The 54,414-nt window shown below is 64.1% G+C and carries 54 protein-coding genes, 4 tRNA genes, 1 pseudogene and 1 other annotated feature (1 of these 60 cut by a window edge); of the genes and pseudogenes, 28 read left to right on the plus strand and 31 right to left on the minus strand.

Annotated features, from left to right (window positions below):
• The 3 genes from AB5Y50_RS08005 to AB5Y50_RS08015 form a co-directional block, all read left to right on the plus strand.
• Positions 1-670, plus strand: the 3' portion of a protein-coding gene (locus tag AB5Y50_RS08005; protein WP_010673337.1) for a glycoside hydrolase family 1 protein. It extends 710 nt beyond the left edge of the window; the window shows 670 of its 1,380 coding nt (coding positions 711-1,380); the start codon falls outside the window, past its left edge; the stop codon is at positions 668-670.
• A gap of 10 nt (positions 671-680) precedes the next feature.
• Entirely contained in the window at positions 681-992 is a 312-nt protein-coding gene (locus AB5Y50_RS08010) for a PTS lactose/cellobiose transporter subunit IIA (RefSeq protein WP_010673336.1), read from the plus strand.
• A gap of 240 nt (positions 993-1,232) precedes the next feature.
• Positions 1,233-1,928: a family 16 glycosylhydrolase gene (locus tag AB5Y50_RS08015; RefSeq protein WP_080560416.1), complete on the plus strand. Its 696-nt coding sequence runs from the start codon at positions 1,233-1,235 to the stop codon at positions 1,926-1,928.
• A gap of 94 nt (positions 1,929-2,022) precedes the next feature.
• Here AB5Y50_RS08015 and AB5Y50_RS08020 read toward each other — a convergent pair.
• Positions 2,023-2,110: transfer RNA gene (locus AB5Y50_RS08020), tRNA-Ser, on the minus strand.
• 198 nt (positions 2,111-2,308) lie between these two features.
• On the opposite strand from AB5Y50_RS08020, the gene AB5Y50_RS08025 reads away from it, so the two are divergent.
• The gene (locus tag AB5Y50_RS08025; RefSeq protein WP_010673333.1) at positions 2,309-3,058 is read left to right on the plus strand and encodes a DsbA family protein; all 750 of its coding nucleotides are present in this window, start codon (positions 2,309-2,311) and stop codon (positions 3,056-3,058) included.
• Between the two features lie 118 nt (positions 3,059-3,176).
• Here the strand turns inward: AB5Y50_RS08025 and galE are convergent, their stop codons facing one another.
• The 20 genes from galE to AB5Y50_RS08125 form a co-directional block, all read right to left on the minus strand.
• Positions 3,177-4,202 (minus strand): UDP-glucose 4-epimerase GalE, encoded by a 1,026-nt coding sequence (galE, locus tag AB5Y50_RS08030; protein WP_053288136.1) that lies wholly within the window; start codon positions 4,200-4,202, stop codon positions 3,177-3,179.
• Positions 4,203-4,287: 85 nt separating this feature from the next.
• Positions 4,288-5,307, minus strand: a complete 1,020-nt coding sequence (locus tag AB5Y50_RS08035) for an FAD-binding oxidoreductase (protein ID WP_368162603.1) — start codon at positions 5,305-5,307, stop codon at positions 4,288-4,290.
• A gap of 100 nt (positions 5,308-5,407) precedes the next feature.
• Positions 5,408-7,057 (minus strand): hydroxylamine reductase, encoded by a 1,650-nt coding sequence (hcp, locus tag AB5Y50_RS08040; RefSeq protein WP_368162605.1) that lies wholly within the window; start codon positions 7,055-7,057, stop codon positions 5,408-5,410.
• A gap of 236 nt (positions 7,058-7,293) precedes the next feature.
• On the minus strand, positions 7,294-7,761 hold the full coding sequence (locus AB5Y50_RS08045; RefSeq protein ID WP_323582924.1) for a Dps family protein: 468 nt from the start codon (positions 7,759-7,761) through the stop codon (positions 7,294-7,296).
• Positions 7,762-7,890: 129 nt separating this feature from the next.
• Positions 7,891-8,433: a DUF3833 domain-containing protein gene (locus tag AB5Y50_RS08050; RefSeq protein WP_080768134.1), complete on the minus strand. Its 543-nt coding sequence runs from the start codon at positions 8,431-8,433 to the stop codon at positions 7,891-7,893.
• A gap of 11 nt (positions 8,434-8,444) precedes the next feature.
• Positions 8,445-8,987: a chalcone isomerase family protein gene (locus tag AB5Y50_RS08055; RefSeq protein ID WP_052816342.1), complete on the minus strand. Its 543-nt coding sequence runs from the start codon at positions 8,985-8,987 to the stop codon at positions 8,445-8,447.
• Complete coding sequence (locus AB5Y50_RS08060) at positions 8,944-9,162, minus strand: TIGR02450 family Trp-rich protein (protein ID WP_010673326.1); 219 nt, start codon at positions 9,160-9,162, stop codon at positions 8,944-8,946. The genes AB5Y50_RS08055 and AB5Y50_RS08060 overlap by 44 nt, the downstream gene beginning before the upstream one ends.
• A complete protein-coding gene (locus tag AB5Y50_RS08065; protein ID WP_052816343.1) occupies positions 9,159-9,638 on the minus strand; it encodes a DUF2878 domain-containing protein in 480 nt (159 codons plus the stop codon). Before AB5Y50_RS08065 ends, AB5Y50_RS08060 begins: the two co-directional genes overlap by 4 nt.
• A 2-nt stretch (positions 9,639-9,640) precedes the next feature.
• Positions 9,641-10,897 (minus strand): cyclopropane-fatty-acyl-phospholipid synthase family protein, encoded by a 1,257-nt coding sequence (locus tag AB5Y50_RS08070; RefSeq protein WP_039041352.1) that lies wholly within the window; start codon positions 10,895-10,897, stop codon positions 9,641-9,643.
• 106 nt (positions 10,898-11,003) lie between these two features.
• Positions 11,004-11,783: a DUF1365 domain-containing protein gene (locus tag AB5Y50_RS08075; protein ID WP_029313896.1), complete on the minus strand. Its 780-nt coding sequence runs from the start codon at positions 11,781-11,783 to the stop codon at positions 11,004-11,006.
• Complete coding sequence (locus AB5Y50_RS08080) at positions 11,780-13,039, minus strand: NAD(P)/FAD-dependent oxidoreductase (RefSeq protein WP_010673322.1); 1,260 nt, start codon at positions 13,037-13,039, stop codon at positions 11,780-11,782. The genes AB5Y50_RS08075 and AB5Y50_RS08080 overlap by 4 nt, the downstream gene beginning before the upstream one ends.
• Positions 13,036-13,770 carry an SDR family NAD(P)-dependent oxidoreductase gene (locus tag AB5Y50_RS08085; RefSeq protein WP_010673321.1) on the minus strand — a complete coding sequence of 245 codons (735 nt, stop codon included), beginning with the start codon at positions 13,768-13,770 and terminating at the stop codon, positions 13,036-13,038. Before AB5Y50_RS08085 ends, AB5Y50_RS08080 begins: the two co-directional genes overlap by 4 nt.
• Positions 13,767-14,195 carry a nuclear transport factor 2 family protein gene (locus AB5Y50_RS08090; protein WP_010673320.1) on the minus strand — a complete coding sequence of 143 codons (429 nt, stop codon included), beginning with the start codon at positions 14,193-14,195 and terminating at the stop codon, positions 13,767-13,769. The genes AB5Y50_RS08085 and AB5Y50_RS08090 overlap by 4 nt, the downstream gene beginning before the upstream one ends.
• Before the next feature lies 1 nt (position 14,196).
• The gene (gene phrB, locus AB5Y50_RS08095) at positions 14,197-15,621 is read right to left on the minus strand and encodes a deoxyribodipyrimidine photo-lyase (RefSeq protein WP_010673319.1); all 1,425 of its coding nucleotides are present in this window, start codon (positions 15,619-15,621) and stop codon (positions 14,197-14,199) included.
• A complete protein-coding gene (locus AB5Y50_RS08100; protein WP_010673318.1) occupies positions 15,618-16,505 on the minus strand; it encodes a MerR family transcriptional regulator in 888 nt (295 codons plus the stop codon). The genes phrB and AB5Y50_RS08100 overlap by 4 nt, the downstream gene beginning before the upstream one ends.
• 139 nt (positions 16,506-16,644) lie before the next feature.
• Positions 16,645-17,589 (minus strand): DUF523 and DUF1722 domain-containing protein, encoded by a 945-nt coding sequence (locus tag AB5Y50_RS08105; protein ID WP_010673317.1) that lies wholly within the window; start codon positions 17,587-17,589, stop codon positions 16,645-16,647.
• Between the two features lie 173 nt (positions 17,590-17,762).
• Positions 17,763-18,392 carry an outer membrane beta-barrel protein gene (locus tag AB5Y50_RS08110; protein ID WP_010673316.1) on the minus strand — a complete coding sequence of 210 codons (630 nt, stop codon included), beginning with the start codon at positions 18,390-18,392 and terminating at the stop codon, positions 17,763-17,765.
• Positions 18,393-18,570: 178 nt separating this feature from the next.
• Positions 18,571-19,125 carry a DUF3157 family protein gene (locus AB5Y50_RS08115; protein ID WP_010673315.1) on the minus strand — a complete coding sequence of 185 codons (555 nt, stop codon included), beginning with the start codon at positions 19,123-19,125 and terminating at the stop codon, positions 18,571-18,573.
• A gap of 88 nt (positions 19,126-19,213) precedes the next feature.
• Positions 19,214-20,077 carry a hypothetical protein gene (locus AB5Y50_RS08120; RefSeq protein ID WP_161646646.1) on the minus strand — a complete coding sequence of 288 codons (864 nt, stop codon included), beginning with the start codon at positions 20,075-20,077 and terminating at the stop codon, positions 19,214-19,216.
• Positions 20,078-20,191: 114 nt separating this feature from the next.
• On the minus strand, positions 20,192-20,791 hold the full coding sequence (locus AB5Y50_RS08125; protein WP_010673313.1) for an HAD family phosphatase: 600 nt from the start codon (positions 20,789-20,791) through the stop codon (positions 20,192-20,194).
• A 191-nt stretch (positions 20,792-20,982) separates the two neighbouring features.
• Positions 20,983-21,116: a sequence feature (Phe leader region), on the plus strand.
• A 38-nt stretch (positions 21,117-21,154) separates the two neighbouring features.
• Here AB5Y50_RS08125 and pheA point away from each other — a divergent pair.
• On the plus strand, positions 21,155-22,327 hold the full coding sequence (gene pheA / locus AB5Y50_RS08130; protein ID WP_010673312.1) for a prephenate dehydratase: 1,173 nt from the start codon (positions 21,155-21,157) through the stop codon (positions 22,325-22,327).
• Positions 22,328-22,908: 581 nt separating this feature from the next.
• Here the strand turns inward: pheA and AB5Y50_RS08135 are convergent.
• Both AB5Y50_RS08135 and AB5Y50_RS08140 read right to left on the minus strand, forming a co-directional pair.
• Positions 22,909-23,334: an LPP20 family lipoprotein gene (locus tag AB5Y50_RS08135; protein WP_010673311.1), complete on the minus strand. Its 426-nt coding sequence runs from the start codon at positions 23,332-23,334 to the stop codon at positions 22,909-22,911.
• 88 nt (positions 23,335-23,422) lie between these two features.
• Entirely contained in the window at positions 23,423-24,043 is a 621-nt protein-coding gene (locus AB5Y50_RS08140; RefSeq protein ID WP_010673310.1) for a FlgO family outer membrane protein, read from the minus strand.
• A gap of 264 nt (positions 24,044-24,307) precedes the next feature.
• On the opposite strand from AB5Y50_RS08140, the gene AB5Y50_RS08145 reads away from it, so the two are divergent.
• The 4 genes and pseudogenes from AB5Y50_RS08145 to AB5Y50_RS08160 form a co-directional block, all read left to right on the plus strand.
• Positions 24,308-25,459, plus strand: coding sequence for a flagellar assembly protein FlgT (locus AB5Y50_RS08145; protein ID WP_010673309.1), 1,152 nt, complete (start codon positions 24,308-24,310; stop codon positions 25,457-25,459).
• A gap of 50 nt (positions 25,460-25,509) precedes the next feature.
• A tRNA-Arg gene (locus AB5Y50_RS08150) sits at positions 25,510-25,586 on the plus strand.
• Positions 25,587-25,848: 262 nt separating this feature from the next.
• On the plus strand, positions 25,849-26,673 hold the full coding sequence (ppk2, locus tag AB5Y50_RS08155; protein WP_010673303.1) for a polyphosphate kinase 2: 825 nt from the start codon (positions 25,849-25,851) through the stop codon (positions 26,671-26,673).
• Between the two features lie 159 nt (positions 26,674-26,832).
• Positions 26,833-28,027, plus strand: a pseudogene (locus AB5Y50_RS08160) (PQQ-dependent sugar dehydrogenase); the annotation flags it as partial.
• 81 nt (positions 28,028-28,108) lie between these two features.
• On the opposite strand, the gene AB5Y50_RS08165 reads toward AB5Y50_RS08160, so the two are convergent.
• Positions 28,109-28,903, minus strand: a complete 795-nt coding sequence (locus AB5Y50_RS08165; protein WP_010673300.1) for a DeoR/GlpR family DNA-binding transcription regulator — start codon at positions 28,901-28,903, stop codon at positions 28,109-28,111.
• Positions 28,904-29,159: 256 nt separating this feature from the next.
• Here AB5Y50_RS08165 and ltnD point away from each other — a divergent pair, with 256 nt between their 5' ends.
• The 10 genes from ltnD to AB5Y50_RS08215 all read left to right on the plus strand — a co-directional run bounded on the left by ltnD (position 29,160) and on the right by AB5Y50_RS08215 (position 41,203).
• On the plus strand, positions 29,160-30,068 hold the full coding sequence (ltnD, locus tag AB5Y50_RS08170; RefSeq protein WP_010673299.1) for an L-threonate dehydrogenase: 909 nt from the start codon (positions 29,160-29,162) through the stop codon (positions 30,066-30,068).
• A complete protein-coding gene (gene otnK, locus AB5Y50_RS08175) occupies positions 30,065-31,315 on the plus strand; it encodes a 3-oxo-tetronate kinase (protein WP_010673298.1) in 1,251 nt (416 codons plus the stop codon). The genes ltnD and otnK overlap by 4 nt, the downstream gene beginning before the upstream one ends.
• Positions 31,308-31,940, plus strand: coding sequence for an aldolase (locus AB5Y50_RS08180; protein WP_010673297.1), 633 nt, complete (start codon positions 31,308-31,310; stop codon positions 31,938-31,940). Before otnK ends, AB5Y50_RS08180 begins: the two co-directional genes overlap by 8 nt.
• Positions 31,937-32,710 carry a 2-oxo-tetronate isomerase gene (gene otnI, locus AB5Y50_RS08185; RefSeq protein WP_010673296.1) on the plus strand — a complete coding sequence of 258 codons (774 nt, stop codon included), beginning with the start codon at positions 31,937-31,939 and terminating at the stop codon, positions 32,708-32,710. The genes AB5Y50_RS08180 and otnI overlap by 4 nt, the downstream gene beginning before the upstream one ends.
• A gap of 11 nt (positions 32,711-32,721) precedes the next feature.
• Entirely contained in the window at positions 32,722-33,696 is a 975-nt protein-coding gene (gene denD, locus AB5Y50_RS08190; protein ID WP_223929660.1) for a D-erythronate dehydrogenase, read from the plus strand.
• A complete protein-coding gene (locus AB5Y50_RS08195) occupies positions 33,693-35,198 on the plus strand; it encodes a GntP family permease (RefSeq protein WP_010673294.1) in 1,506 nt (501 codons plus the stop codon). Before denD ends, AB5Y50_RS08195 begins: the two co-directional genes overlap by 4 nt.
• 90 nt (positions 35,199-35,288) lie before the next feature.
• Positions 35,289-36,179, plus strand: coding sequence for a DMT family transporter (locus AB5Y50_RS08200; RefSeq protein WP_010673293.1), 891 nt, complete (start codon positions 35,289-35,291; stop codon positions 36,177-36,179).
• A 59-nt stretch (positions 36,180-36,238) separates the two neighbouring features.
• The gene (locus AB5Y50_RS08205) at positions 36,239-38,176 is read left to right on the plus strand and encodes a methyl-accepting chemotaxis protein (RefSeq protein ID WP_010673292.1); all 1,938 of its coding nucleotides are present in this window, start codon (positions 36,239-36,241) and stop codon (positions 38,174-38,176) included.
• Positions 38,177-38,857: 681 nt separating this feature from the next.
• Positions 38,858-40,258 (plus strand): OprD family outer membrane porin, encoded by a 1,401-nt coding sequence (locus AB5Y50_RS08210; RefSeq protein ID WP_368162616.1) that lies wholly within the window; start codon positions 38,858-38,860, stop codon positions 40,256-40,258.
• Between the two features lie 114 nt (positions 40,259-40,372).
• Positions 40,373-41,203 carry an SDR family oxidoreductase gene (locus tag AB5Y50_RS08215; RefSeq protein ID WP_010673290.1) on the plus strand — a complete coding sequence of 277 codons (831 nt, stop codon included), beginning with the start codon at positions 40,373-40,375 and terminating at the stop codon, positions 41,201-41,203.
• A gap of 81 nt (positions 41,204-41,284) precedes the next feature.
• Here the strand turns inward: AB5Y50_RS08215 and AB5Y50_RS08220 are convergent, their stop codons facing one another.
• The gene (locus tag AB5Y50_RS08220; RefSeq protein ID WP_010673289.1) at positions 41,285-41,617 is read right to left on the minus strand and encodes a DUF1904 family protein; all 333 of its coding nucleotides are present in this window, start codon (positions 41,615-41,617) and stop codon (positions 41,285-41,287) included.
• 70 nt (positions 41,618-41,687) lie between these two features.
• Here AB5Y50_RS08220 and AB5Y50_RS08225 point away from each other — a divergent pair, with 70 nt between their 5' ends.
• From AB5Y50_RS08225 to AB5Y50_RS08250, 6 genes are all read left to right on the plus strand, one after another.
• Complete coding sequence (locus AB5Y50_RS08225) at positions 41,688-42,575, plus strand: TraB/GumN family protein (RefSeq protein WP_041214639.1); 888 nt, start codon at positions 41,688-41,690, stop codon at positions 42,573-42,575.
• A 155-nt stretch (positions 42,576-42,730) separates the two neighbouring features.
• Positions 42,731-42,880: a DUF3149 domain-containing protein gene (locus AB5Y50_RS08230; protein ID WP_010673287.1), complete on the plus strand. Its 150-nt coding sequence runs from the start codon at positions 42,731-42,733 to the stop codon at positions 42,878-42,880.
• 115 nt (positions 42,881-42,995) lie between these two features.
• Positions 42,996-43,577, plus strand: coding sequence for a DNA endonuclease SmrA (gene smrA, locus AB5Y50_RS08235; protein WP_010673286.1), 582 nt, complete (start codon positions 42,996-42,998; stop codon positions 43,575-43,577).
• Positions 43,578-43,683: 106 nt separating this feature from the next.
• Entirely contained in the window at positions 43,684-45,162 is a 1,479-nt protein-coding gene (locus AB5Y50_RS08240) for a carboxypeptidase M32 (RefSeq protein WP_010673285.1), read from the plus strand.
• 261 nt (positions 45,163-45,423) lie between these two features.
• Positions 45,424-46,932 carry a DNA-3-methyladenine glycosylase 2 gene (locus AB5Y50_RS08245; protein ID WP_010673284.1) on the plus strand — a complete coding sequence of 503 codons (1,509 nt, stop codon included), beginning with the start codon at positions 45,424-45,426 and terminating at the stop codon, positions 46,930-46,932.
• Positions 46,929-47,405, plus strand: a complete 477-nt coding sequence (locus tag AB5Y50_RS08250; RefSeq protein ID WP_010673283.1) for a methylated-DNA--[protein]-cysteine S-methyltransferase — start codon at positions 46,929-46,931, stop codon at positions 47,403-47,405. The genes AB5Y50_RS08245 and AB5Y50_RS08250 overlap by 4 nt, the downstream gene beginning before the upstream one ends.
• 22 nt (positions 47,406-47,427) lie before the next feature.
• Here AB5Y50_RS08250 and AB5Y50_RS08255 read toward each other — a convergent pair whose 3' ends face one another.
• The 6 genes from AB5Y50_RS08255 to AB5Y50_RS08280 form a co-directional block, all read right to left on the minus strand.
• Entirely contained in the window at positions 47,428-48,093 is a 666-nt protein-coding gene (locus AB5Y50_RS08255) for a class I SAM-dependent methyltransferase (protein ID WP_010673282.1), read from the minus strand.
• A 111-nt stretch (positions 48,094-48,204) separates the two neighbouring features.
• Positions 48,205-48,462 carry a DUF1272 domain-containing protein gene (locus AB5Y50_RS08260; RefSeq protein WP_010673281.1) on the minus strand — a complete coding sequence of 86 codons (258 nt, stop codon included), beginning with the start codon at positions 48,460-48,462 and terminating at the stop codon, positions 48,205-48,207.
• Between the two features lie 43 nt (positions 48,463-48,505).
• Entirely contained in the window at positions 48,506-48,835 is a 330-nt protein-coding gene (locus AB5Y50_RS08265) for a DHCW motif cupin fold protein (protein WP_010673280.1), read from the minus strand.
• 117 nt (positions 48,836-48,952) lie between these two features.
• Entirely contained in the window at positions 48,953-50,815 is a 1,863-nt protein-coding gene (locus tag AB5Y50_RS08270; RefSeq protein ID WP_029313887.1) for a U32 family peptidase, read from the minus strand.
• Positions 50,816-50,992: 177 nt separating this feature from the next.
• Positions 50,993-51,604 carry a LysE family translocator gene (locus AB5Y50_RS08275; RefSeq protein ID WP_010673278.1) on the minus strand — a complete coding sequence of 204 codons (612 nt, stop codon included), beginning with the start codon at positions 51,602-51,604 and terminating at the stop codon, positions 50,993-50,995.
• A 128-nt stretch (positions 51,605-51,732) separates the two neighbouring features.
• Positions 51,733-52,686: a LysR family transcriptional regulator gene (locus AB5Y50_RS08280; protein WP_010673277.1), complete on the minus strand. Its 954-nt coding sequence runs from the start codon at positions 52,684-52,686 to the stop codon at positions 51,733-51,735.
• 200 nt (positions 52,687-52,886) lie between these two features.
• On the opposite strand from AB5Y50_RS08280, the gene AB5Y50_RS08285 reads away from it, so the two are divergent.
• The 3 genes from AB5Y50_RS08285 to AB5Y50_RS08295 all read left to right on the plus strand — a co-directional run bounded on the left by AB5Y50_RS08285 (position 52,887) and on the right by AB5Y50_RS08295 (position 54,410).
• Positions 52,887-53,975: a ketoacyl-ACP synthase III gene (locus tag AB5Y50_RS08285; RefSeq protein WP_010673276.1), complete on the plus strand. Its 1,089-nt coding sequence runs from the start codon at positions 52,887-52,889 to the stop codon at positions 53,973-53,975.
• A 223-nt stretch (positions 53,976-54,198) separates the two neighbouring features.
• Positions 54,199-54,283, plus strand: a tRNA-Tyr gene (locus tag AB5Y50_RS08290).
• Positions 54,284-54,325: 42 nt separating this feature from the next.
• Positions 54,326-54,410, plus strand: a tRNA-Tyr gene (locus AB5Y50_RS08295).
• Positions 54,411-54,414: the final 4 nt, after the last annotated feature.

Consider the following 54,414-nt stretch of genomic DNA (forward strand, 5'->3'; position numbering starts at 1 on the left):
CTCGTTCATTGCCGACCTGTTCTTCAACCGTGCCTTCCTCGATCCTGCGGTGAAGGGGGTTTATCCCCAGGAGCTGATCGATATCCTGCGCGAGCACGATCAGATGCCAGTTGTGCAAAGCGGCGACTGCGAACTGCTGGCCGCCGGCAAGATCGATCTGCTCGGCATCAACTACTACCAGCCGCGGCGAGTGAAGGCACGCATGACGGCCATCAACCCGGACTCCCCTTTCCTGCCTGACTGGTTCTTCGAGAATTACGAGATGCCAGGCCGCAAAATGAACCCTTATCGCGGCTGGGAAATATATGAGCGCGGTATTTATGACATATTGATCAACCTGCGAGATAACTATGGAAATATCCCAAGCTATATCTCCGAAAATGGTATGGGTGTCGAAGGGGAGCACAGATTCATTGGTGAAGATGGTCAGGTAAAAGACGATTATCGTATCGACTTCATTCGCGGCCACCTCCAGTGGATTCATACCGCCATTGCCGAAGGAAGTAATTGCCGTGGTTATCACCTGTGGACCTTTATTGACAACTGGTCCTGGATGAATGCCTACAAGAACCGTTATGGATTCATCAGCCTTGATTTGGAAAGCCAGCAGCGCACCGTCAAGAAAAGTGGTGAATGGTTCGCCAACGTCTCTCGTAATAATGGATTTTAAGGAGTCATAAATGATGGATCTTGAAGAAGCAGTCATGGGCATCATCGTCAATGCCGGCCAATCTCGCAGTCTCTGTTTCGAAGCCCTGCGTCAGGCTCGTGCTGGCCAGTTCAGCGAAGCGGATGCCTTGCTGCTCCAGGCCACCGACGCGGGGAAGGCTGCCCATGCCGTACAAACCAAACTGATTGAAGCCGATGAGGGCGAAGGCAAGACCAAGATGACACTGGTCATGGTACATGCCCAGGATCACCTGATGACCTCCATTCTGTGCCGCGAACTGGCCACCGAACTGGTCGAGATCTATCGCCGCCAAGCCAGCTGATTTTAACTCATCGGATCGGGAGTCCGTGCTTTTGCCACCGTTATATACGGTGGCTTTTTTTATTCTGGTTATACCAGCCAGCCGTCATGTCTTTCATACCTTTTTCAGGCAATTTCAAAAGTATGAAACTGTCATGACGCGATACCAGTATAAGTTTCAATATCTGTTTATGGCTATTCTGATGCTGCTTGTAGTCATCAATAAAACACTCATTAATAAACACACAGGAATGTGGATAATATGCGTAAACTTGGACTGATGTCAGTATTGCTGATGGCGGGAGGATTATATTCCACTCAGGCATCGGCATGGTGGTGGAGCAATCAGGACTGGCAGGTCTCTGATGGTTGGCGCAATGGCGGGTCAGAATTCGACTGCACCTGGCGCGCCGCCAACGTCTGGATGGAGTCCGGCACGGCCATCCTCCATGCGAAATCCGACAAAGGGAACAAGAGCTGTGCTGAGCTGCGAACCTACAACTACACCCGCAAGGGTCGTTATGAGGTGCAGATGCAGGCAGGATCGGTGCCCGGCACCATCAGCTCCTTCTTTACCTATACCGGAGATGCAGGCACCAGCTCTCACTATGAAGTCGACATCGAGCTGATGGGGGGCACCAACCTGCTCCATACCAACGTCTGGATCCAGGGGCGTCAGTATCCCCAGGACATCGACCTGGGCAAGTACGGTATCTCCATCTGGAACATGGAGCGCTACGCCTTCAACATCGACGAGGCGGGAGTCACCTGGCAGGTCTTCAGCCGCACCCAGAACAAATGGGTGAGCGTGCGCCGCGAGAGCCGCCCCGTCACCAGCTGGATGCAGACGTTTGTGAATAACTGGATCAGCGCCAACCCGAGCTTCCCGCCCAGTTCCTACAACGGCCAGCCCGTCTACGCCAAATACAAGTACGCCAATGTGACGCCCTGGGAGTGATCGCGATGGTCAACTAAATCCGGGCACACGGCGGCATACCCAAAACCGAAGACACAAAAAAGCCCAACTGAATAAATCAGTTGGGCTATGTAGATGGCGGAGGAGGTGGGATTTGAACCCACGGATGGTCGCCCATCGCCGGTTTTCAAGACCGGTGCATTCAGCCGCTCTGCCACCCCTCCGCAGCAGTGCGACGCATATTACCCATGCCCCCAGCCCTTGTAAATCCCCACTCCGTTTGTTTGCCCATTTATTGGGCTATCTGGCGCACAAAACCGGCAAAACCTCTGCAAACCGTGCTTTTTCAAGCGGATGGCTTGACTTGAAAACAGACTCACCCACTATAGGGGCCACTACCACATCCCCAGCAAGATGGACTTATGAGAATCAAACATGCCCTGTTCGCCGCCCTGACCGGCGCGACCCTGCTTGCGGCGCCCGTGCAGGCGAGCGAGCTGACCAAGAGCGATGTCGAGCAGATCGTGCGCGACTATCTGGTCAAGAATCCGGAGATCCTGGTCGAGATGTCCAACGCCCTGCGTGCCAAGCAGGAGAGCCAGCAGGCCGAGAACGACAAGACGCTGATAGAAGCCCATGCCAAGCAGCTCTTCGCCAACCAGGATCCCGAGAGCGGCAATCCCAAGGGCAGCCTGACGGTGGTGGAGTTCTTCGACTACAACTGCGGCTACTGCAAGCGCGCTCATCCCCTCATTCAGCAACTGCTCTCTGAGGACAAGGAGATCCGCTACATCTACAAGCAGTTCCCCATCCTGAGCGAAACCTCCTACTACGCCGCCCGCGCGGCGCTGGCGGTGAAGCTCGGCCAGCCCGACAAATACCAGGCCTTCCACGACAAGCTGTACGCCCATCAGGGGCCCCTCTCCGATGAAGCCCAGGTGAAAGACGTCGCCAGGGCCGCCGGCGTGGACTGGAGCAAGGTAGAGGCGAAGATCAAGGACAGCAGCATCGATCAGAATCTGGGTACCAACCGGGCGCTGGCCGAAGCCATGGCCATTTCCGGTACCCCGGCCTTTATCATCGGCGATCAGATCCTGCGCGGCGCACCGCGGGATCTGGCCAGCCTCAAGGCCATCATCAAGGATGTCCGCGCCGGCAAGAGCATTCAGTAACCCGCGCGTTGTTCATGAAAAAACGCCCCGGCATGCCGGGGCGTTTTGCTATTCAGGCTGCAAACCATCAGGTCGCGAGACGCTGTCAGCAAGGCGAAGAGCAGCGCATGACCCTTGATCACGGCTTCGCAGCAGGGCCATAACCGTTCGGGTTCTGGCTTTGCCAGCGCCAGGTATCGATCATCATCTGCTCCAGCCCCCGCTCGGCCTGCCAGCCCAGCTCATCACGGGCCAGAGCCGGTTCAGCCCAGCACTCGGCGATGTCGCCGGGGCGACGGGGCTTGATCTGGTAGGGAATGGCACGGCCACTGGCTGCCTCGAACGCCTTGACCATCTCCAGCACGGAATAGCCCTGACCGGTGCCGAGGTTATAGGTGAAGACGCCGGTATCACTCTTGATGCGGGCCAACGCTTTGAGGTGACCGATGGCGAGATCCACCACGTGGATATAGTCGCGCACCCCGGTGCCGTCCGGGGTTGGATAGTCGTTGCCAAAGACCCCCAGCTCCTTGAGCTTGCCCACGCCGACTTGACTAATGTAAGGCAGCAGGTTGTTGGGGATGCCGTTGGGATCTTCACCGATGAGGCCGCTCTCGTGAGCCGCCACCGGGTTGAAGTAGCGCAGCAGCACAATGGCCCAGCGAGGATCGGATTTGGAGAGGTCACGCAGGATCTCTTCGACCATCAGCTTGGAGCGGCCATAGGGGTTGGTGGCGCTGGTGGGGAAATCTTCCCGCAGGGGTACCGAGGCCGGATCCCCATAAACGGTGGCCGAGGAGCTGAACACCAGCCGGAACACGCCGGCCCTGGCCATCTCTTCGCACAGCACCAGGGTGCCGGTGATGTTGTTCTGATAGTAGGTGAGCGGGATCTGGCCGGATTCCCCCACCGCCTTGAGGCCGGCGAAGTGGATCACGGATGCTATCCTGTGCTCGGCAAACAGCCGCTGCAGGCAGGCTCTGTCCAGAATGTCCCCTTCCACGAAGGTGACCGGCTTGCCGGTGATCCGCTCGACCCGTTTGAGAGATTCGGGGGAAGCGTTGGAGAGGTTGTCCAGTACTACGACCTGCTGCCCGGTACCAAGCAGCTCGACCAGGGTGTGGGAACCGATGTAACCGGCTCCCCCCGTCACCAGAATTGTCATTTTTTATCCCGTACTTTGCTGAAACTGGGGTTGAGTCTACCCGCACGACCCGTCCGGGAAAAGCTCGGGATACCAATGACGCCCGTCAGTACTCCAGGCTCACATCCCCTCTGGCGGTGCAGGAACAGGCCAGCGCCACCCCGTTCTCGAGATCTTGCGCGCTCAAGGTCATCACGCTCTGGCGCTCGATTTCGCCTTCCGTGGTGCAGCGACAGGCGCCGCACACCCCGGCGCGGCAAGCGGCCATCATGGTCTCCCCCGCCCCCTCCAGCGCTGCCAGCAGGGTCTGACCCGGCAGGATCTTCACTTTCTTGCCGCTCTTTTTGAGGGTCAGCCAGAAGTGGTCGCTGCCGGCCGCAACTGGCGCCGCACCCGATGTAACAGCAGGCAGGCCGAACGACTCCTGATGCAACTGCGCTGCCGGCAATCCCAGCTCCGCCAGCATGGTGCAGACTGCGGTCATGTAGGGGGCAGGCCCGCACAGATAGACATGGCGGCTCAAGAGATCCGGCGCCAATTCCTTGAGCATCCCCGGTGTGAGCCGGCCAACCCAGGGATGAGCCGTTGGCGCCTCTTCCCCTACTTTCTCCAGCACTAAAGCATGGCGCACACCGGCATGAGCCTCAGCCAGCGAAGCCAGTTCCCTTGCGAAGATCACATCCCCGGGGGTTCTGGCGCTGTGAATAAAGCGGATGTCTGCATCCGGCCGTTCGGCCAGCTCGTCCCGCAGCATGGCCCACATGGGGGTGATGCCGGAGCCGGCGCTGAGCAGCAGCGGCCGCTCGCAGGGGAGCGCGGTCAGGTGAAAATCGCCGAAGGGGCCGTCTACCCGGATCTCGTCCCCCACTTGCAGGCTCTGATGCAGATGGTGAGAGACCAGCCCCACATCCTTGATGGTGACCTGCCAGAAAGGATCCTGCGGGCTGGAGGAGAGGGTGTAGGCGCGGCAGTGGGGCTGGCCGTCAATCATCGTGTGCAGGGTGACGCACTGGCCAGCCAGCACGGAGGGCAGGTCGCCAGCCAGGGGTTCAAATTGCCAGCTCGCCACGTCGTGGGTCTCTGCCCGGCGGGCTATACAGCGCAGGCTCAAAGAGGTGGAGGTCATCGCAAGGCTCCTCTTGCTCGGAAATAGCGTTGAAAAAAGGCGAGCCATCAGGCTCGCCAAAGGCTTACAACATGCTGAGCGTGTAAGGCTGTATCTTTGCTCAGGCCGCCAGGATCTCGGCGAGATCCGCGTCTGCCGTGGTGGTTCCTTTCAGGCCGAACTGCTCCTCCAGCACCTTGAGCAGGGCCGGGGTGAGGAAGGCCGGGGCGGTCGGGCCGGTGCGGATGTCCTTCACACCGAGCGCCAGCAGGGTGAGCAAAATGACGATGGCTTTTTGCTCGAACCAGGAGAGCACCAGGGTCAGGGGCAGATCGTTGACGCCGCACTCGAACGCGTCGGCGAGCGCCAGCGCCAGCTGGATGGCGGAGTAGGCATCGTTGCACTGACCCACGTCCAGCAGACGGGGAATGCCGCCGATGTCGCCGAAGTCGAGCTTGTTGAACTTGTACTTGCCGCAGCCCAGGGTCAGCAGCAGGCTGTCCTGCGGGATCGCCTTGGCAAACTCGGTGTAGTAGGCGCGCTCGGCACGGTCACCGTCACATCCCCCCACCAGGAAGAAGTGGCTGATTTCGCCAGCCTTGACCTTGTCGATCACCGCAGGAGCGGCCTGCATCAGGGCGTTGCGGGCAAAACCGATGGTGATGAAGTGCTCGAGCTCAACGTGCTTGAAGCCTTCCAGCGCTTGCGCCTTGGCGATAACGGCGGAGAAATCTTCCCCTTCCAGGTGGGTCACACCGGGCCAGCCGACGATGGAGCGGGTGAAGATGCGATCGCTGTAGTTGCCCACGTTCGGGTCGATGATGCAGTTGGAGGTCATCACCACGGCGCCCGGGAAGTTGGAAAACTCCTTCTGCTGGTTCTGCCAGGCGGAGCCATAGTTACCCACCAGGTGCGGGTACTGCTTGAAGAAGGGGTAGGCCAGGGCCGGCAGCATCTCGCCATGGGTGTAGACGTTGATGCCAGTGCCCCTGGTCTGCTCCAGGATGAGCTTGAGATCCACCATGTCGTGGCCGGAGACCAGGATGCACTTGCCCGGTACCGGAGTGACGCGTACCTGGGTCGGCTCGGGATGGCCGAAGGCGGTGGTTTCACCGAGATCCAGCATCTCCATGATTTTGAAGTTCAGCAGGCCAATATCCATAGCGCACTTGAACAGGGGATCCAGATCGCAGGGATCCGTGCCGAGCCAGCTCATGATGCGATGGAATTCGGCGGCGACCCCGGCATCCTGCTGATCCAGCACCCGGGCGTGTTCCATGTAGGCGGCGGCCCCCTTGAGGCCATAGAGGCAGAGCAGGCGCAGCCCCATGATGTCTTCGTTGACCTCGTTCTTGCCCCGGTTGACCGCGGTCTGCGGCGCCTGGGCAAGCTGGGCCAGCAGATCGGCACCCGGCTCGAAGCTGGCCGCGGCGGGCAGTGTGTCGGCCTGCACCGCCAGCGGTGTCAGCTTGGCGGCCAGTTGCTGGCGATAGGCCAGTGCCTGGTTGACGTAGGCGACGATGCGAGCGGAGTCGAAGTTGACGTTGGTGAGGGTGGCAAAGAACGCCTTGGGCACGAAAGCGTCTATTTCGCTGTCGACGATGCCGTGCTCGCGGGCCGCCTGGGCCCAGGCGCTGAGCCCTTGCAGGGTATAGATCAGCACATCCTGCAGATCAGAAGTTTCAGCCGTCTTGCCGCACATGCCTTGTGCATAGGCGCAGCCGTTGCCTGCCGGGGTACGAATAGTCTGTTCACATTGCACACAAAACATCATGTCTCTCCTAATTGGACATTTCAGTTATCTGTTTTGTGGCGATTCTATTCGCCTCCTGGAAAACTTAATAGGCATTCAATTTACCAATTAACATTTCATTGATGCAGATCAAATAGAAAAAAGCCGCCCAAATCGGGCGGCAAGCGGGTGGGAAATCAAGGAGAGACAACTCGGGTGTGCAACAACAGGGGCAATGATACGGGCCGGAGCATGGGCAGCCGGCCCCAGGTTCATCAGGCCAGATAGGCGCGCAGCATCCAGACCAGTTTTTCCTGCTGCTGCACATAGTCGGAGAGGATGGATGCAGTCCCTTCATCACCGGCATCGGCGGCCTGACCCAGGATGCGGCGCTGGGCAACCAGCAGTTCGCGGAAGCTCGCCAGCAGGGATTCCACGCAGGCACGACCGTCATGCAGCCCCTTATGCTCGGGGATGGCGGACACCTGGATGTAGTCGCTGAAGCTGTGCAGGGGCACGCCATCCAGGGTCAGAATGCGTTCGGCCAGGGCATCGACTTTCAGCAGCAGGTCGTTGTAGATCTCTTCGAATTTCAGGTGCAGCTCGAAGAACTGGTTGCCGCGGATGTTCCAGTGGAAGCCACGGACGTTCATGTAGAGGATCTGGTAGCTGGCCAGCAGCTTGTTGAGCTCGGCGGCCAGAGCTTGTGATTGAACGGTATCAAGACCAATGGGGCTCTTCATGATTCACCTCCAGGTGGTAAGCATTATCGGGAACGGAGTCAGCTTATCCAGAAGCAGACTCAAAGGACAATCGTCTGTGCCTTGCCGATCCATAGCCAATGGCTATCGTCGGCAAAAATGCACCGGCGTTCATTGCTCAAGCCGTTCGATATAGAGGATCACCTCGCCGAGATGAATGCCGAACTTGCTGATCTTCGCGCGGTTGATCAGGCGATCGTCGTCCAGCAGATACATCCAGTCATCGAAGCTCACCCTCACCACGCTCTCATCCGGCAGAGCCAGATCGAGTTGATAACGCCAGTTGAGGGCAAAGCCCTCTGTCTTGCCTACCGCCTCCCCCACCACGTCTGAAGCCGTGCCGCGCCAGTGGCCATCCGCCCCCTTGCTCAAAAACCAGGTGCGGGTCTGCCGACGGCCATCATCGAAGTAAAACTGCTCGAACAGCTCCCCCTTGCCCTCTCGCCAGTGCCCCTGCATCTCGACCCGAAAGCGACTGGTCACTTCGCCGCTGCGGTCCGTCACCAGGCCGTGGGCCACCAGCTTGCCATTGAAGAAACGGGCGAGATCCCAGCCCGGCCGGGAGCCGCGATAATCGTCAAGACCCGCGCCGCAACCAGAGAGCCACAGCAGGGGCAGCAACCAGGCAAGACGCCACCAGGAAGAGAACTTCATGGAATACTCCATCAGGATTGGCCGCGCAGGCGGCGTGTCAGAGCGGGATCCCGGCTGTCGTCAGTCAGCCAGATGGCAAGAAACGCGGGGGCGAAGGCGGGATCATCAAGAGAGCCAAGGAGGCGATCTCGCAACCAGAAGTGGCCCGCCCCCTGCTCGTCCACATAAAAAACCAGCTTGTCGCCGGGGGAGACATCCGGCCAGAGCGTGGCCAGTCGAGCCAGCCAGCGTTGGCGCTCACTCTCGCTGCCAAGGCCGAGCCGCTGCCACTCGGCGGCGGTCGCCTCCAGCAGATCCTGGCGCTCGATGGCCCTCGCGTAGGTAATGCTGAGGGCCTGCGGGTAGCGCCCCGGCTGATAGCGGCCACTCTCGCTGTAGAGGGTGGCGTCATAGAGCTTGAACCAGAGCCAGCGCATCTCCCCCTGCCCCACGGTGCGCAGCCCCTGCCAGGGGGCGGCAACGCTCTGGGCGGTCGCAAGCAGTGGCAGGCTCAAGGCCGCCAGCAGCAGACTAGTTCCACCCCATGTGCCAACGGGCGGGATCCTCCAGTTCATGCCAGTCCATCTCCTGTTCCTGCAGGGTGTTGATATCCTGCATCACCACGCTCGCCAGATGCCCCTGGGCATCGCGCTGGCAGGCCACCACCAGGTAGAAACGCTCGGCCAGCTCGCACTGGCCATCCCTGGTCCACTTGGAAAACAACAAGGTGTCGGTCGAAAAGGTGTTCATCTCGTCTCACCCTCCAGCTTGACCGTTACCCACAGGAGTACGGGTAACCACCACATCCAGATCACCGCCAGCAGCACTGCGCTTGTCCAGATGCCCCAGGGTAAGTTTACTGCCCCCATGGCGGCCCCCGCCATATAGGAGGAGGCGCCCCCCACCATGCCGAACAGCCCCTGTTGCCAGCGCGGCAAGAGGCGAAGCCAGGGAAGGCCGTGGGAGAGGGTCAGGGCGAAACCGCACCAGAGCAGCAACAGCCAGAGCGGAAAACCGGACGGAAAGTGAAACAGGCCGAGGCGCCAGAGCAGGATGTCGAGCAGGCAGCCTGCCAGGGCGACCGGGATGAGGCGCCAGTCCTGCCCGCGGCGGGGGGAGAAGATGAAATGGAGCAGCAGCATCCCGAGCAGCGGGCCCGGTTGCTGCCATCTCACCGCCAGCAACCAGTAGAGGTTGAATCCCAGCAGGTGGGCCCACTGCCACATGATCAGCGACCGTGTGCCGGCAAGTCCCCGGACCAGCCATGGGGCCCCGGCTTGGCGGCCTCCAGTTGCACCAGGCTGATGGCCCGTTCCCAGAATCCCCCTTCACAGTAGGCGAAGTAGAAGTGCCAGAGCCGGATGAAATCCTGGCTGTAACCGAGCTTGGGCAGCTCCGGGGCCAGCGCCAGGAAGCGTTCGCACCAGTGGGCCAGGGTACGGGCATAGTGGTGGCCGTGATCGTGCAGCCGTACCAGCTGCATGTCGGTCTCCCGCGCCAGCAGACCCGCCATCTGGGAGACGCAAGGCAGGCAGCCTCCCGGGAAGATGTAGCGCTGGATGAAGTCCACCCCGCGCAGATACTGGGCGTGGCGCTGATCGGCGATGGTGATGGCCTGGATCAGCAGGCGTCCGCCGGGCTTGAGCAGGCGCGACAACTGGCGGAAATAGTCGGGCAGGAAGGCGTGCCCCACCGCCTCGATCATCTCGATGGAGACCAGCTTGTCATAGCGTCCCTCCAGCTTGCGGTAATCCTCCAGCAGCAAGGTGATGCGATCTCCCAGCCCCTCCCGCTCGATCCACGCCTTGGCATAGTCGTGCTGGGCCCGGGAGATGGTAGTGGTGGTGACCCGGCAGCCGTAGTGACGGGCCGCATAGACGGCGAGACCGCCCCAGCCGGTGCCTATCTCCAGCAGATGGTCGTCCGGCCCAAGCTCAAGCCGCTCGCAGATGGTGCGCAGCTTGGCCTGCTGCCCCTCCTCCAGGGTGGCATCCGGGTGGGGATAGATGGCGCTCGAATACTGCATGTGATCGTCGAGAAAGCCCTGATAGAGGGTGTTGCCAAGGTCATAGTGGGCGGCGATGTTGGCGCGCGAACCGGTCAGGGTATTGCGATTGAACCAGTGGCGCACCTTGTTGAACGGGAAGCTGAGCCAGCCGAGGCGCCGTTCCAGGGCGTCGAGCAGCGGCAGATTGCGGGCCAGCAAGCGCACCAGTGCCACCGGCTCCGGGCTGGTCCAGAGACCCTCCACCCAGGTCTCTCCTGCGGCGATGCTCCCCCCCAGCAGCAGGCGGCGATAAAACGCCGGATCCTGCACCACCAGCTCGGCATGCAGGTCGCTGCCCGCCTTGCCGAAACGGTGGCACTCGCTGCCGTCGTGGAGCACCAGCTGGCCCTGCTCAAGGCGCGCCAGCAATTTGAGCAGCAGTTGCTTGGCCCCCTTGTCGATGAAAGAGGCAGAGAGGGTTGATTGAGCAAGTTCCATTAGCGGCTCTCCGAATGGGTCAAGAGTGGGGTCGTTCGGTTGGGATGAACCCGCACCATGGGCTGCTGACAACACCAGGAAGCGGAGTTAAACGGGTGTGTCAGCGTCACGGGCGGCTCTCCGGATGGGTGAAGACGGGGGTGCGTTTGATCAAAAGGCGCAGGGCCTGCCAGTAGATCCCGAGCAGCACCTTCAGGGTCATCCAGGGCCAGCGAGCCAGCAGCGCCGCCAGCCCCTTGCGCGACAGCGGCGCGCGGCGCAGGGCCAGGGTGGCGTCAAACAGCTTGCTCTCACCGGATACGGGGTGGCTCTCGATATGGATCAGCGCCTCCTCTTTCGGCGCCCGGATGCGCCAGTGGTAGCGCATCCCCAGCCCCATGAAGGGGGAGACATGAAAATCCTTGTCATGGGGGGAGAGCGCCGCCAGATCCAGCAGGTAGTAGTGGCGCTCGTTCCAGGGGGTATTGGAGACCTCCGCCAGCAGGTAGCGGGTCTCCCCCGCCCGATCGCAGAAATAGAAATTAACCGGGCTGAAATAAAACCCGAGGCAGCGCACGTTGCCAAGGAGCAGCACCCGCCCGCCGGGCTCCGCATCCCCCCCAAGGGCCGCCACCTTGTCCCAGACCGCCTGCTTGAGGGGCCCTTCGCTGCCCCGCATATAGTCCTCGCGGCGAAACGAGAGCAGTCCGGCCCGCTCCACGGTAAACCAGCGCCCCTGCTCAAGCCCGGGCAGTTCGTCCAGATCCAGCCCCAGCATGAAGAGGCTGTATGAAAAAGCGTGGGCCCTGGGGGCGAAGCGGCGATGGCGCACCGAGCCTTGCCAGATGGCGCTGATCCCCTCCCCCATTCCCTCGTCCCCCTGCGTCAAGGCCGCGGCGCCGCTCATAGCTCGGCCCCGAAGCGTCTGGCCACGTCCAGGGCGCTGCGCACCCCGTCCTCGTGAAAACCGTTGTACCAATAAGCCCCGCAGAAGTGGGTATGCTGATGGCCACAGATCTCGCCCCGTCGCTGCTGGGCGGCGATGGAGCCCTGATTGAATACCGGATGATGATAGACGAAACGGCGCAACACCTTGCTCTCGTCCACCCGTCCACGGGGATTGAGGCTGACGCAGAAGGGCGCTGGGGAGCTCACCCCCTGCAGGATGTTCATGTTGTAGCTCACCAGGGGGCGCGCCCCGTCATCCTCACCGAGCTGGTAGTTCCAGCTCGCCCACGCCTTGCGGCGCATCGGCAGGCAGGAGGCGTCGGTGTGCAGCCAGACGTCGTTGGCCTGATAGGGCATGTTCCCGAGGATGGCCCTCTCTCCCTCGCTCGCATCCGCCAGCAGGGCCAGGGCCTGATCGCTGTGGCAGGCGAAGATCACCTCGTCAAAATGGGCCTCCTGCCCCTGGCTGGTGACCACGACGCCATCCGCCACCCGGCGCACCGCCTCCACCGGGGTAGCGAGGCGGATGTGCGACTGCCAGCCCGCCGTGAGCGGCCCTATGTACTCTCGCGAGCCCCCCGGGATCACATACCACTGGGGCCGGTTCGCCACCTCCAGCAGCCCGTGGTTGGCGAAAAACCGCAGGAAGAAGCTCAAGGGGAAGGCACGCATGTCCGCCAGGGTGGAGGACCAGATGGCCGCCCCCATGGGCAGGATGTAGTGGCGGGCGAAATAGTCGCTGAATTTCCCCGCCTGCAGGAAGTCCCCCAGGGTCAGCTCGGGGGTCAGCTCCCGCTGGCGATGCGCGGCCAGCCAGGCCCGCGCCTCCCGGTTGAAGCGCAGGATCTCGGCGACGAAGCGATAGAAGCGCGGGCTCAGCAGATTGCGGCGCCGGGCGAACAGGGTATCGAGGTTGTGACCGTTGTACTCCATCCCCTCGGGACTCTTGACCGAGAAGCTCATCTCGGCGGGTTGGCGCCCCACCCCGATGCGCTCCAGCAATTTGAGGAAGTTGGGATAGGTGCGGTCATTGAAGACGATGAAGCCGGTGTCGATGGCATAGTGGCGCCCAGCCTGTTCCACCTCCACGGTGGCGGTGTGGCCTCCCAGGGTCGGCGCCGCCTCGAACAGGGTGATGTCATGCAGCTTGTGGAGCAGAAAACCGGCGGTGAGACCGGAGATACCGGAGCCGACGATGGCGATCTTTTTCTTCATGAAGGGCGTCCTTTCGAAACGAGTGTGCGGCCAAGGCGCAGCCAGAGCCCTGTCGGCAGGGCGCCGAGCAGGCGCAGCAGCCAGATGAAGCGACGGGGAAAGTGGATCTGGTGGCGACCGGCGGCAAGCCCCGTCATGATGGCGCGGGAAGCCTCTTCCACCGTCACCAGGCAGGGCATGGGAAAATCATTCTTGTCGGTGAGCGGCGTCTGCACGAAGCCCGGGCGGATCAGAGTCACCCCGATGCCCTTGCTGGCCAGATCCAGGCGCAACGTATCCGCCAGATAATCGAGGGCCGCCTTGGAGGCGCCATAGGCCTCCGCCCGTGGCAGGGGCAGCCAGCTCACCGAGGAGCTGACGATGGCAAGCCGTCCACCCGCCCCCAGCCGCGGCAGCAAGGCGGCCAGGGCGTTGCCGGTGGCAATGAGGTTGGTCTCGATGACCCGGGCAAACAAGGCGCCATCAAAGCCTTCTGCCGGATCCATGTATTCACAATTGCCCGCATTGAGAATGAGCAGGTCGAGGGCGGGCAGACTCGCGGCCACCCCGGCCATGGCGGCGCTGTCGCGCGCATCGAATCGCAAAGGGGTGATCCCCAGGTCGGCCAGTGCCTGCAAGCGCACCTCGTCCCGGCCACAACCCCACACCTGCCAGCCGGCGCGCCGATAATCCAGCGCCAGCTGGCGGCCGATGCCCGAGGTGGCCCCGGTGATCAGCACCCGGCCGCTCATGTCCCCAGCCTCCCCTTGATGGCACGTACCACGGGCCCCAGCAGCGGCAACTGCTCGTAGAGCATGGCCCCGAGATCGAAGTAGTCCCGGTGCAGGCACACCTTGCCCCAGGAGTCGAACGTCAGCCGGGTGGCCCCCTCGACCCTGACAGCCCGGCCACCGGCAATCCTGGGGTGGGAGAAGGTCATGACCCAGGCGAGCCAGGCTTCGTTGCCCGACTGCTGCTGACTCGTTATCTCGAAGCTGCACTGGGCAAGGCGCTCATAAAGGGAGGAAAAGTAGCGGGTGAGCGCGGCCAGCCCCTCTATCCGGTGCGCAGGATCGATGAAGAGCACCTCATCGGCATAGACCTCCGGCAAGCGGTGCAACTGATGCTTGTCCAATTGCAGGTAGAGGATGACAAAGCGGGCCAGCGCGTCATTCATGCTAGTTTTTCTCCAGTTCGCGGAACATCTCGATGGCCCTCACCCGTGCAACGGCATGATCCACCATGGGGGCCGGATAATCCTGCCGCCCCTTGAGCCGCAACCAGTCGTGGGGCTCGTGGAGATAGGCAGCAGGCACATCCGCCAGCTCAGTGACCCAGGTACGAATGAACTCCCCTTGTGGATCAAATCGTTGCCCCTGGGTGGTGGGGTTGAAGACCCGGAAATAGGGCGCCGCATCGGCCCCGGTCCCCGCCGCCCACTGCCAGCCGCCATTGTTGGCCGCCAGATCCCCGTCGATGAGCCGACTCATGAAGTAGTCCTCCCCAAGCCGCCAGTGGATGTGGAGATCCTTGGTGAGGAAGCTCGCCACTATCATCCGCAGCCGGTTGTGCATCCAGCCGGTGGCGTTGAGACAGCGCATGGCCGCATCGACCACGGGGTAGCCGGTGCGCCCCTCGCACCAGGCGGCGAAGGCATCTGGATCCCAGCTCCACGGCAGGGCCGCCGTCTCCGGCTTGAAGGGGCGGTTCATGGAGAGGCTCGGGATCAGCACCAGCAAGTGGCGGTAGAACTCGCGCCAGATGAGCTCGTTGAGCCAGACGAAACCGGGTTGGGCCTTCGACTGGGGCCGGTAGCCGAGACGCTGCTGCAGCGCCCCCACGCACTGGCGGGCACTGATGATGCCCGCCGCCAGATAGGGGGAGAGCACGGAGGTGCCCGCCAGCGCCGGAAAGTCCCGGGTCTCGCCGTAATCGAGCACCGCCTGATCCAGAAAAGCGTGCAACCGGCGGCTCGCCTCGGCCTCCCCCACCGGCCAGCGGGTGTCCGCCGTCAGCTCCCCCAGCCCGTCGTCCACCCACTCCCGCTCGGCCAGGGGCAGCCACGGCAACGGCTCGCCGCGTGGTGCGGGGGCACGGTGAATGACGAAGCCATCCTCCTCGAGAGCCTTGAGCCAGGCGCGGCTGAAGGGGGTGAAGACCTTGAACATCTCCCCCGACCCGGTCAGCACCCGACCGGGCGGCAGCACGCAGCAGCCGTTGAACCAGTGGCTGGTCATGCCCTGCTCCCCCAGCGCGGCGCTGACGGCGTGGTCGCGGCGCAGCTCGTCAATCTCGATGGCCTGGTTGGCGTAGAGCTGGCTCACCCCGAGCTCCCGGCAAAGCGCCGTCAGCGCCGTCGGCACCTCGGCAAAGGTCTCGACCCGCAGCAGATGAAGCGGAATGCCGAGGGCCGCCAGCTCGCGGCCCATGGCATCCACCTGTGCCAGCATGAAGCGCTGGCGGACCGGGGCCAGCTTGTGCTGCTGCCACTGGGTCGGCGAGACGATGAAGAGTGCGGCGACCGGTTCATCTCCGGCGCAGGCGTGGCGCAGGGCCGGGTTGTCGGCCAGACGCAGATCGTTGCGAAACCAGACCAGCCTCATGACGGTGTTCTCCCGCCCTTGCCCTTCGCCTTGGCAGTGCGGGTCGTCGCACTGACCTCTGCCAGGGTGGCGTGCCAGTTGCGGGCACGCCGCCACGGCTCATCGTAGAGGCGTCCCAGCTCGCCAAAGAAGCGGGTACCCTCAGGCCATTCGGCGGCCTGGTCCTGCTTGCCGAGCCCGGCCCCCAGCAGGATCAGCCAGGGGGGAGTGGCGCGCCCCTCCAGCAGGGTGGCATAGCGGGGCTCCACCGCCCCCAGCAGTTGCACCTCATAACCCTGACCGATGAGCTCATACGCAGCCCAGACCAGATCCAGCGGCCCCACCTGCCCCCAGCTTGCCAGGGTGACGGGCACGCCCTTCTCCTGCTCGATGAGGTGGCGGGCGAAGCGGGTATGCAGCCAGCCGAGCCACACCTGTTGCAGCAACTCGCCATCGGGGCGCTCGCGCCACAGCCCCAGCAGCCGCTCCACCAGGGGCTGCAGCACCCGGCTGCGCACCAGCTCGAAGGGGTAGCTCGCCAGCAGATCGCCAAGCTCGGCCTCCGCCTTGCGCTGGTTGAAGGCGAGCAGCGCCTGGCTGAACTGCTCCAGGGTCTGCTGCCAGTGATCGCTCACCGGCGCACTCTGGGGCTCGCTCAGGAGCCCCTTCACCTGACCTATGCTCACCCCCCGCTCCAGCCAGCTCAGGATCTCGCCTATCTGGCGGATATCCTGCTCGCTGTAGAGACGATGGCCCTTCTCGGTTCGGGCCGGTTGCACCAGCCCGTAGCGGCGCTGCCAGGCGCGCAGGGTGACGGCGTTGACGCCGGTGAGGCGGGAGACCTCGCGAATGGGGTAGACGCCCTCGTCGGGGAGAGGCGCGGCGGCTTGTGATTCATCAGACATGAGAGAGTCCATCAGACGTTGGAAAGAGGCCCCGGTCATCCACCGGGGCCTGCACAGGGGGTTCAGAGCCCGTAGCGCAGCTTGAGCGTGTCGGGATGAAGGTCGAGGTAGGCCTGATCGGCCAAATCCAGCCACACCTTCACAGCCCGTAACGCAATTTCAGCGTGTCGGGATGGGGATTGAGGTACACCTGCTCGGCGAGATAGGGGTTCGGGTACTCGCGCAGGTAGTGGCGGATCAGGGTAAGGGGCACCAGCAACGGGAAGACCCCGGTGCGGTACTTGTCGATGGTGTCGCACAGCTCCTGCTTCTGGGCCGGGGTCAGCACCCGCTTGAAGTAGCCCTGCAGGTGCATCAGCACATTGGTGTGGCTGCGGCGGTTGGCGCGAAGAGTCAGCGCAGCCATCAACCCCTGGATGTAGCTGTCGGCCACCTCCTGCAGGTTGGCCTTGCCAAGGTTGGCGAGCAGGCGCCCCAGCGCCCGGTAGTGGGTGGTGGCGTGGGAGAGCACCAGGTACTTGTAGCGTGAATGGAAGCGGATCAGGGCTGAGGCGGTGATCCCCCGGGCGCAGAGCTGCTGCCAGTCGTGGTAGGCGAAGACCCGCAGCACGAAGTTCTCCCGCAGGATGGGGTCGCACAGGCGGCCATCTTCCTCCACCGGCAGCAGGGGGTTGGCCTCCATCAGCGCCTTGGCGAAGAGGCCGACCCCCTCCTTGGCGCTCCCCTCGTTGTTGGCGCCATAGATACGCACCCGCTCCATGCCGCAGCTGGGGGACTTGGCGCAGAGGATGTAGCCGGAGAGGAAGTCGAGCTGGCGTGCCTTCTGCTCGCTGAAGGCAATCAGCTTGTCGGTGACGTCGAAGCTCCCGTTGCTTGCCTCGGCCCGCACCTCGCCCTGGCGCTTCACCAGCCGGATGGCGGCGCGGGGTGCACCCAGGCCAATGGCCATCTCGGGGCAGACGGGGTGATAGTCGAAATGGGCGCCCAGATCCCGTTCGCAGAAACTGGAGCGTTTGTGGCCCCCGTCGAAGCGCACTTCCTGGCCGAGCAGACAGGCACTGATACCGACCTTGATCTTGTACATAATGAAGCCCCTTGTATAAGCCTTGAGTAAGTTATAGCAGTTATACAAAAAATTGGAAGCTGTATAACTATTGCGAACTGATACGGCCAGGGGGCGGCGGGCGGATCAGCCCCCATAAAAAAAACCCATGACCGAAGTCATGGGTAAAGGTGAAGACCCTGCAGGAAGGATGATCAGAAGCTGTATTTCACACCCAGGCTGGAGATGGAGCCTTTTTGCAGATCCCAGTTGCGATAGGTGTAGTCGGCGGTGAGGGCCAGGTTCTGGGTCAGCTTGTACGCCGCCCCCGCCTTGAAGTCGTGCATGTCGTCGGTCATGTTGGCGTAGCGATAGCCGGTGGAGAGCTCGACGGCGCCGGTGTCGTAGCGCAGGCCCACTTCTCCGTAGAGGCTGCCGCTCTTCTTGCGGGCCAGGGTATCCCAACCGGAGTGGTTCACGTCGGAGGCCAGCTCCCGTTCCAGGCTGTAGCCCATCAGGCCGGTTTCACCGTAGAGGTTCAGGCCGGTGCTGAGGGGGGTGTAGACACCCATCCCCAGACTGGAGATGGCCATGCTGTCGTTGCCGCTGCTGCGGGAGGTGTATTCGCTGCCGATCCGGCCATAGACATTGCTGGTGAAGCTCTTGGAGAGATCCAGGCTCAGGCCGCCGAAGTCGCGGTTCTCCCCATCCTTGCCACCGATGTAGTCAGACTTGGTGTGGGCCCAGGTGGCAGAGCCCTTGGCATAGCTGAAGGCATCTTGCGCCAGGACGGAGGTGGAAGAGAGACCGGCCAGAACCAGAACAGACAGTGCGATCTTTTGCATTTTGTTGACTCCATGGGTTGAGTTAGGCGGACCTAACTGGAATGGAGCCATTGTGACGGGCAAAGGGGGCAACGCCGAGGAGCAAGCTGTTGCCAAACCATGTCAGATGTAAGCGGATATTGCTGGCGGTTACCGGTGCAACACTCTGCGGGGGAGCGAGGGCTCCCCCGCCGTCATCCTAGCGGAACTCCACCTCGTCGATCTGCACCCGCACCAGCGGCTTGCCGGTGAGGCCGGCGGGTCGTGCCAGCTCGATGGCCCGGGAGGTGCGTGCCTCCCCCTTGCGCAGGTAGGAGTCAGGCAGGCGGTTCTCCCCGACCCAGAAGCGCACGGGCTCGCTCGAGAGCTGCACCCCGTCGGCGCTGAACAGGGTCAGGCTGCCGTTGACGCGCACCACGTTGCGACTGCCGGTGTTGCTCACCACGAACTGCAGGCTGAGGGGATCGTCCCCCGCCACCTGGTCCAGCTTCACCGTGATGCCGTCCCGGGTCGCCTGGGAGAGCAAGTCGGGATGGGCCATGGCCTGCTCGGTCAGCACCGGGGCCGCGACACTCGCCGTCACTGCCTGACCGGCTACCGTGGCTGCCGGCTTGACCAGCAGGTATTCCCAGGTGAAATCGTCATTGAGTTGCACCTGGCGACCATCCGGCAAGGTGATCTGGTGCAGGGGAGCCGCCTCGGCCAGCAGAGGGCACAGACAGAGGGCGACCAGCAGTCGGGAGAGGGGTTTCATGGGCAGGCACTCGATAAAGGATGCGAAGGGGGCAGTATAAAGAGTCGCGCCCTCCTTGCCTATGACCCCCCTCACGTTACGCCCCGGCTCAGATGACCAGGGGGTGGGGATCCTCCAGCGTGGCCAGATCCAGGGTCACCAGATCGAACTGGGCACTCCTGAGGGCCTTCTGGATGGTGGGCTGCATGTCGAACACCAGGGCCCGCAGCCGTTCGGGCACCCGGATCCTCGCAAGGGTGGTGACCCTGTCACCCAGGGTATGGAAGAAGACCTGGGCTCCCCCCAACCCCATGTCCACCAGCATCTGCTCGGCCATGTCGACCATCCGCAGGTGCCGCCTGTCCAGGGAGGCCATATCGACAAACCGCCGGCTCAGGCAGGCCTCCCCCACGTCTCCCCAGAGCGCCAGTTGCCGCTTGTGAAAGCCGTAGCGAAAATCCCGGTTGGTCATCCCCTGCTCGGCAAAGATCCAGAGGGTGTTGGCGGGCAGGCTGTGGAATCGGCGCAGGTACTCCCGCTTCTCCTCCACCGAGGCCGACATCAGCAGCGGCGGGCCCTCTTCATGTTCGAGCTGCTGGCAGAGGTAGCGCACCGGGTCGGTCACCTCGGCGAGGTGGCCCAGGTGCGCGCTGAAGATCATCTCGTCGGTCTTGAGCACCTGATGGGGGATGCCGTAGTGCCGGCAGTAGCGCTGTGCCCTGGCCACCGACTGGCGGCTGAGGGTGGGGTTGTCCAGGGTGATGGCGCGAAATCGCACCCCGCTGGCCCGGCACAGATCCATGCTGTAGCAGGATTCCAGTCGGCCGGAGAAGGAGACAAGCAGTTCGCTGTAACCGGCCAGGGTGTTGATGAGCCTCTGTTCCCTGGCTTGAAAGGTCTGATCGTATCCCCGATGCAGCGCAACGACATTGGCATCCATAACAACAACTCCGGATGATGAACTGGATACCATTTTGCCCGTCCCAAGCTGAATATACACTTAAAGAGCATGGATAAAGCTGTACGTTATTTGCCCTCAATCAAGGTTTTGCCCACTTTTTTCGCTGCGAAGCGAAACTGGCTCCCCTCAGGCAGGCAACAACCCCTGAGCGATCAGATGCGCCCGGCACCGGGCCGGATCGGTGAAGATCAGCCCCCGCAGACCGAGCGCCTCGGCCGCCGCCACGTTGGCCGGGCTGTCGTCGATGAAGAGGCACTCCTGCGCGCTCAGGTCGAACGACACCAGCAGATAGCGGTAGATGTCGGGCTCGGGTTTGAGCATCCGCACCCGGGCCGACACCACCTTGCCGCGAAAGAAGCGCCAGAAGGACTGATGCTGCTCCAGCCAGTCGATGCTGGCGTGCCCCATGTTGGAGAGGGCATAGAGGGTGTGGCCTGCACCGTGCAATTCTTCGATGAGCGCCACCATGGCGGGATCCGGCACAAGGGAGGACGGCACCGCCTGCAAGATGGCCAGATTCTCCGCCATCGACAGGCCGGTGCGCCCCTGCGCCTGACGGGCCATGGTGTGCAGGGAGAGGGTCCCCCTGTCCACCTCCAGCCAGTCCGGGTGGTTGAACAGCTGCTCCGCGATCCCAGTCGCCCCCTCAGGTCCGCGCACCGCACTCACTATGGCCACCGGATCCCAGCGCACCACCACCCTGCCCAGATCGAAGATCACCGCCATCGTCTCGTCCCCTCTGTGTGTTGTTGCCACGGATGTGGTCACGGCGGTTGCCATAAACAGGGACCAGAACGACGCTCACTCTCCCCCGGCAACCCGAGCCACCACCCTGCCCCGTTCAACGCCCCCGGGCAAGTTTTACTTGCATCGCACCGCCAAATCCCTTAATGGTTATGGCGTTACATTCAGGACACGCCCATGAACACACCATTCTTCTTTGTTTTCTCGTTTACCCGGCCCACATGAGGGAAGGCCCGTCGTCACGTGAACCATTCGCGTAAACAGAAACCAAAGACGAATCGAGCCTCCCCAGCGGAGGCTTTTTTTTGCACCACACACCACAGAATCACTGGATAGGGAACCACCATGGCAACGCTCGACGAGATCAGACACGACATCACCCAGTTGGATCAGGAGCTGCTCGCCCTGCTGGCCAAACGCAAGACCCTCAGCATCGAGGTCGCCCGCGCCAAGCAGGCCAATCCCCGTCCCATCCGTGACCACCAGCGCGAACAGGACTTGCTGGTCGCCCTGATCCAGAAAGGGCGCGCCCTCGGACTGGATGCCCAGTACATCACCCGCATCTACCACACCATCATCGAAGACTCCGTGCTCTCCCAGCAGGCCTACCTGCAGAGCCTGCTCAACCCCCAGCAGCAGGAGCCCATGACCAGCGTCGCCTACCTGGGACCGCGCGGCTCCTACTCGAGCCTGGCCGCCCGCAAGTACCTGGCCCGCTACAAGGATCAGGTGATCGAGGTGAACTGCCAGAACTTCCGCGAGGTGCTGGACACCGTGGAGTCGGGCCGCGCCGCCTTCGGGGTGCTGCCCATCGAGAACACCAGCTCGGGCTCCATCAACGAGGTATACGACGTGATGCAGCACACCACCCTCTCCATCGTGGGTGAGCTCACCTATCCCATCGAGCACTGCATCCTCACCGCCGTGCCCACCGAGATCGAACGCATCAAGACCTTCTACGCCCATCCCCAGGTGTTCCAGCAGTGCTCCCATTACCTCAGCAAGCTGGAAGGGGCGCGCCACGAAATCTGCGACTCCTCCTCCAGCGCCATGATGAAGGTCAAGGAGCTGGCAAGCCCGGAAGCGGCGGCCATCGGCAGCGCCGCCGGCGGCGAGCTCTATGGCCTGGACGTGCTGGCCGAGCAGCTCGCCAACCAGAAGGAGAACTACAGCCGCTTCATCGTGGTGGCGCGCAAGCCCATCGACGTGGCACCCCAGATCCCGGCCAAGACCACCCTCATTATGTCCACCTCCCAGAAGCCGGGCTCCCTGGTGGAGGCGCTGCTGGTGCTGCGCAGCCACGAGATCAACATGACCAAGCTCGAATCCCGTCCGGTGCAGGGCAACCCCTGGGAGGAGATGTTCTACCTGGATGTCTCCGCCAACCTGCAGACCCCGGCCATGCAGGCCGCCCTGCTGGAGCTGACCAAGATCACCCGCTACATCAAGGTGCTGGGCTGCTACCCGAGCGAAGACGTCAAGCCGACCGCCGTGCCGCCTGTCTTGATGGGAAGCTGATGGGGAGCGGATCCCTCCCCTGCCACACAAAGGCGAGCCCCGGCTCGCCTTTGTGCTCTCTGCGCCCTCCCCGTGAGACGCGCCCGGTCCCGCCCCTCCCTTCCGGCGTTAAACCGCCCTCCCCCCCCTCCCTCGCGGACCCGGGATCCTGGCGCTGCTGTCTTTCCACTCACCATCAGGCCATCTTCCTCCCGTTGCGGCCTCCTTTTGCCGCCTGCCGGGCCTTTCTATCGTTTGAATTTATTTAACGATATGGCAGCATCGTTAGATTTACCTAAACAATAAAGGCTGCTATTCCGGCGCCCGGGCACCTCTTGTTCGATCTCAGCCCCCTTTTTCCTCGCCACAGGCCGGATCCCGCCCAGCCCATCAAGTCCGTTTCTCCTGCAGAAGACCAGCTCTCCCCCCAAGACGCCAATCCCGGTTATCCTCACCAGGCCCTATCCCGTCCAAGGCGCCAACCCCGGTTATTCCCCGCAGATCCGAGCCCCTTCCCGACCAAACAAAAAGGCGAGCCTGCGCTCGCCTTTGTCTGTGCCGTGATGATCGCCGGGCTCATGCCGGCGCCCCCCGGACCCGCCCTAGAACTGGCCCGCCATCAGCTGGTTCAGGTGATAGAGGTTGCGGGTGTCGAGCTCCAGCTCGGTGGCATAGGTGTTGCCACGGGGATAGGTCGCCACCACCCGGGCACCGCGCACCATGCCCGCCACCGACACATCCAGGGAGTTGGAGGTCTGGGTCAGGTCCTTGTAGCTGCTCTGGCCGCGCACCTGCTGGCCGTTGAGCTGCTCCGCCAGCTCCCGGTAGGCGTCCATCTTGGAGGCGCGGATCGCCTGCAACATCTTCTCGGACTGGGAGGGGCCGGGCTGGATGTCGATCACCGCATACCCCACCGCCTTGAGCACCGGGAAGTCATCGGGCTTCTCGCCCACGTCATAGTTCACCACCCGGTTGCCACTGCACGCCGTCAGCAACATGGCCATCAGGCAACCCAACAAGATTTTCATCGCTGTTTCCCCGTTTTCCTGTTCACCACACCCGATGTTTCACGGCTCAATGTCAGCCAGCCCGCTTCACGCTTCATGACGCGCCACCTCAAGGGGTCAGGTTGACCAGATGACCGGACGGGCTCTGGCCCCCCCGCATCAGGTAACCGCGATTGATGGAGGCCCGGCCAAAGGAGTTGCTGGCACCGGACAAATATTGTTTCGGGATCAGGCTCTGGGCCGTGGTCTCCACCATCTTGGTGCGCAGATCGATGATGCGGGCGTTGACCAGGATCCCCTGCTGATTGCGGCTGAAGGTGCCGGTCAGGATGCGGGAGATGGGTAGCCGGGACGAGAGATCCTTGTAGTTGCGGCTCATCACGAAGTCCCCCTGCGGGGTCACCTGGATGTTGCCCGTGGTCTTGAAGTCCACCACCACTTCCCCGCGCCGGTTCAGCTCGTAGATGAAGCTCTCCTCGATCTGCTGCCCCATCCAGTTGGTGTCCTTCAGGGTGTCGAGATCGACAAAGGAGGCGACAGCAATGGGCTCGGTCAGGGTGGTGAGGGACTTGCGCTCCATCAGCTGATCCGTCATGCGGGCCACCAGCCAGTTGAGCTCCATCCCCTTCGCCGCCTGGCGAGGGTCTCCCAGCTCCCGATTGATGGGGTCGGCCGACCCGCAACCGACCAATGCCAGCGCCACCGCCAGCACCGTGATAACTCTCTTCATGGATACCTTTCCTGTATCTGCACCTGACCTGTTATCGGTCGCAACCGCCAACACTTGAGGCGGGAATGCGCGCAGGATCCTCGATGATCCCCGGGCAAAGGCGTGCACTGTGCCACCGGAGCCCACCGTACGGGCTCCGGCCAGGGAAGAAGGCATGGTTCTTGCTTTTATTTGGTCACCCGCTCCGGTGCAGACCGGATCTGTGTCCAGGATCCCTGACCCGCCCCACGGCGGCAGCGGGGTCGCCCACTCAAGGTGTTTGTTATGAAAGTTTCGCTGCTGTTCACCCTGCTGCTGGCCAGCCTGTCGGCCAGGGCCGAACTTATCGAGGCCCAGGGCAGTGCCGCCATTCTGGGGGGCGACGAGGTCTACGCCCGCGAGCAGGCGACCCGGGATGCCCTGCGCCAGGCGCTGCTGGCCAGCGGCGCCTCCGTCTCCAGCATCCAGCGCCTGGAAAACGGCAGCCTGCGCTCCGAGCAGATCCAGATCCGCTCCGGCGGCGACATCCGCCAGTACCGCCTCAAGCGCGAAGAGGTGCGCAACGGCCGCATGTACATCACCCTCGTGGCCGACATCCAGGCGGAGCGGCAGATCTGTCAGACCCAGCACTACGCCAAGGATTTGACGCTGGTGCGCCTGCGCATGCGCTACCCGGACCAGGCGAGCACCGGTGCCCTGGACGACATGCCCGCCGATCTCTCCCGCCGGCTGTTTGAAACCCTGGCGACGACGCCCCAGGTGGTCGCTCGCCAGTGGCTGGACGAGAATCTGCGCATCGACCCTCTCCATCTGCAACAGGGGGATCGCAGCGCCCTCGAGGAGATCAAGGCCCTGAGCCTGCGCACCGACAGCCAGTATCTGGTGCTCGGCAGCATCGACGACCTCTCCCTCGAGCCCCAGGGCAACGCCCTCACCAGCTGGTATGAGGATCCCGTGCGCAATTTCTCCATGCAGCTCTACCTGTTCGACGGCATTAACGGCAGCCTGCTCGGCCGCAAGGAGTACAAGGGCCGCGCCAACTGGACCTTCTCCAAGCGGGAACAGGTGGGCAGCAGCGGCGGCCAGTTCTGGCAGTCGAGCTTTGGCCAGGAGGTGGGCTACCAGTTGAAGGAGGCGGCCCAGGACATCGCCGCCGAACTCGCCTGTGCCCCCGTCACCGCCCGGATCGTGGCCCAGCACGAGCGCGGCCCCCACATCAACCTGGGCCGTCGCAACGGGGTCAAACTCGGGGACCAGTTCCGGGTCCAGCACAGCGCCGACTTCGCCGACCCCTATGGCAAGTCCAGGGTGATGCGCAACCCCGCAGACGGTCTGTTCGAGGTGGTGCAGGTGTTCGAGGATGGCGCCATCATCAGCAGTCAGAACAAATATTCGCCGTTCAATCTCCAAATCGGTGACCTGGCCGTATTGGAATAGGAATCAAGGGTTTAAAAGCACAATGCTTCTTGTATAATGCCCGCCACAAGGTTCCCGTAGCTCAGCAGGATAGAGCGGTCCCCTCCTAAGGGACAGGCCACTGGTTCGACTCCAGTCGGGAACACCATACACAGCAAGGGGCTGGCATCGTCATGATGCCAGCCCCTTGTGCGTTTCTGCGCCATTTCCCCTGCATCCATGGCGGCCAGGTCCCGCCCCCCCCTCTTCAATGTCTCACTGCCACCAACAACCCCGCGAGCCCCACCAAAGATGATCCCGGCCATCCCCCGGTAGTTGCCACTCCCGGTGGCGGCACACCGTCATCTACCCTTGAAGGGCGCCGTCCGGCAGGACGGCCTTCCATTCGCCGAGACACAGAGAAGGACATCATGGGCAGCAAACGAAAATCCAGAACGGAAGAACCGGTCGTGGCCGAGGCGCAAAAGCCCCTTGGCAACAAGGCATACGAAAAGGCGCTGCGCCTCTTGCACGTGGAGCTGGTCAGGCTGCAGCAGTGGGTGGTGCACAAGGGGCTCAAGGTCTGCATCGTCTTCGAGGGGCGCGACGGGGCTGGAAAGGGGGGCACCATCAAGGCGATCACCGAGCGGGTCAGCCCCCGGGTCTTTCGGGTCGTCGCACTGCCCGCCCCCACGGAGCGGGAGAAAAGCCAGCTCTACTTCCAGCGCTACATCCCCCATCTGCCAGCGGCGGGGGAGATCGTCATCTTCGATCGCAGCTGGTACAACCGGGCCGGGGTGGAGCGCATCATGGGTTTTTGCAGCGAGGAGGCGAGCGACAAATTCCTAGCTGGCACCCCCATGGTGGAAAAAGCCCTGGTGGACTCTGGCATCATTCTGCTGAAGTACTGGCTGGAGGTGACCCCACAAGAGCAGGAGCGGCGGCTGCGTGATCGCATCGACGATGGCCGCAAGATCTGGAAGCTCTCCCCCATGGACATCAAGTCCTTCGATCGCTGGGATGACTACACCCGGGCGCGGGATGCCATGTTCATCGCCACCGACACCGCCTGGGCCCCCTGGTTCGTGGCCCACTCCGAGGACAAGAAACGGGTGCGCCTCAACATCATCTCCCACCTGCTGGCGCACATCCCCTACGAGGCGCTGCCGGCGGAGCCGGTGAAGCTGCCCAAGCGCAAGATAGGCAAAGTCAAACCATCGGATCACCCGCTTCGCATCGTGCCAGCCCTCTTCTAGCCAGAGGGGGGTGAGCCCTGGCTCACCCCCTTTCCCTTCCTGCCCCAAGGAACAACCGGCACCGCCGGTATCACCCAATGGCTTGTTGTTGCTCACGTTTTCCCGTTTGCCTCCCCTATACTTCAGCGACATTCAGGTCTGGCCGCTCGAGGAGGTCCCATGTTGCGACTGTTTGCCCTGCTGCTTGTCTGCCTGGTGCTCCCGGTGCGGGCACTGACCCTGACCCCGGTGGCGGGGGAGCTACGCTACCCCTGGGGGCTCGCCTTCCTGCCGGATGGCGGCTACCTCGTCAGCGAGCGCCCTGGGCGCCTGCTGCGCATCGATGCGGGCGGCAACCGCCATGTGGTCTCCGGCCTGCCGCCCCTCGCCGCCACGGGTCAGGGGGGTCTGCTCGATCTCGCCCTGGACGGCGATGGCTGGCTCTATCTCAGCTACAGCGAGCCGGGGGACGGAGGCGCCGGCACCGCCGTGGCCCGGGCCCGACTGCAAAAAGAGGCCCTCGTCGACTGGCAACTGCTGTTTCGCCAAGAGCCCAAGGTGGCCGGCGGCGCCCACTTCGGCTCCCGCCTGGTGCTGACGGATGACCACCTCTTCATCACCCTGGGGGATCGCTACAGCGAGCGGGAGCGGGCCCAGACGCTGGACAACCACCTCGGCAAGACGGTGCGCCTGCACAAGGATGGCCGGGTCCCCGCCGACAACCCCTTCGTCAAGACGCCGGGGGCCCTGCCGGAGATCTGGAGCCTGGGCCATCGCAACATGCAGGGGGCGGCCCTGCGCCCGGGCAGCCAGCAGTTCTGGGCTCACGAGCACGGTCCCCAGGGCGGGGACGAGGTCAACCTCATCCTGCCCGGCCACAACTACGGCTGGCCCAAAGTGACATTCGGCGAGGAGTACGGGGGCGGCAAGATTGGCGTGGGCCAGAGCGCGCCGGGCATGACGGCACCGCGCTGGATCTGGGTGCCCTCCATCGCCCCCTCGGGCATGACCTTTTATCAGGGGGACTTGTTCAGGGAGTGGCAGGGGGATCTGTTCGTCGGCGCCCTGCGTGGTCAGGCCTTGTTGCGCCTGCACCTCGACGGAGACAAGATAGTGTCGGCGGAGCGGCTGCTGACTGATCTGGGGGAGCGGATCCGTACCGTCAAGGAGGGCCCCGACGGCGCCCTCTACCTGTTGACGGATTCAGGCCAGGGGCGCCTGCTCAAACTGACCCCATAGCATGAAAGGAGCAAGGATGAAGACGAATCGCATGCTGCTGGTGCTCTGCACCAGCCTCTGGTTGCTGGGCTGCAACACCATCCACGGGATGGGGCGGGACATCGAGAAGGCGGGGGAGGTGATCCAGGGCTCCGCCAAGCTGACGGACGCACCGGCCGCAGAGGGTCGCTGATCCCGGCCGGGTGGCGCTGTGGTTCGCCGCCTGTCGCCCCTCTCCTTACCCCTGTTCGGCGCTGGCCACCAGACTGGCCAGCGGCGCCATGGTCACCCTGACCCCGTGCTGTGCCAATGCCTCGCGGGCGCTCTGGGGCAGTTGCTCGTCGGTGATCACCTGATCGATCGCATCCCAGCTCACCACGTTGAAAGTCCCCACCTTGCCATATTTGGACGAATCGCAGATAAGGATGCGGGTCGCCGCCGACTCCACCACGGCTCGCTTCACCGGCACCTTCTGTTCGCTCGGGGTGGAGATCCCCTGACTGTCCCAGGAGGAGGCTGACAGGAAGGCGATGTCCAGATGGAGGTTGCGCAGGAAGTGGGCGGTGGCCTCCCCGGCACAGGACTGGTTCTCGCGAATGACCTGCCCTCCGGTGTGATAGAGGCGGCAGCGGCCGTGCTCGATGAGGTAGGCGCAGACCATGAAGTCGTTGGTCACTATCATCAAATCTTCCCGAAGCGCCAGCTCCCGGGCCAGCTCCAGGGAGGTGGTACCGGCATCCAGATAGACGGTGCTCCCCTCGCTCACCTGGGCGGCGGCGAGCCGCGCAATGGCCAGCTTGGCCCCCTGCATCAGGCTGCGCTTGGCGGCGTGGGAGGGCTCGCTCTTGATCCGCTGGGAGAGGCTGACCCCGCCGGAAACGGAGAGTACCCGCCCCTGCTCCTCCAGCTTCTGGATGTCGCGCCTGATGGTCATGTGGGAGACCTGCAGCCAGTCGGTCAGCTCCACTATGCTGACCACGCCGCGCTCTGCCAGCAGTTGCAGGATACGTTGCTGTCGCTCTACGGGAATCATCTTGCCTCGCGCCTCGGGAAAAGGAAGGTGCCATTCTACCCCAGCGACCTGGGAAAAAATGATAAATAACCTGAAACGGGCTCACAAATCACATTTATTCACACAAAAAACGCCAAAATTTGACTCGAAAGAATCTCAACCCTCATAAATAACAAAAATTAACACCAATTAAGTTATTTTTTGTGACGACTGCCTGATATTTCATCGCCGCAAGCCTCTACTATCTGCTCATCAGTCGTAATCGAGGAATCACGAGATGAGCACTCCCTATCATGTTGCGGTCATCGGCCTGGGCGCCATGGGCATGGGCGCCGCCCGTTCCTGCCTGCGGGCCGGGCTCACCACCTATGGCATCGACCTCAGCGAACAGGCTCGCGGCCAGTTGCAGCAGGCCGGTGCCGCCGCCGTCATGGCCGATGCCAGGCCCCTGGCCGAGACGCTCGATGCCGTGCTGTTGCTGGTGGTCAACGCCACCCAGGTGCGCCGCATCCTGCTCGGCGAAGCGGGGCTGGCTCGCCACCTCAAACCGGGCACCGCCATCATGGTCTCTTCCACCATCGCTGCCGAAGAGGCGAGCGCCCTGGCCGCCGAGCTGGCGCAGATGGGGTTGCCGATGCTGGATGCGCCGGTTTCCGGTGGTGCCATCAAGGCCGATGCCGGCGAGATGACGGTGATGGCCGCAGGCGCCGACGCCGCCTTCGACAAGCTGGCCCCGGTGCTGGATGCGGTGGCCGGCAAGGTCTACCGGGTCGGCAGCGAGCCGGGCCAGGGCAGCACAGTCAAGATCATCCACCAGCTGCTGGCCGGGGTGCACATCGCGGTGGCCGCCGAGGCCATGGCGCTGGCCAGCCGGGCAGGGGTGTCCCTGGATCTCATGTATGACGTGGTGACCCATGCCGCCGGCAACTCCTGGATGTTTGAAAACCGCATGCCCCGGGTGCTGGCCGGTGACTACCAGGCCCGCTCCGCAGTGGACATCTTCGTCAAGGATCTCACCCTGGTGGCGGACACCGCCAAGGCGCTGCGCTTCCCGCTGCCGCTCGCGAGCACGGCGCTGAACATGTTCCTCGGTGCCAGCAACGCGGGCCACGGCCAGGAAGATGACAGCGCCGTCATCAAGATCTTCTCAGGCATCACCCTGCCGGGTCAGGAGGAGCAAGCATGAAACTCGGAGTCATCGCAGACGACTTCACCGGCGCCACCGACATCGCCGGTTTCCTGGTGGAGAACGGCCTCTCCACCATCCAGTTTGCCGGCATCCCGGCAGAGGCGGATCTGACCGGGGTCGACGCCGTGGTGATCAGCCTCAAGAGCCGCTCCTGCCCGGCCGATGAGGCAGTGCGCGACTCCCTGGCGGCCCTCGACTGGCTCAAGGCCCGCGGCTGCCCGCGCATCTACCAGAAGTACTGCTCCACCTTCGACAGCACGGCAGCGGGCAACATCGGCCCCGTCACCGACGCCCTGCTGGCGGCGCTTGGCCAGCACTTCACCCTGATCTGTCCGGCCCTGCCGGTAAACGGTCGCACCGTCTATCAGGGCAACCTCTTCGTCGGCGCCCAGCCGCTCGCCGAGTCCGGCATGCGCCATCACCCCATCACCCCCATGACCGACAGCAACCTGCTGCGGCTGATGGAGGGGCAAGCCCAGGGCCGCGCCGGTCTGGTGCCGTTCAATACCATCGCACAGGGTCCCGGCGCCATTGCCGACGCCTTTGAGCAGCTAACGCAAGCGGGTGTGCGCTACGCCGTGGTCGACACCCTGACCGAGCAGCACCTGCTGGACATCGCCACCGCCGCCCTCGACATGCCCCTGGTGACCGGCGGATCCGGCCTCGCCATCGGCCTGGCCCGTCAGCTTGGGAGCGGCGATCTGCAGGGTGCCCGCGAAGCGGGCTGGCCCAGAGGCACCCGCACCGCGGTGCTGTCGGGCTCCTGCTCCGAGATGACCAACCGTCAGGTGGCCCGCTATCGCCAGCACGCTCCTGCCCTGGCGCTGGATGTGGTGCGCTGCCTCGAAGAGGCCGACTACCCGGCCGAGCTGGCGCGCTGGGTACTGGACCAGCCCCGGACCCCGGCGCCGCTGGTCTACGCCACCACCAGCCCGGCGGAGCTGGCCCGCATTCAGGAAACCCACGGCCAGCAGGCGGCCAGCGACGCGGTGGAACACTGCTTTGCCCGCCTCGCCCAACTGCTGCAAGGCGCCGGCGTGGACCGCTTCATCATCGCCGGTGGCGAGACCTCGAGCCGGGTCACCCAGGCCCTCGGCGTCAAGGCGTTCCACATAGGCCCGCAGATCGCCCCCGGTGTGCCCTGGGTGCGGGCCATCGACTCCCCCCTGTCGCTGGCCCTCAAGTCCGGCAATTTCGGGAGCGACGACTTCTTCGACAAGGCTCAGGAGTACTTCCATGACTGAACAGGCACTGCGCGACACCATGGTGATGCTGGGGGCCTCCCTCTTCCAGCGCGGATATGCCACCGGGGGCGCCGGCAACCTCTCCGCCCTGCTGCCGGACGGCACCCTGATCGCCACCCCGACCGGCTCCTGCCTGGGACGGCTCAGCGCCGACAGGCTCTCTCACGTCAACCTGCAGGGGGAACACCTGGGAGGTGATCGCCCCTCCAAGGAGGTGGCCTTCCACCTTGCCATCTACCACAACAATCCGGACTGCCGGGCCGTGGTGCACCTGCACTGCACCCACCTGACCGCCCTCTCCTGTCTGGAGGGGCTGGCTCCGGCCAACGTCATCCGCCCCTTCACCCCCTACTACGTGATGCGGGTCGGCCAGTTGCCGCTCATCCCCTACTACAAACCGGGGGATGCCCGCATCGCCGAGGAGCTGGGGCGCCGCGCCCCCGAAGGCAACGCCTTCCTGCTGGCCAACCACGGCCCCGTGGTGACGGGCAAGGATCTGGTGGATGCGGTCAACAACATGGAAGAACTGGAGGAGACGGCACGCCTGGCACTGATGCTTCATGGCCACTCCATCCGCTACCTGAGCGAACCCGAAATTGATGAATTGAGGAGGATGAAACCATGAGCAAGTTTGCCGCCAATCTCACCATGCTGTTTACCGAGGTGCCGTTTCTGGAGCGCTTCGCCGCCGCCCGCGACGCAGGCTTCGAGGCGGTGGAGTTCCTCTTCCCCTACGAGTGGCCGGCCGCAGAGCTGGGCCGCCGCTTGCGCGAGCAGGGGCTCTCCCAGGCCCTGTTCAACATGCCGCCGGGCAACTGGGGCGCAGGTGAGCGCGGCATGGCTGCCATCCCGGGGCGGGAAGCGGAGTTTCGCGGCCACCTGCCAAGCGTGCGTGACTATGCCCTGGCGCTCGGCTGCACCAAGGTACACGCCATGAGCGGCATCGTGGACCCTGCTCATAGCCTCTCGGCCCACCGCCAGACCCTGATCGACAACATCCGCTTCGCCGCCGACTTCCTGGCCGAAGACGGCATCAAGGTGCTGCTGGAGCCGCTCAACGATAGAGATGTGCCCGGCTACTTCCTGGCCCACCAGCTCGACGCCCTGGCCCTGGTGCAGGAGATAGACAGGCCCAACGTGGGGGTGCAGCTTGACCTCTACCACGCCCAGATCATGGACGGGGATCTCACCCGCCTCATCGGCAAGCTGGGTCCGGCCATCGGCCACGTCCAGATCGCCTCGGTGCCGGATCGCCACGAGCCGGACGAGGGGGAGATCGCCTACCCCCACCTGTTCAAGGCGCTGGCGCAGGCGGGCTACCACGACTGGATAGGCTGCGAGTACAACCCCAGAGCCGGCACCCGGGAAGGGCTGGGCTGGCTGACACAACAATAACGACCCTGAACATGAACGAGTCTGAGGATAACAAGATGCAGATCATCATCACCGGCGGCGGTGGCTTCCTGGGCCAGAAACTGGCCCGGGCCCTGCTGCAAGGCCCCCACCCCTTCACCGAGCTGCTGCTGGTGGACATCCAGCAGCCGCAATCCCCCCTGCCGGACCCCAGGGTTCGCTGTCTGCGGGCCGACCTCACCGAACCCGGTGTCGCCGAGTCCCTCATCAGCGAGCGGACCGCCGTGGTCTACCACCTGGCGGCCATCGTCAGCAGCCACGCGGAGCAGGACTTCGATCTCGGCTGGCAGGTCAACCTGGACACCACCCGCACCCTGCTGGAGGCGTGCCGCCATGCCCGGCCGGGCATCCGCTTCGTCTTCACCAGCTCGCTCGCCGTCTATGGCGGCCCGCTGCCGGAGCTGGTGAATGACGGTACCGCCCTGACCCCAACCTCCTCCTACGGCGCCCAGAAGGCCATGGGGGAACTGCTGGTCAACGACTACAGCCGCAAGGGCTTCGTCGACGGTCTGGTATTGCGCCTGCCCACCATCTGCGTGCGGCCGGGCAAGCCGAACCGCGCCGCCTCCTCCTTTGTCAGCAGCATCATCCGCGAGCCGCTGCAAGGGGAGAGCGCCATCTGCCCGGTGAGCCCGGATCTGCGCCTCTGGCTCTCCAGCCCCGCCACCGTGGTCGCGAACTTCCTGCTGGCGGCCAGACTTCCCGCCACCGGTGACGCCCGCAGCATCAACCTGCCCGGCATCAGCGTGACCGTCGGCGAAATGCTGGAGGCCCTCGCACGGGTCGGTGGCCAGGCGGCCCGGGATCGGGTGCAGTTTGCCGCCGATCCGGCCATCGAGCGCATCGTGGCGAGCTGGCCGGGACGCATCGACAACCAGCGAGCCAGCGCCCTCGGCTTCGCGGCAGACAGGACGTTTGCCGACATCATCGACAGTTTCATCACCCATGACATGCAGGAGGCATCATGAGCGACATCCCAACCCCCATCATCGGTCTCATCATCGCGGTCTTCGTGCTGGTGTTCCTGGTCATCCGCACCCGGGTGCACGCCCTGATCGCCATGCTGGCGGCGGCCTGCATCGCCGGGATCACCGGCGGCATGAGCATCGACAAGACCCTCACCGTGATCACCCAGGGCTTTGGCTCCACCCTCGGCAGCATCGGCATCGTCATCGGCCTCGGGGTCATGATGGGTCGCCTGCTTGAGGTCTCCGGCGCCGCCGAACAGATCGCCTACAGCTTCATCAAGTGGCTCGGCAAGCGCCGCGAGGAGTGGGCACTGGCCATCACGGGCTACATCGTCAGCATCCCCATCTTCGTGGATTCCGCCTTCGTCATCCTCTATCCGGTGGCCAAGGCGCTGGCAAAAAGTGGCAAGCGCTCCCTGCTCACCTTGGGGGTGGCGCTCGCGGGCGGCCTGGTGGTAACCCACCATACCGTGCCGCCGACCCCGGGCCCGCTGGGGGTTGCCGGCCTGTTTGGCGTGGACATCGGCGCCATGCTGCTGACCGGCATGGCCCTGGCCATCCCCTGCGTGCTCGGCATCGTCTTCTACGCCCAGTGGCTCGACAAGAAGTACCCCGAGTTCGGTGCCCAGGCCGCCCAGACCCCGGACGAGCTGCAAGCCACCTATGAGCAGTACCTCAAGGAGAAGGAGGGCAAGACCCTGCCGAGCCTGACCCTGTCGCTGCTGCCGATCCTGGTGCCCATCGTGCTAATCTTCGTCAAGGCCATCTTCACCACTCTGGCCACCCTGGAGGGCATGGACGGGCTGATGGCGAACCCCCTGGTGCAGGGCATCAACTTCATCGGCACCCCCATCATCGCGCTGGCCATCAGCGTGCTGCTGGCGGTCTATACCCTGGTCCCGCACATGGACAGGCACGCCACCGCCGCCCGCCTGGAAGAGGGGTTGCAATCCGCCGGCATCATCTTGCTGGTGACCGGTGCCGGTGGGGCGCTGGGGGCTGTGCTGCGCGACAGTGGCGCAGGCCAGCAACTGGCCGAGCAGATCGCCCAATTGCCCATCTCCCCCATCCTGATCCCCTTCATCGTGGCGACTCTGGTGCGCCTCATCCAGGGGTCCGGCACCGTGGCCATGGTGACGGCGGCCTCCATCTCCGCCCCCATCCTGGCGCAGATCCCCGGGGTCAACATGCTGCTGGCCGCCCAGGCCGCCACCATGGGGTCGCTCTTCTTCGGTTACTTCAACGACAGCCTGTTCTGGGTGGTCAACCGCATGATGGGGATCTCCGACGTCAAGCAGCAGATGATCGTCTGGTCCATCCCGACCACCATCGCCTGGGCCATCGGCGGCACCGGCGTCGCCCTGCTGAACCTGCTGTTCGGCTCCGGCGGCACCTGGTTCGACCCCGTGCTGCCGCTGCTGGTGCTGGCCCTCATCGTCTGGTACGTCAAGGGGCAGTCCCTGGCTCCGGCGGCAGGGGCCGTCCCGAGCCGGGAGTCATAACCCGCACCGTCACGGCAACGCTGTGTGACGAGGGCCAGTCTGCTAGACTGGCCCTCTTTTTCGTTCATTCATCTTGCAAAGGAGTGTTGGATGCCTGCGTCTTCCTGGTGGGACAAGTCCACCGGTTTTGCCCTGCTCACCATCTTGTTGTGGGCCTCCCTCGCCGCGCTCACCTCCCGGATCACCAGCGTCTCGCCGCTCGTGCTGGTGGGGCTGGTGCTGCTGTTCTGCGGGGCGGGCACCCTGCCATTCTGGCGCCAGTGGCGCGCCAGCCCCCTCACCTGGCTGGTGACCATCACCGCCCTGCTGCTCTATCACCTGCTGCTGTTCACAAGCTTTCGCCACGCCCCCGTGCTGGAGGCAAACCTCATCAACTACCTGTGGCCGCTGTGCATCATCCTGTTCACCCCCTTGCTGCTGCCGGGTCATCCCCTGAGCCTGCACCATCTGCTGGCCGGGGCCCTGGGTCTCGCGGGATCGGTGCTGGTGATGGTCGATGGTCACCTGCAGTTGCAACAGGCCCATCTGCCCGGCTACCTGCTGGCCCTCGGCGCCGCCATCGTCTGGGGCGCCTATTCCGTGCTCTCCCGCCGCCTGCCTCCCGCTCCCGCCGTGGTCACGGCCGCCGCCTGCCTGCCCGCAGGGCTCCTGGCCCTGCTGCTGGCATGGATGCTGGAAGGCCCCTTGCCATTCGCCCGGATCCCCCAGGGGGACTGGCTGCTCATCGCCGGGCTCGCCCTCGGCCCCATGGGGGCGGCCTTCGTCACCTGGTATCTGGCGCTGCGGGACGGGGATCCGCGCCGCATCGGCGCGCTCGCCTACCTCACTCCCTTGCTGAGCACCCTGCTGCTGGTCTGGCTCAACGGCGAGGCGCTCACCCCGCGCCATCTGCTGGCGGGGGGGCTCATCATGGGCGGCGCCCTGCTCGGCCTGCTGGTGAAAAGCCCAAATCAACGGGAGCTGGCACGGCCACTGTCATAAAAACGCCATCAGACCTGATTAAGCTCGCGCCCATTGCGTGATTCAAGCAGGAATCTGATGTGAAAATTGCCCATTTTGCCTCCCTCTCTTCCCTCGTCTTGCTGCTGGTGGCCGGTGTCCAGGCCACCGCGCTCTATCATGGCTGGCAACAATTCAACCACTCGGCCCAGGCCCAGCGTCTGCAGGAGCGCCTGCAACAGCAACTGAGCGGTCCGCTGCAGGGGGCGCTTCGCGACTATCTCGGCAGCGGGGATCCCCTGCTGCTGGCCCAGGCCCAGGGAGTGCGCCAGCAGGCGCTGGCGCTGTTGTCCCGCCTGGAGGATCCCCAGACCCAGCCGCTAAACGCCCGGCTTGAGCAGATGAAAACCCGCATTGACGGCGACTATCTGGCGGCGGGCAAGCTCTCCGGCAACAGCCAGTGGTTGCTGCAAAATGCCGAGAACGAGTTGACCACCCAGGCCAAAGCCTTGCTCCGTTACGGCCAGCAGGGAGCAGCCGCCGGGCGGGATCCGGCCCTTGCCGAGCAGTATCGCCAGGGGGCGGCCGACATCCTGACCGCCCTCCCCTCCCTCGCCCACCAGCGCCAGAACTACATGGAGCAGGCGAGTGCCAAGCGTCTCGAAGGGCTGCAATTCGAGCTGGCTGCCCTGCAAAAGCAGGCCGACTCCCTGGCCGCCCTGCCGAGCCTGGCACTTTTCGAGGAGGCACCGGCCGACGAATTCACCCTGGGAGAGCCGATACGCAAGGAGCTCGGGGATCAGCCCAAAGCCGAGCTGACCTCCCTGCTCAAGCGCTATCCCCAGGAGCTGGAAAACAGCCGCAAGGCGCTGCAACAGCAGCAGGCTGCTCGTCAGATGGTGCAGCAGGACATCACCCAGCTGCTGCAAGCGGGGGAGCAATTGGGTGAGCAACTCGCCGCCGCCCGTCAGACCATGAACCGGGAGCTGGCCACCGTGCTCGGCATGCTGGCGCTCTGCCTGGTCGTGGTGGCCCTGCTGTTCGCCCTGGTGCAGCGTCGCTGGCTGGTCAGGCCCCTGCTGCAACTGCGGGCAGCCTTCCTGCAGCTCGACGCCACGGGTCAGGCCCAGCTCCTGACCCCGGGGCGCGAGCGCAACGAACTGGCGGACATCGTCGCGAGCTACAACCGCCTGATACAGCGCCTGCAACAGGATCAGCAGCAGAAGGCGGGGCAGCTCTCCAGCGTCTCTTCCAGCCTGCAGGAGATGGTGGAGCAGGTGCAGGAGATCCATCACAGCACCCGCACCACGGAGCAGGCGGTGGATGAGAGCGACACCATGATGCAGGAGCTCAACCAGCTCGCCAGCGAGGTGCACCAGGTCGCCGCCGAAATCGCCCAGCACGCCCAGCACAATGAACACTCCATGAGCCAGAGCGAGCGGCTGGTAGGGGGCATGCTGACGGCTACCGCCCAGACCGGGCTCGCCATCGACGAGAGCAGCGGCGCCCTGGCCCAGCTGACCCGCTCGGTGGAGGACGTGACTGCCATCGTCGACGTCATCGGCCATATCTCCCAGCAGACCAACCTGCTGGCCCTCAACGCCGCCATCGAGGCGGCCAGGGCCGGGGAGCAGGGACGCGGCTTCGCGGTGGTAGCCGACGAGGTGCGCCACCTCTCCGCCGACACCCAGCGCTCCCTCGGCCAGATCACCGAGATCCTGGCCAGCCTCACCCAGGCGGGGGATCAGCTCGCCACCGTGCTGGCCCGCATCACCGCAGAGGCCGCCGAGCAGCGCCAGCAGGCGGAGCAGCTGCGCCAGACCACCCTGACGGTGCGGGAGATGGCGCGCAGCACCGCCGTCATCGCCCTGCAAGGGGCCGACAATGCCAAGAGTCAGGAGCACAGGCTGGCGAGCTTCGCCGCCCTCATCGGTCGCATCAGCCAGCACGCCCGCCAGGGCAGCCGCCTCTCGGTACAGGTCTCGGAGCACATCCACCACCAGGCCCAGCAGATCCCCCGGATCCTGAGCCAGAGCTGATAACCCCCGGGCCTGGAACGCACCAGACCCGGGGCGCGTTCCCTGTCTACCTGCCCGCAGTACGGCCTTGCCGCAACCCTTCCCCTGATACTCCCGTCACGTCTTCACGGGCGATGACGGGTTGCCTCATCCATTCAGTCACAGGCTCCCTCACCCCTTTCACATCTCTGGTCCCCCTGTCTGTCGGGGCGACGGCTCACGCTCACGACAGTGGGCATCCGGCCGGGCCCATCTTTTTTTGTGATACAAAATTATATGTTGCCACCGGGTTAACAAAGAAAGTTCTGCCTTGACGGCAAGATCTGCGCAGGAGAACGGTGAAATCACCATGAAAGCGTTGTCATTGCCGACATGAGTGGCCTGGGAGTGCCCACACCAAGAATCATGATTATTTGCACTCGGTCATATTTTTGAAACTTGCCGGGAACTTTACATTGATATTTCGCACCGCGAACGTACTCTTGGTGATGTCAGATCGCCAAGGATCGACAGCCAAAAAATAACGACTGTAACGATGCAGATAGCCCCGACCGATGCGCCAAGGCATCAGGCACAAGGGCACGACAGAGAACCATTTTTTTGCCCTTCGGGGTGTTGATTGCAATGCCAATACCGAGCGGCGGGTGCCTACCCGGCTGCCGGATAAAAAAGCTAAGTCCATAAAATCAGGAGCAATAACAAATGGAAAAAGTGATCTTCAAGCGCGCCGCGTTGAGTGCTGCCGTGGTCGCGGCACTGGTCGCCCCCGGCATGGCGTTCGCCGCTCAAGACATGATGAGCCCGGAATACGGCAAGTCCTACAGCGCCTTCATCGACGAAGGCAAGCTCACCGGTGGCCTGTTCTACTTCCAGCGTGAGCGTGATCGCGTCCAGGCCGGTCCGGGTCAGGATGGCAAATACCACTCCAACCTGAGCCATGCCACCACCCAGGCAGCCCTGAACTTCAACTCCGGCTATGCATGGGGTGTGGTCGGCGTCGACGTGGGCGGCTTCGGTGCCTACGATCTGGCCGTTGACGAGAGCAATGGCGTCAACGAAGAGAACGAGTTCTCCTTCTGGGGCGACAAGTGGGGTTCAGGTGGTGACGGCGTTCCCGAGAACGGCTTCAGCCTCTCCAACGCCGCCCTGAAATTCAAGTTCGGTGACGCCGTCACCGCCAAGGGTGGTTACACCCAGCTCTATGTACCCGGCATCCTCGGCGTCAACTGGTCCTATCAACCCGGTACCTACCGTGGTGGCCAGATCGAAGGCACCTTCGGCGGCCTCTACCTGACCTACGCCATCGCCGACGAGTACAAAGCTCCCTGGTTCAAGAACACCACCGGCTTCTCCAAGAGCAGCCCCTATGCCAGCGATCCCTTCACCGATGCGAACAAGATCGACTACATCCACGGTCTGGCCGCTCGCTACACCTTCGAGAACGGCACTGCCGTCACCGCCGGCTTCGGTCAGTCCGAAGGCTACATGGACAGCTACCACTTCAAGCTGGCCCACAAGTTCGACGTACTGGGTGGCCTGAACACCAGCTACCAGTTCTACGGTTCCGACACCGAGAACAGCGACTATGACAGCCTGGCCTGGCAACAAGCCCTGACCGCCAGCTGGGCAGCCGGCCCCTATGGCTTCCGTCTGGAAGGCCTGTGGACCAAGGCTGAAGGGGATCTGGGCAACTACCTGCCCCGTCTGACCCGCGGCTACGGCAACTCCCAGGGCGCGAACGAAATCTGGTGGGATTCCCGCTCCGACTGGAACCACAACGACGAGAAAGCCCTGTTCTTCGGCGTGACTCGTTCCCTGGATGATCTGGTGGGTGCACCGGGCTGGGGCGTGGGTGTCTCCGGTGCCTACGGCTGGGATGCCAACAACGGCGACAAGTCCCTGGAAGGCGGCAAAGAGTGGGCAGCCAACTTCGACGTCATGTACACAGTGCAGGACGGCAAGCTGAAGGGCACCCTGTTCAAGCTGCACTACACCGACTACAACAACGAACAGGACGACAAGGGCAGCTGGTACTACCCGAACATGTTCAGCTCCGAGCATGACGTCAAGTTCCACATCATCATGCCGTTCACCATCATGTAATCAGGCATCTGACGTGACCGAAAACCGGGCCTCTGGCCCGGTTTTGTTTTTGGTGGCACCACGCTACCATGCCAGCTTCGGGCCACCTGCCGGCCGTCAATCAGGACCATGCTCATGCCCCATCCCTTCGTGCTCGTCACCGGCTGCTCCAGCGGCATCGGCCTCGCCGCCGCAAGAAAGCTCGGCGCCCGGGGCTTCACCGTCATCGCTTCCGCCCGCAAGGGCGAGGATGTGGCCCTGCTGCAGCAGCAGGGTCTGTTGGCGGTGCAACTGGATCTGGCGGACAGCGCCAGCATAGAGCGAGGGGCGGCAGAGGCGCTGGCCCTGGCAGAAGGGCGCCTCTACGGCCTCTTCAACAACGGCGCCTACGGCCAGCCCGGTGCGCTGGAAGATCTGCCCACCGAGGCGCTGCGCGAGCAGTTCGAGACCAACCTCTTTGGCTGGCATCACCTCATTCGCCAGATATTGCCCCCCATGCTGGCGGCAGGCGAGGGGCGCATCGTACAGAACAGCTCGGTGCTTGGCCTGGTGGCCATGAAGTATCGTGGCGCCTACAACGCCAGCAAGTTCGCGCTGGAAGGCTATACCGATACCCTGCGCCTGGAACTCGCGGGCAGCGGCGTGCACGTCAGCCTGATCGAACCCGGCCCCATCGACACCCGGTTTCGCGCCAATGCCCGGGAGGCCTTCCTGCGCCACATAGACCCGAGCGCGAGCCGCCATCAGGACGCCTATGCCCAGACGCTGGCCAGGCTGGAGCGTGAAGGGGGTGCCCGGGGCTTTACCCTGCCAAGCGAGGCCTGCATCCCGCCGTTACTGCATGCGCTCACGAGCAAGCGTCCCAGGCACCGCTACCCGGTCACCTTCCCGACCAAATTGTTTACCGTGCTGCGCCGCCTGCTGCCAAGCCGCTGGCTTGACAAGCTGCTGATCAAATCCGCCTGATAAAGGGAGCCCGGACGGCAGGGGCCCTCGGCGGGCCTCCTCTTGACATGCACCTGTCTTAGCAACGATACCCGCTCAATCTCAATAGTGCTGGCCGTTGCTGTAGTAGTGACTCTTGACGATGGGCAGCACCTGCACCACCACATAGGTCTGCTCCCCCAGCACCCCTTTCAGGTGGCGGGTGATGAGGGCGGCGGCGGCATCCTGCATCTCCTGCGGTCGCTCGAACCAGACCAGCTCCACGAAGGGGAAACCGGCTTCGGGCTGGCCATCTCGTACCCACTGGCTCGGCACGCACTCCAGGGTGACGAACTCCGGCTTGCCACCGGTCAGGGCGCAGAGATCCGTCATCAGGGGGGCGCTTATCCGCTGCAGGGTGTCGACAGAAACTGCCCGAAAACGAAGGTGGGGCATGGGAAACCTCTTGGCTGTGACAAATGAGGACTTATCATAGAGCACTCATCCAGCTCACATAAGGTGCCTCATGAGATTCCATCCCACGCTGCTCTCCTTCCTGCTCTGCCTGCTGCTGCCGCTCCATGCCATGGCCGATCCGGCCTTCTACCGCATCAACAAGGGCAACGAACAGCACTGGCTGCTGGGGTCCATCCATGCGGGCAAACCCTCTCTCTATCCCCTGCCGGACCCGGTGGAGCGCGCCTGGCAGCAGAGCCGCGCCCTGGTGATGGAGGTGGATATGACCCACATCAGCCAGGAGCAGTGGCAGGAGATGGGCGCCATCACCCGGCTCGTCGACGGCAAGACCCTCAAGGATCACCTGCCCATCGACCTCTACCGTCGCACCCTCATCGCCGCGGGCCAGAACGGTCTGAACGAGAGCATGCTGGCCCCGCTGCGTCCCTGGTTTGCGGCCATTACCCTGACCCAGGCGGCCCTGGAGCGCACCGGCTATCGCGGTGAATACGGTGTCGACCAGCACTTCGCCAAGCGGGCGAACGACGGCGGCAAACCCATCGTCGGGCTGGAGACCCTGCTGGAGCAGCTCGGCTATCTCGCGAGCGTCGGCGACAACCAGACCCTGATGCTGGAGAGCACCCTGGACGAGCTGCCCGACATCCAGCAGGGGTTCGACGCCGTGATGACCGCCTGGCAGAACGGGGACGAGGCCACCCTCATCAATCTGCTCAGGGAGGAGATGGCGCCGCCCAAGCTGCAAGCCTGGCTGGAACAGACCCTGCTGGCAGAGCGCAACCGCAACTGGGTCAAGAAGTGGCCCAGCCTGCCGAACGAGAGCTTTATCGTGGTAGGGGCCCTGCATCTTTACGGCGAGCATGGGCTGCTCGCCCTGCTGGAGCAGCAGGGCTGGCGCATCACGCCCCTCACCGAACCGACCCTGGAGAAAGCAAAGTAGCGTCCAGTCCGGCGACCTGACGCGCCGGATGCGTGTCGGCTCACAGAATTTGCTGCCGATTAAATAACCAGAGAGGGAGTTGATCGAGATCATCCCCTCCCTCCTGAAGAGGTATCTATCATGCCTGTCACCGCCCAGTGACAGGAGTGAACGAGATGGAATTCTGGATGAACCTGATGTTCGGCAACAGCGTGGGGCTGATGTCCATGCTGGTGATTTTCGGCACCTTCCTGCTCATCAGCGCCTATGCGGTCTATTTCATCTACAAGGTGATGCACGCAGAGCCGCCCAAAGAGGGGCAATAACCAGGCTCGCTCAGACCGCCCTCCCCGGCAGGGCCGGGGCCCGCGAGCGTTGCCATTCTAAGGCCCACCAAGGCCCGCTATACTGGCTCCCTCATTTTCATGCGGGGAGCCTGCCGTGTCTCATAACGACGAACTCTCACTGTTCCTGCAGGAAGTGGCCGACGTGCGGCCCCTTCGCAGCGACCATATCGCCCCCGTTGCGGGCAACAGCCAGCCCACCGAGGCGCAACTCGCGCGCCGGGAAGCCGCCACCGCCGAACAACTCACCCTGGATCACCTCGGCACGGAAGCAGTCGAGATGCTGGACCCCCACGCCATCGTCGGCTTCAAGCGTGACGGCGTGCAGGAGGGAGTCTACAAGAAGCTGCGCCTTGGCAAATACGAGCTGCAAGGCTCCCTCGACCTGCACCACAAAACGCTCAACGAGGCCCGTATCGCCCTGGTGCAGTTCATTGCCGAATGCGAAGTGCGGGATATCCGCTGCCTGCTGATCCTGCACGGCAAGGGGGAGCGCAGCACCCCGCGTGCCCTGCTCAAGAGCCATGTCAGCGCCTGGCTGCCACAGTTGCCTTCGGTGATGGCCATGCACAGCGCCGAGCGCCGCCACGGCGGCAGCGGTGCGCTCTACGTATTGCTGCGCAAGAGCGAGCGCAAGAAGGCGGAAAACCGCGAACGGCACCAGAAGCGCCTCGGCTGACTGCCTGAGGGTGGCACCAGGGTGGATGGCAGTGCTAGCATCGGGCGGCCCCGATCATGCCAGGTACGGGGTGCATACCATCAGGGACGATAACAAGGACAATCCCATGTCATACCAGAAACTCGAACAACATCAGCAACAACTGCACCGCCTCTCCCACCTCTCCGCCATCTGCGGCTGGGATCAGGCCGCCATGATGCCGGAGGGAGGCAACGAGGCCCGCGCCGAGGCGATGGCGGAGCTCGGCGTGCTGATCCACGGCAAGCGCACCGCCCCCGAGCTTGGGGAGTGGATAGCCAAGGCAGAGAGCGAACCGCTGGACGAGCACCAGCGTGCGAACCTGCGGGAGATCAAGCGCCAGTGGCAGGATGCAAGCCTGCTGCCGGGGGCGCTGGTGGAGGCGCTGTCGCTCGCCGGCAGCAAATGCGAGCACGCCTGGCGTCGCCAGCGCAAGGAGAACGACTGGGCAGGTTTTGCCCCGAACCTCGAGGAGGTGGTGCGCCTGTCGCGGGAGGTGGCGACCTTGCGCGCCGACGCGCTCGGGGTGCGCCCCTATGACGCCATGCTGGCGCTGTACGAGCCCGGCATGACGAGCGCGAGGCTGGATCAGATCTTCGGCGATCTGACGAGCTGGTTGCCCGGCCTCATCCAGACCGTGAGCGAGCGGCAGAAGAGCGACACCCTCCTCACCCCGCAAGGCCCGTTCCCGGTTGCGACGCAGCAGGCGCTCGGCCAGGAGGTGATGGGGCTGCTCGGCTTTGATTTTGCGCACGGCAGGCTCGACGTGAGCAGCCACCCGTTCTGCGGCGGCGTGCCGACGGACGTGCGCATCACCACGCGCTACAACGAGCAGGAGTTCGTCTCCAGCCTGATGGGCATCGTCCACGAGACGGGCCACGCACGCTACGAGCAGGGCCTGCCGCGCGCACTGCTCGGCCAGCCGGTGGCCGAGGCGCGCTCCATGGGCATTCACGAGAGCCAGAGCCTGTTCTGCGAGATGCAACTCGGCCATCACCCCGCGTTCCTCACGCTGATTGCGCCGCGCATTCGCGCGCACTTCGGGGCAGAGGATGCGCTCGCACCCGCGAACCTCGAGAAGCTGTACAACAGGGTCGAGCCCGGCTTTATCCGCGTCGATGCGGACGAAGTCACCTACCCGGCCCACGTCATCCTGCGCTACGAGCTGGAGCGGGACTTGATGGAAGGGCGCATCGAGGTCGCGGACATCCCCGAGCTGTGGGACGCGAAGATGCAGCAGTGGCTCGGCTTGTCCACGAAGGGCAACTACCAGAACGGCTGCATGCAGGACATCCACTGGACGGACGGCTCGTTTGGCTACTTCCCGAGCTACACGCTCGGCGCCATGTACGCGGCGCAGCTGCGCTTCGCACTCGAGCGTGAGCTCGGCGACATGGGCACGCTCGTAGAGTCCGGCCGCCTGCCGGAGATCTTTGGCTGGCTCGGTCGCCATATCTGGTCCCAGGGCAGCCTGCACGGCACGGACGAGCTCATTCGCCGCGCGACCGGTGAGGCACTCAATCCCCAGTGGCTGCGCAAACACCTCGAACAACGCTATCTGAAATAAGCGAGGTTGACCCCCCTCCCAGCCTCCCCCTTCACAAGGGGGAGGAGCTAACCCCGCCCCCGTTCACAGAGGGGAGCTGTTTGTCCCCTCCCCTTACGAAGGGGAGGGTTAGGGTGGGGTCCTGCCCCCCTAACCTTACAAAGGGAGGACTGGGATTCCTCGGATCGCACTATTTTTGCTATCCCTGTCCGTTTTTGGCTAGTCACCCCTCTCGCCCCCGCTTAGTCTCTGGGACATGCCCACAGCAACCCGAGCCATGCCATGACCACAGAGCCCCCGCATTCATCCCAACGAGACGAGATCATCCCGGGTCTCACCCGGGAGCAGTGCCACGCCGCACGCCTCGCGCGAGACGCGCGTTTCGATGGTCGCTTCTTCACCGGGGTGCTCTCCACCGGCATCTATTGCCGCCCCGTGTGTCCGGCGCGGGCACCGCACGAGCACAATGTGCGCTATTTTCGCTTCGCGGCGGCGGCGGAGCAGCACGGGCTGCGCCCCTGCCTGCGCTGTCGCCCCGAGCTCGCACCGGCCCAGAGCGGCGATCTGCCACCGCTCGTCGCCCAGGTGCTGGCGCGCATCGAGCGCGGCGAGCTGGCGGAGCACAGCCTGGGCTCCCTTGCAACGCAGGCCGGGATCACGGAGCGCACCCTGAGGCGCCAGTTCGAGCAACACCTCGGCGCCTCGCCGAAACAGGTGGAGCAGACGCGCCGCCTGCTGCTTGCGAAACGGCTGCTGACGGAGACGCGCCTGCCCATCACGGACGTGGCGTTTGCCGCAGGCTTTGCGAGCATTCGTCGCTTCAACGACGCCTGGCTGCAGGCGTATGGCATGACACCGGGCGCCCTGCGCAAGCAGGAAGGGGGGACTGGCGAGGCGGCGCCGCAATCGAGCCTGCAACTGCACCTGCTGTATCGCCCGCCGTTCGACGTCCAGGCCATGCTCGCGTTCTACCGGTTGCGCGCCATTCCGGGGCTGGAGCGGGTGGATGAGCACGGTTACGAGCGCCGTCACCGGGTCGGCGAGCAGGAGGGGCTCATCCGCATCGAGCCCGTCGAGGGGGAGAGGCTCAGACTCACGGTGCGGGATCTGCCGCCGAGTGCGCTGCCGGACATACTGTACCGCGTGCGCCGCATGTGGGATCTCGACGCCGACATGAGCCGCATCGGCGAACACCTGGGGCAGGATCCGCTGCTCGCCGGCATCCAGGGACGATGGCCCGGGGTGCGGCTGCCGGGGGGGTGGGATGAATACGAGGTGATGCTGCGCGCCATCGTCGGCCAGCAGGTGTCGGTCAAGGGTGCCATCACCATCATGGGGCGCCTGGTGGCGCGCACCCAGGCTCAGTTCGGCACCGCGCAGCTGCCCACCCCGACCCAGCTGTGCGAGCTGGATCTCGACGGCATCGGCATGCCGGGCAGCCGCATCCGCACGCTGCAAGGGCTTGCCTCGGCGCTCGCAAGCGGCGCACTCACCCTGGGCAGCGCGAGCGACGAGCAACTGCTCGCGCTGCCGGGCATAGGCCCCTGGACTGTCGCTTACTGGCGGCTGCGCTGCGGGCTCGACACGGACGCCTTCCCCGCCTCGGATCTCGTGCTGCAAAAGGCGCTGGGGGGCGGTGACAAGCTGCCGATGAAAGAGGTGACAGCGCGCAGCGCCCCCTGGCAGCCGTGGCGCGCCTACGCCGCGAGCTGGCTGTGGCACGCCATGAGTGAACAACCGGCGCTGCTCACCCGGCCAACACAGACACAAGACGAGGAGAAGAGCCCATGATCCGCTATGACATGATGCCCACCGACCAGGGCGAACTGCTGGTCGCCATCGACGAGCGCGGTCTGGTGCACGTGGACTTCCTGGCCGGGCTGCGGCCACTGCCCGACATGAGCGACTGGCGGCAGGACGGCGAGGCGCTCGCCCCCTTCCTCGCCGAGTTTCGGGACTACTTCGCGGGCCGGTTGCAGCGCTTCACCCTGCCGCTCGCCCCCAGGGGCACGGCGTTTCAGCAAGCGGTGTGGCAGGCGCTGTGCGACATCCCCTACGGGGAGACCCGCAGCTACGGCGACATCGCCCGCGCCATCGGCAAGCCAAACGCGGTGCGGGCGGTGGGTGCCGCGAACGGTCGCAATCCGCTCTCCATCATCATCCCCTGCCACCGGGTGATCGGCCAGAATGGCAGCCTCACCGGCTATGCGGGAGGCCTGCCCATCAAGCAGGCACTGCTGACGCTGGAGAGGGCCTCTCGTTGATCCGGCGCAGCCCGGCCAGGGCTCACTGCCGCTGCGCCAGCCAGCCGTGAAACCCCAGCGCCTGAAAGAAGCGGTGCGCCGCCGCGAAACCGGCCCCTTGCAAGAGGCGCCGGGTCTGTCCCTCGTCCAGGGAGGTGAAATCCTCCCCGAGGCGGCGCACCATCTGCTCGCAGGCAGGAAGCGGCAAACCGGCGAGGGCGGCTTGCAACCCCATCGCCTTGCGCTCAAGCGGGTCCGTGGGCGCCATCAGATCCGCCAGCAGCAGGGGAGCGCCAGGATTGAGCTGGCGATAAATATCACCCAATAGCGCGGCTTTGGCATCTTGCGCCAGAAAATGCAGCACCAGCAGACAGAGTGCACCATCGCAAGGCTTATCCAGCACAGGCAATGCGCCCAGGTGCCAACACACCCTCTCCCCCATGCCCGCCTGCTCGGCCCGCATCCTGGCATGGGCCAGCATGTCCGCCGAGATATCCTGGGCCACAAAGGTCCAGCGGGGGCAGAGACGGCCAAGCAGCAGCAACTCGCTGCCCGTGCCCACCCCCACCAGCAGCACACGGGCCTGCTGGCCCAGCGCGGCCATCAGCCGGGAGGCACAAAGCTGGTGCAGCAGCTCGTAGCCTGGCACCAGCAGGGGGATGCGGCTGTCATAGGCCTTCGCCCCTTCTCCTTCGAATCGCTCCGTCATCTTTTGCTCCTTTGGTGTGAGCCCCCTTGATAGGGGTTGCCGCCGGGAGAAGGTCAAGAGCCACAGGGACGAGCCAGTTGCCAGCCCAGCCCTTCCCATGAAGGGAGGGCCCTAGCCCCCCTTGCCCAGCGCCGCTTTCAGGGCCGGATTGAAGACGCGCTGGAGGGAGGCGGGGTTGTTCACCAGCTTGGCCGCCGGGCGGCGCGGGCGCCTGACCAGCTCGCCGCCACAGTTGGGGCAGGTCAGGTGCAGATACTGATCGTTGCACTCGGCGCAGAAGGTGCACTCGAAGGAGCAGATGTAGGCCGTCGCCGTGTCGGCGGGCAGATCCCGGTCACAGCACTCGCAGTTGGGTCTGAGTTCAAGCATGGCAAGTTCCTGATGTACAAGGGGAAGCGGGAAAGAGAGCGGCTCAGTCGACGATAAAGAGGCGAGCGCCCAGTTCGCTATAGGAGCGATGGGGTTCGGCGTTGTCCGCCACCTGGTAGCTCATGCCCGGCGTCAGGGTGAAGACGCGGCCATCCTGCAACTCGGTGTGCAGCTCCCCTTCGAGGCAGAGCAGCACATGGCCCTTGCTGCACCAGTGATCCGCCAGATACCCGGGGGAGTACTCCACCATTCGCACCCGCAGATCCCCGAACTGCCGGGTGTGCCAGCGGGCGACGCCGCGCTCTCCCTTGTGTTCGGTCGTCGGGACCTCGGCCCAGTTCGTGGTGCAAAACGGCAGTGCATGGATGTTCATGACGGATCCTTTGTCAGAAGAAGGCTGGGGGAAGGCGGCTCGCCACGGGATATCCGTGACAAGGCCGCGCCCCATACTGCCATCAAATCCGCTCCAGCCCCATGCCCACACGGGCAATCATCCCCTCTTCAGGCTGCCCATCACCTGCATCTCGCAGCGGTGGCAGTCAAAGCGCAGGCGGAAACTCTCCTTGCCCATCTTGAGCGCCAGGGGCTCGGCCTTGAGACCGGGTACCTCCTTGGGGCAGAGCTGCTGGCTGTAGCGGATGCAGTGCTTCGTTGTCATCAGCACCACTTCCCGCTCCTCCTTGTTCGCCTCATACGCGGGGGCGATGCTCCCCACCCCGTGCTCGCGAAAGAACTGCTCCGCCGCGCTGTTCAGCACGTTGCCCAGATAAGAGAGCCGATGTTGGGGATAAACGGCGCCTCGCAGGGGAATGCGCCGCTCGGGTCGCCGGTAGGCAGCCAGACGGGCCGCCTCCAGGGCGGCAATGCCGTCCCGGCGCAAGCCGTTAAGCTGTGAAGCCGCAATAAACAGCGGCCTCGTTATTGCCAACTCAATCTGGCGAGCCACAAACAGGGTGTTGCCGAGTTTGCCGAGCTGATCCCTGGCCTGCTGCAGCGCCCGTTCCGGGTTGTCGGCCAGCTGCTGGTCGCAGGGGAGCGTAACGGCGGCGCCAATGCCCTGCTCGTCCACAAGTTCGAGCCGCAGTCCCTCGTCGCACTCCGATAGCCGCATATCGACCCGGATGCGGCGATCCGCGCTCCCCTTTTCGAGCTGCTTGCTGAAGGCCTGATCGTGGTTGCGAAAGATCTCGGTGCCCACCTTGAGACCGGGCATGGGTTCCGACAGGAGTAACCGCTTGCTCTGTGCCTTCTCTTCCACTTTATTGAGGCGCATGCCCACCAGCTCGCCCCCCGGCTTGAAGAAGCCGAGGCCATCGCCGTTGTTGAGGGCAACGGCCTGGCCGTCGATCTCGATGCCATCGCGGGTCACGCTGGTGACGCGCCCGAGCGGCTCCCCGACGTATTTCGGGCTGCGCGGCGAGTCGATGCCTGGCTGTCGGCCATGGAGGAAGTAGTCGGTGCTGCCCCGGTTGAAACTCTTCTTGGGATCCGGCGTAAAGGTGTAGCTGCAACGACCGGCGGAAGCGGCCACCAGATCGGGGCGGCTCGCCAGGATGGAGTCCAGCTTCTGGCGATACCAGGCGGTGACGTTCTTGACGTAGTCGAGCCCCTTGAGGCGCCCTTCAATCTTGAAGGAGCGGATCCCTGCGGCGATCAGCGCCTCCAGGTTGTCGGTCTGATCCATGTCTTTCAAGGAGAGCAGGTGGCTGTTTTCCACCAGCACCTCCCCCGCCAGCGTTTGCAGGGAACAGGGCAGTCGACAGAGCTGGGCGCACTCGCCGCGGTTCGCGCTGCGCCCGGTGCGGGCGTGGCTGATGTTGCACTGGCCGCTGTAGGAGACGCACAGGGCACCGTGGATGAAGAACTCCAGCTGCACGCTCGTGGCGGCGCTTATCTCGCGGATCTGCGCAAGGGAGAGCTCGCGGGCCAGCACCACCTGGGAGAAGCCCACGTCCTGCAGAAACTTTACCTTTTCCGGGGTGCGGTTGTCGGTCTGGGTGCTGGCGTGCAGCGCGATGGGGGGCAAATCGAGCGCCAGCAGCCCCATGTCCTGCACGATCAGCGCATCGGCCCCTGCCTCGTAGATCTGGTGGGTCAGGCGCCGGGCCTGCTCCAGCTCGTGGTCGTGCAGCAGGGTATTGAAGGCGACGAAGACCTGGGCGCCGAAGCGGTGGGCATGGCGCGCCAGCGCCTCGATGTCCTCGAGGCTGTTGCCTGCTGCGCTGCGGGCACCGAAGGCGGGGCCGCCCATGTAGACGGCGTCGGCGCCGTGGTTGATGGCCTCGATGCCATAGGCAAGGTTCTTGGCCGGGGCCAGCAACTCCAGGCGGTTGTGATGGTTCTGATCGCGCATAACGTCCGGTTCGAAGGGCTGCAAATGGCCGCCACTCTAGCCAGACTCCCCGCCCCCCGCCTTGATCCCGCTTAAGATCACCGCAGAATGCAGGATTGACCCGGTACAAGGACATCTGGCGGGCCCTCAACCCCCGGCCCTGAGAGAGTGCCGACTACGCAGGCACCCGACGCGGAGCTAGATCACGACCTTGAGGGCCAGCCCCAGCAGCACCAGGCCGCTCACCTTGTCGATCACGGTGGATTTGGCCTTGAGCCAGGCGAGTACGGGCCCGCGAGAGAGCACCAGGGCCACCAGCACATACCAGAGCGCATCGATGCCGCCTGCGGTCAGCATCATGATGCCCCCCTCACGCCAGCCGGTGTCGGCGTGCACGAACTGGCTGAACAGGGCGATAAAGAAGATGGCGAGCTGGGGGTTCAAGAAGGCCACCATAAAGCCCTCGAACGCCCCTTGACGTCCCCGTGGCGGGTGCCCCTCCTCGTTGCCTGCCTCACCCCCTGCGGGCCTGGCCAGCAACGCCTTGATCCCGAGCCAGGCGAGGAACGCCGCGCCGCCGTAGCGGATGAGATCGAACAGCAGCGGGGTCTGGGTGATCAGGATGGCGAGGCCGAGGGCCGTGATCAGCGCATAGATGCCGACTCCCAGGCCGTGTCCCAGCGCCGTGGCGACCCCGTGGCCCTGCCCTCCCTGCACCGTATTGCGGATGATCAGTGCCAGGCTCGGCCCCGGGCTGATGGCCCCCATCACGCAAATGGCGGCCAGCGCCAGCCAACTCGTCAGCTCCATACCTTCTCTTCCTTCGTGTCGATTGTTGTCACCCGGGATCAGGGTAGGGGGTGGCTCGCTATGCCAGAAGTGAAAGTTATGAATAGAGCCCATAGCCAGTGGCTATAGAGTGGCACAACCCGCTGCCATCAGCGGCTCGCCTGCGGCCCTCGGGCCAACTGCTTGCGACTCTCCCCCAGGGTGAATTGCAGGTGATCCCGCAGGAAGGGATAGGCCAGCTCGCGAAACCAGCGGTGAGCCGGATCCAGGTGGTGGCGCTGGTGCCACAGCAGATGATACTGCTGGACACGGGTGGCGAAGGGGAGATCGCAAAAACTCAGGGCATGTTCCCGGGAGAGCTGCCAGGCGATATGGGCCGGGGTGGTCATCAGACAGTCTGTGCGCAGCAGCACCTCCACCGCTGCCTGGAAGAAGGGCACCCGGGCAAACCAGCGGCGGGAGAGCCCGCGGGGGGCCAGCACCTGCTCCACCGGGCTGTCCTTGTCCCCGCCCCCGCTCACCTGCAGGTGGGGCCAGGCGAGGTAATCCTCCAGGCTGAGCGCCATGCCAGAGAGCGGGTGATGGCGCCCCATCAGCACCACCAGCCTGTCCTCCCCCTGATGCAGGCCGCGGATCTGGTCCGGCACCAGCTCCGTGATGGTGGAGACCATGTCCAGCTCCGATTGCCAGAGCTGGGGCAACTGGCGCTTGTCCCACAGGCTGTACTCCAGCGCCGCCCGGGGGGCGGCCCTCGCCAGGGCCGCACAGATGTCCGGCAAGATGTGCTGGGCCACGTAGTCGGAGGAGGCGAGCCGAAACACCCGCTCGCAGCGCTCGGGGGCAAATTCCGGCGCCTCGTAGAGCCGCTCCAGGGCACCGAGGGAATCGGCAAGCTGGGCCGCCAGGGCCTCGGCCCGCGGGGTCAGCAGCCAGCGCTGCCCTTCCCGCACCAGCAGCTCGTCGCCAAACTCGCTGCGAAGCTGGCCGAGCTGCTTGCTGATGGAGGGCTGGCTCAGGTTCAGCAGCTCCGCCGCCCGGCTGATGTTGCGGGTCTCCAGCAGCACCTTGAGGGTGGGCAAGAGATTGAGATTCGCTTTGTGCACAGGAGTCACCTCGGGAAGGGGTCGCCGGGATCGGGCCTTCATCTTACGGCAAGGAGAAGCGGAAATTTAAGCAAAATCACGGTCTTGCTCCCGCCACTCCCCTTACACTGGGGGGACCGCAGGATGACAGTGAACGCCCCGTGCGGCATAATTTCGCCACTTTCCGCCCCAGAGCGGCCATCACGACAAGCGACGACAAGATGACATACGCCACTATCACCGGGTGGGGAAAATGCCTGCCCCCCGCCTCGCTGACCAACGATGACCTCGGCACCATCATGGATACCTCGGACGAGTGGATCTACCCGCGCACCGGCATCAAGGCCCGCCGGGTCTCCCATGTCAGCACCCAGGCGCTCGCCACCCTGGCCGGCCGTCGCGCCCTGGCGTGCGCAGGTCTGGACGCCGCCGCCCTCGATGGCATCATCCTGGCGACCGCCACCCCGGGCACGCTGGTCCCTAATGGTGCCTCCGCCGTGCAGCAGGCTCTCGGCGCCCACAAGGCGGCGGTGTTCGACCTCAACGCCGCCTGCACCGGCTTCGTCTATGCCCTCTCGGTCGCCACCTCCCTGGTGCAGACCGGCATGATGCAAAGGGTGCTGGTGATCGGTGCCGAGCGGCTGACCCAGTTGCTGGACTGGGCCAAGCGCGACACCGCCGTGCTGTTCGGGGATGGCGCCGGCGCCGTCATCATCGAGGCGAGCGAGCAGGAGAGCGGCCTGATTGCCAGCAAGCTCGGTTGTGACAGCGAAGCGCGGGAGATACTGCACGTGCCGAACTTCGGTACGGATCGGGTGCGTTTCGCCGACATTGACGGCCTCTTCACCTTCAACTTCGAGGGGCAGGAGATCTTCAAGCGCGCCGTGCGCGGCATGGGCGAAGCCACCGGCACCGTACTGGCCCAGGCCGGCATCGCCCCCGAGCAGATCGACCTCATCGTGCCGCACCAGGCGAACGTGCGCATCATCGAGACCCTGGCCAAGCGGATGAACGCCCCCATGGAGAAGGTGATGGTCAACATAGAGCAGTACGGCAACACCTCCGCCGCCACCGTGCCCATCGCCCTGTGCGAGGCGCTGGAGCAGGGTCGGGTCAAGCCGAACAGCTACCTGCTGACCGCCGCCTTCGGGGCCGGGCTGACCTGGGGCGCCGCCCTCATCAAGTGGGGAGACCGCGTCACCCCGATCGCGAGTTGCGACGAGGTGCTGCCCCCCTGCGAGCAGAGCGCCCTCGAACTCATCGCCCATGCGGTGCAGGGTTGCCAGCAGGCCCGCCCCGCCGACGCCTGAGCGAGCGCCAGCTCCCCATGATCCGCCAGGAGCCCCGTGGCTCCTGGCAGCCAGCCCCCCTACGTCCCCTCGCCGTTTCGGCAGCGACATAAAAGTCATTGAAAAGTGTGAATTTTGAGCGAAACATATCAAAAAATGACCACTTGACACTTTTTTGTCGTCAGAATGCGGCCAAGGGGTTCACAACCTTGCCGGATCTGGTAGTATGCGGCCTCGCACTTGGGGAGGGGTTCCCGAGCGGCCAAAGGGATCAGACTGTAAATCTGACGGCTCTGCCTTCGAAGGTTCGAATCCTTCTCCCTCCACCATTCAAGTGCGTCAAGTAAGTAAAAATCAGGAAAATACCCCGTGGAGGGGTTCCCGAGCGGCCAAAGGGATCAGACTGTAAATCTGACGGCTCTGCCTTCGAAGGTTCGAATCCTTCTCCCTCCACCATCTT

The sequence above is a fragment of the Aeromonas sp. s6 genome, assembly GCF_040907815.1.
Classification (GTDB): domain Bacteria; phylum Pseudomonadota; class Gammaproteobacteria; order Enterobacterales; family Aeromonadaceae; genus Aeromonas; species Aeromonas caviae.

Coding starts and splice junctions, on each gene's coding strand:
- ppk2 (WP_010673303.1), top strand. CDS start 25,849: ATGGGCAGCAAACGAAAATCCAGAACGGAAGAACCGGTCGTGGCCGAG.
- AB5Y50_RS08225 (WP_041214639.1), top strand. CDS start 41,688: ATGAGATTCCATCCCACGCTGCTCTCCTTCCTGCTCTGCCTGCTGCTG.
- AB5Y50_RS08250 (WP_010673283.1), top strand. CDS start 46,929: ATGATCCGCTATGACATGATGCCCACCGACCAGGGCGAACTGCTGGTC.
- otnI (WP_010673296.1), top strand. CDS start 31,937: ATGAGCAAGTTTGCCGCCAATCTCACCATGCTGTTTACCGAGGTGCCG.
- otnK (WP_010673298.1), top strand. CDS start 30,065: ATGAAACTCGGAGTCATCGCAGACGACTTCACCGGCGCCACCGACATC.
- AB5Y50_RS08050 (WP_080768134.1), bottom strand. CDS start 8,433: ATGAAGTTCTCTTCCTGGTGGCGTCTTGCCTGGTTGCTGCCCCTGCTG.
- phrB (WP_010673319.1), bottom strand. CDS start 15,621: ATGAGGCTGGTCTGGTTTCGCAACGATCTGCGTCTGGCCGACAACCCG.
- AB5Y50_RS08035 (WP_368162603.1), bottom strand. CDS start 5,307: ATGACCTCCACCTCTTTGAGCCTGCGCTGTATAGCCCGCCGGGCAGAG.
- AB5Y50_RS08210 (WP_368162616.1), top strand. CDS start 38,858: ATGGAAAAAGTGATCTTCAAGCGCGCCGCGTTGAGTGCTGCCGTGGTC.
- denD (WP_223929660.1), top strand. CDS start 32,722: ATGAACGAGTCTGAGGATAACAAGATGCAGATCATCATCACCGGCGGC.
- AB5Y50_RS08215 (WP_010673290.1), top strand. CDS start 40,373: ATGCCCCATCCCTTCGTGCTCGTCACCGGCTGCTCCAGCGGCATCGGC.
- AB5Y50_RS08230 (WP_010673287.1), top strand. CDS start 42,731: ATGGAATTCTGGATGAACCTGATGTTCGGCAACAGCGTGGGGCTGATG.
- AB5Y50_RS08080 (WP_010673322.1), bottom strand. CDS start 13,039: ATGAAGAAAAAGATCGCCATCGTCGGCTCCGGTATCTCCGGTCTCACC.
- AB5Y50_RS08275 (WP_010673278.1), bottom strand. CDS start 51,604: ATGGAGCTGACGAGTTGGCTGGCGCTGGCCGCCATTTGCGTGATGGGG.
- ltnD (WP_010673299.1), top strand. CDS start 29,160: ATGAGCACTCCCTATCATGTTGCGGTCATCGGCCTGGGCGCCATGGGC.
- AB5Y50_RS08100 (WP_010673318.1), bottom strand. CDS start 16,505: ATGTCTGATGAATCACAAGCCGCCGCGCCTCTCCCCGACGAGGGCGTC.
- AB5Y50_RS08045 (WP_323582924.1), bottom strand. CDS start 7,761: ATGAAGAGCCCCATTGGTCTTGATACCGTTCAATCACAAGCTCTGGCC.
- AB5Y50_RS08135 (WP_010673311.1), bottom strand. CDS start 23,334: ATGAAAATCTTGTTGGGTTGCCTGATGGCCATGTTGCTGACGGCGTGC.
- AB5Y50_RS08025 (WP_010673333.1), top strand. CDS start 2,309: ATGAGAATCAAACATGCCCTGTTCGCCGCCCTGACCGGCGCGACCCTG.
- AB5Y50_RS08070 (WP_039041352.1), bottom strand. CDS start 10,897: ATGGAACTTGCTCAATCAACCCTCTCTGCCTCTTTCATCGACAAGGGG.
- AB5Y50_RS08065 (WP_052816343.1), bottom strand. CDS start 9,638: ATGTGGCAGTGGGCCCACCTGCTGGGATTCAACCTCTACTGGTTGCTG.
- pheA (WP_010673312.1), top strand. CDS start 21,155: ATGGCAACGCTCGACGAGATCAGACACGACATCACCCAGTTGGATCAG.
- hcp (WP_368162605.1), bottom strand. CDS start 7,057: ATGTTTTGTGTGCAATGTGAACAGACTATTCGTACCCCGGCAGGCAAC.
- AB5Y50_RS08085 (WP_010673321.1), bottom strand. CDS start 13,770: ATGAGCGGCCGGGTGCTGATCACCGGGGCCACCTCGGGCATCGGCCGC.
- AB5Y50_RS08015 (WP_080560416.1), top strand. CDS start 1,233: ATGCGTAAACTTGGACTGATGTCAGTATTGCTGATGGCGGGAGGATTA.
- AB5Y50_RS08140 (WP_010673310.1), bottom strand. CDS start 24,043: ATGAAGAGAGTTATCACGGTGCTGGCGGTGGCGCTGGCATTGGTCGGT.
- AB5Y50_RS08220 (WP_010673289.1), bottom strand. CDS start 41,617: ATGCCCCACCTTCGTTTTCGGGCAGTTTCTGTCGACACCCTGCAGCGG.
- AB5Y50_RS08125 (WP_010673313.1), bottom strand. CDS start 20,791: ATGGCGGTGATCTTCGATCTGGGCAGGGTGGTGGTGCGCTGGGATCCG.
- AB5Y50_RS08265 (WP_010673280.1), bottom strand. CDS start 48,835: ATGAACATCCATGCACTGCCGTTTTGCACCACGAACTGGGCCGAGGTC.
- AB5Y50_RS08285 (WP_010673276.1), top strand. CDS start 52,887: ATGACATACGCCACTATCACCGGGTGGGGAAAATGCCTGCCCCCCGCC.
- galE (WP_053288136.1), bottom strand. CDS start 4,202: ATGACAATTCTGGTGACGGGGGGAGCCGGTTACATCGGTTCCCACACC.
- AB5Y50_RS08255 (WP_010673282.1), bottom strand. CDS start 48,093: ATGACGGAGCGATTCGAAGGAGAAGGGGCGAAGGCCTATGACAGCCGC.
- AB5Y50_RS08195 (WP_010673294.1), top strand. CDS start 33,693: ATGAGCGACATCCCAACCCCCATCATCGGTCTCATCATCGCGGTCTTC.
- AB5Y50_RS08055 (WP_052816342.1), bottom strand. CDS start 8,987: ATGAACTGGAGGATCCCGCCCGTTGGCACATGGGGTGGAACTAGTCTG.
- AB5Y50_RS08105 (WP_010673317.1), bottom strand. CDS start 17,589: ATGTACAAGATCAAGGTCGGTATCAGTGCCTGTCTGCTCGGCCAGGAA.
- AB5Y50_RS08145 (WP_010673309.1), top strand. CDS start 24,308: ATGAAAGTTTCGCTGCTGTTCACCCTGCTGCTGGCCAGCCTGTCGGCC.
- AB5Y50_RS08115 (WP_010673315.1), bottom strand. CDS start 19,125: ATGAAACCCCTCTCCCGACTGCTGGTCGCCCTCTGTCTGTGCCCTCTG.
- AB5Y50_RS08090 (WP_010673320.1), bottom strand. CDS start 14,195: ATGAATGACGCGCTGGCCCGCTTTGTCATCCTCTACCTGCAATTGGAC.
- AB5Y50_RS08260 (WP_010673281.1), bottom strand. CDS start 48,462: ATGCTTGAACTCAGACCCAACTGCGAGTGCTGTGACCGGGATCTGCCC.
- AB5Y50_RS08010 (WP_010673336.1), top strand. CDS start 681: ATGATGGATCTTGAAGAAGCAGTCATGGGCATCATCGTCAATGCCGGC.
- AB5Y50_RS08060 (WP_010673326.1), bottom strand. CDS start 9,162: ATGAACACCTTTTCGACCGACACCTTGTTGTTTTCCAAGTGGACCAGG.
- AB5Y50_RS08075 (WP_029313896.1), bottom strand. CDS start 11,783: ATGAGCGGCGCCGCGGCCTTGACGCAGGGGGACGAGGGAATGGGGGAG.
- AB5Y50_RS08110 (WP_010673316.1), bottom strand. CDS start 18,392: ATGCAAAAGATCGCACTGTCTGTTCTGGTTCTGGCCGGTCTCTCTTCC.
- AB5Y50_RS08120 (WP_161646646.1), bottom strand. CDS start 20,077: ATGGTATCCAGTTCATCATCCGGAGTTGTTGTTATGGATGCCAATGTC.
- AB5Y50_RS08200 (WP_010673293.1), top strand. CDS start 35,289: ATGCCTGCGTCTTCCTGGTGGGACAAGTCCACCGGTTTTGCCCTGCTC.
- AB5Y50_RS08245 (WP_010673284.1), top strand. CDS start 45,424: ATGACCACAGAGCCCCCGCATTCATCCCAACGAGACGAGATCATCCCG.
- AB5Y50_RS08180 (WP_010673297.1), top strand. CDS start 31,308: ATGACTGAACAGGCACTGCGCGACACCATGGTGATGCTGGGGGCCTCC.
- AB5Y50_RS08240 (WP_010673285.1), top strand. CDS start 43,684: ATGTCATACCAGAAACTCGAACAACATCAGCAACAACTGCACCGCCTC.
- AB5Y50_RS08270 (WP_029313887.1), bottom strand. CDS start 50,815: ATGCGCGATCAGAACCATCACAACCGCCTGGAGTTGCTGGCCCCGGCC.
- AB5Y50_RS08165 (WP_010673300.1), bottom strand. CDS start 28,903: ATGATTCCCGTAGAGCGACAGCAACGTATCCTGCAACTGCTGGCAGAG.